Source organism: Rhizobacter koreensis (assembly GCF_013366375.1).
GTDB lineage: Bacteria > Pseudomonadota > Gammaproteobacteria > Burkholderiales > Burkholderiaceae_C > Schlegelella_A > Schlegelella_A koreensis.
Genome location: NZ_JABWMJ010000005.1, coordinates 165,776 through 222,185 on the forward strand (window position 1 = coordinate 165,776; position 56,410 = coordinate 222,185).

At 69.0% G+C, this 56,410-nt stretch carries 48 protein-coding genes and 3 pseudogenes (2 of these 51 cut by a window edge); 26 read left to right on the plus strand and 25 right to left on the minus strand.

All coding sequences use genetic code 11. The annotated features are described in order from the left end of the window. A protein-coding gene (locus HQN59_RS12285; RefSeq protein WP_176069390.1) for a CAP domain-containing protein crosses the window boundary here: on the minus strand, window positions 1-58 show its 5' portion. The gene continues 653 nt to the left of window position 1, outside the view; 58 of the gene's 711 nt are visible here — the first part of the coding sequence; its start codon is at window positions 56-58; its stop codon lies beyond the left edge, outside the window. A 270-nt stretch (window positions 59-328) separates the two neighbouring features. Here HQN59_RS12285 and HQN59_RS12290 point away from each other — a divergent pair, with 270 nt between their 5' ends. Next, window positions 329-913 carry a PEP-CTERM sorting domain-containing protein gene (locus HQN59_RS12290; RefSeq protein ID WP_176069391.1) on the plus strand — a complete coding sequence of 195 codons (585 nt, stop codon included), beginning with the start codon at window positions 329-331 and terminating at the stop codon, window positions 911-913. A gap of 64 nt (window positions 914-977) precedes the next feature. Here HQN59_RS12290 and HQN59_RS12295 read toward each other — a convergent pair whose 3' ends face one another. Further along, window positions 978-1,391, minus strand: coding sequence for an SET domain-containing protein (locus HQN59_RS12295; protein WP_176069392.1), 414 nt, complete (start codon window positions 1,389-1,391; stop codon window positions 978-980). A 90-nt stretch (window positions 1,392-1,481) separates the two neighbouring features. On the opposite strand from HQN59_RS12295, the gene HQN59_RS12300 reads away from it, so the two are divergent. Beyond that, window positions 1,482-2,333: an alpha/beta fold hydrolase gene (locus HQN59_RS12300; RefSeq protein WP_176069393.1), complete on the plus strand. Its 852-nt coding sequence runs from the start codon at window positions 1,482-1,484 to the stop codon at window positions 2,331-2,333. A 76-nt stretch (window positions 2,334-2,409) separates the two neighbouring features. Here the strand turns inward: HQN59_RS12300 and HQN59_RS12305 are convergent, their stop codons facing one another. The 3 genes from HQN59_RS12305 to HQN59_RS12315 form a co-directional block, all read right to left on the minus strand. Beyond that, a complete protein-coding gene (locus HQN59_RS12305; RefSeq protein ID WP_176069394.1) occupies window positions 2,410-3,126 on the minus strand; it encodes an alpha/beta hydrolase family protein in 717 nt (238 codons plus the stop codon). 22 nt (window positions 3,127-3,148) lie between these two features. After that, on the minus strand, window positions 3,149-3,658 hold the full coding sequence (locus HQN59_RS12310) for a hypothetical protein (protein WP_176069395.1): 510 nt from the start codon (window positions 3,656-3,658) through the stop codon (window positions 3,149-3,151). A 208-nt stretch (window positions 3,659-3,866) separates the two neighbouring features. Beyond that, window positions 3,867-4,409 (minus strand): OmpA family protein, encoded by a 543-nt coding sequence (locus HQN59_RS12315; RefSeq protein WP_176069396.1) that lies wholly within the window; start codon window positions 4,407-4,409, stop codon window positions 3,867-3,869. Window positions 4,410-4,506: 97 nt separating this feature from the next. Here HQN59_RS12315 and HQN59_RS12320 point away from each other — a divergent pair, with 97 nt between their 5' ends. Beyond that, a complete protein-coding gene (locus HQN59_RS12320) occupies window positions 4,507-10,938 on the plus strand; it encodes an excinuclease ABC subunit UvrA (protein ID WP_425342720.1) in 6,432 nt (2,143 codons plus the stop codon). Window positions 10,939-10,940: 2 nt separating this feature from the next. Further along, complete coding sequence (locus HQN59_RS12325; protein WP_176069398.1) at window positions 10,941-11,699, plus strand: hypothetical protein; 759 nt, start codon at window positions 10,941-10,943, stop codon at window positions 11,697-11,699. A 192-nt stretch (window positions 11,700-11,891) separates the two neighbouring features. On the opposite strand, the gene HQN59_RS12330 is transcribed toward HQN59_RS12325, so the two are convergent. The 5 genes from HQN59_RS12330 to HQN59_RS12350 form a co-directional block, all read right to left on the minus strand. Further along, complete coding sequence (locus tag HQN59_RS12330; protein ID WP_176069399.1) at window positions 11,892-12,995, minus strand: caspase family protein; 1,104 nt, start codon at window positions 12,993-12,995, stop codon at window positions 11,892-11,894. A gap of 24 nt (window positions 12,996-13,019) precedes the next feature. After that, entirely contained in the window at window positions 13,020-15,506 is a 2,487-nt protein-coding gene (locus HQN59_RS12335) for a GAP1-N1 domain-containing protein (protein WP_176069400.1), read from the minus strand. A gap of 1 nt (window position 15,507) precedes the next feature. Then, the gene (locus HQN59_RS12340; RefSeq protein ID WP_176069401.1) at window positions 15,508-16,344 is read right to left on the minus strand and encodes a TRAFAC clade GTPase domain-containing protein; all 837 of its coding nucleotides are present in this window, start codon (window positions 16,342-16,344) and stop codon (window positions 15,508-15,510) included. Window positions 16,345-16,347: 3 nt separating this feature from the next. Next, entirely contained in the window at window positions 16,348-17,136 is a 789-nt protein-coding gene (locus tag HQN59_RS12345) for a TRAFAC clade GTPase domain-containing protein (RefSeq protein WP_176069402.1), read from the minus strand. A 172-nt stretch (window positions 17,137-17,308) separates the two neighbouring features. Continuing rightward, on the minus strand, window positions 17,309-18,628 hold the full coding sequence (locus HQN59_RS12350) for a GTPase-associated system all-helical protein GASH (protein ID WP_176069403.1): 1,320 nt from the start codon (window positions 18,626-18,628) through the stop codon (window positions 17,309-17,311). A gap of 316 nt (window positions 18,629-18,944) precedes the next feature. On the opposite strand from HQN59_RS12350, the pseudogene HQN59_RS12355 reads away from it, so the two are divergent. Further along, window positions 18,945-19,306, plus strand: a pseudogene (locus HQN59_RS12355) (aldo/keto reductase); the annotation flags it as partial. 176 nt (window positions 19,307-19,482) lie between these two features. Here the strand turns inward: HQN59_RS12355 and HQN59_RS12360 are convergent. Next, entirely contained in the window at window positions 19,483-21,690 is a 2,208-nt protein-coding gene (locus HQN59_RS12360) for a GGDEF and EAL domain-containing protein (RefSeq protein WP_176069404.1), read from the minus strand. Window positions 21,691-21,912: 222 nt separating this feature from the next. On the opposite strand from HQN59_RS12360, the gene HQN59_RS12365 reads away from it, so the two are divergent. The 4 genes from HQN59_RS12365 (at window position 21,913) to HQN59_RS12380 (ending at window position 25,054) form a co-directional block, all read left to right on the plus strand. Continuing rightward, a complete protein-coding gene (locus tag HQN59_RS12365; protein WP_176069405.1) occupies window positions 21,913-22,500 on the plus strand; it encodes a cytochrome b in 588 nt (195 codons plus the stop codon). Further along, window positions 22,497-23,093, plus strand: coding sequence for a YceI family protein (locus HQN59_RS12370; RefSeq protein ID WP_176069406.1), 597 nt, complete (start codon window positions 22,497-22,499; stop codon window positions 23,091-23,093). Before HQN59_RS12365 ends, HQN59_RS12370 begins: the two co-directional genes overlap by 4 nt. A gap of 30 nt (window positions 23,094-23,123) precedes the next feature. After that, window positions 23,124-23,693 carry a YceI family protein gene (locus HQN59_RS12375; RefSeq protein ID WP_176069407.1) on the plus strand — a complete coding sequence of 190 codons (570 nt, stop codon included), beginning with the start codon at window positions 23,124-23,126 and terminating at the stop codon, window positions 23,691-23,693. Between the two features lie 317 nt (window positions 23,694-24,010). Then, entirely contained in the window at window positions 24,011-25,054 is a 1,044-nt protein-coding gene (locus HQN59_RS12380) for an aldo/keto reductase (protein WP_176069408.1), read from the plus strand. 147 nt (window positions 25,055-25,201) lie between these two features. Here HQN59_RS12380 and HQN59_RS12385 read toward each other — a convergent pair whose 3' ends face one another. Beyond that, window positions 25,202-26,749 (minus strand): vanadium-dependent haloperoxidase, encoded by a 1,548-nt coding sequence (locus tag HQN59_RS12385; RefSeq protein WP_176069409.1) that lies wholly within the window; start codon window positions 26,747-26,749, stop codon window positions 25,202-25,204. 101 nt (window positions 26,750-26,850) lie between these two features. On the opposite strand from HQN59_RS12385, the pseudogene HQN59_RS12390 reads away from it, so the two are divergent. Further along, window positions 26,851-27,315: pseudogene (locus tag HQN59_RS12390) on the plus strand (aldo/keto reductase); the annotation flags it as partial. Between the two features lie 111 nt (window positions 27,316-27,426). Here the strand turns inward: HQN59_RS12390 and HQN59_RS12395 are convergent. Next, the gene (locus HQN59_RS12395) at window positions 27,427-28,482 is read right to left on the minus strand and encodes a hypothetical protein (protein ID WP_176069411.1); all 1,056 of its coding nucleotides are present in this window, start codon (window positions 28,480-28,482) and stop codon (window positions 27,427-27,429) included. Continuing rightward, window positions 28,479-29,066, minus strand: coding sequence for a hypothetical protein (locus HQN59_RS12400; protein ID WP_176069412.1), 588 nt, complete (start codon window positions 29,064-29,066; stop codon window positions 28,479-28,481). The genes HQN59_RS12395 and HQN59_RS12400 overlap by 4 nt, the downstream gene beginning before the upstream one ends. Before the next feature lie 423 nt (window positions 29,067-29,489). On the opposite strand from HQN59_RS12400, the pseudogene HQN59_RS12405 reads away from it, so the two are divergent. Then, a pseudogene (locus tag HQN59_RS12405) lies at window positions 29,490-30,391 on the plus strand (restriction endonuclease). A 106-nt stretch (window positions 30,392-30,497) separates the two neighbouring features. Here the strand turns inward: HQN59_RS12405 and HQN59_RS12410 are convergent. From HQN59_RS12410 to HQN59_RS12420, 3 genes are all read right to left on the minus strand, one after another. Continuing rightward, the gene (locus tag HQN59_RS12410; RefSeq protein WP_176069413.1) at window positions 30,498-30,881 is read right to left on the minus strand and encodes a hypothetical protein; all 384 of its coding nucleotides are present in this window, start codon (window positions 30,879-30,881) and stop codon (window positions 30,498-30,500) included. Window positions 30,882-31,051: 170 nt separating this feature from the next. Beyond that, the gene (locus HQN59_RS12415) at window positions 31,052-32,068 is read right to left on the minus strand and encodes an AI-2E family transporter (RefSeq protein ID WP_176069414.1); all 1,017 of its coding nucleotides are present in this window, start codon (window positions 32,066-32,068) and stop codon (window positions 31,052-31,054) included. A gap of 28 nt (window positions 32,069-32,096) precedes the next feature. Then, complete coding sequence (locus HQN59_RS12420; RefSeq protein WP_176069415.1) at window positions 32,097-32,720, minus strand: CHASE3 domain-containing protein; 624 nt, start codon at window positions 32,718-32,720, stop codon at window positions 32,097-32,099. A 61-nt stretch (window positions 32,721-32,781) separates the two neighbouring features. Between HQN59_RS12420 and HQN59_RS12425 the strand changes: the two genes are divergently transcribed. After that, entirely contained in the window at window positions 32,782-33,570 is a 789-nt protein-coding gene (locus tag HQN59_RS12425) for a ParB-like protein (RefSeq protein WP_176069416.1), read from the plus strand. A gap of 31 nt (window positions 33,571-33,601) precedes the next feature. On the opposite strand, the gene HQN59_RS12430 is transcribed toward HQN59_RS12425, so the two are convergent. Beyond that, complete coding sequence (locus HQN59_RS12430) at window positions 33,602-34,480, minus strand: fused MFS/spermidine synthase (RefSeq protein ID WP_176069417.1); 879 nt, start codon at window positions 34,478-34,480, stop codon at window positions 33,602-33,604. Window positions 34,481-34,825: 345 nt separating this feature from the next. Here HQN59_RS12430 and HQN59_RS12435 point away from each other — a divergent pair, with 345 nt between their 5' ends. The 3 genes from HQN59_RS12435 to katG all read left to right on the plus strand — a co-directional run bounded on the left by HQN59_RS12435 (window position 34,826) and on the right by katG (window position 39,039). Beyond that, window positions 34,826-35,872 carry a TIR domain-containing protein gene (locus tag HQN59_RS12435; RefSeq protein ID WP_176069418.1) on the plus strand — a complete coding sequence of 349 codons (1,047 nt, stop codon included), beginning with the start codon at window positions 34,826-34,828 and terminating at the stop codon, window positions 35,870-35,872. Window positions 35,873-35,938: 66 nt separating this feature from the next. Then, window positions 35,939-36,634 (plus strand): hypothetical protein, encoded by a 696-nt coding sequence (locus HQN59_RS12440; protein WP_176069419.1) that lies wholly within the window; start codon window positions 35,939-35,941, stop codon window positions 36,632-36,634. Between the two features lie 185 nt (window positions 36,635-36,819). Continuing rightward, window positions 36,820-39,039: a catalase/peroxidase HPI gene (gene katG / locus HQN59_RS12445; RefSeq protein ID WP_176069420.1), complete on the plus strand. Its 2,220-nt coding sequence runs from the start codon at window positions 36,820-36,822 to the stop codon at window positions 39,037-39,039. 45 nt (window positions 39,040-39,084) lie between these two features. On the opposite strand, the gene HQN59_RS12450 is transcribed toward katG, so the two are convergent. The 4 genes from HQN59_RS12450 to HQN59_RS12465 are packed head-to-tail and all read right to left on the minus strand — an operon-like array spanning window position 39,085 to window position 42,954. Further along, window positions 39,085-39,762 carry an RraA family protein gene (locus HQN59_RS12450; RefSeq protein WP_176069421.1) on the minus strand — a complete coding sequence of 226 codons (678 nt, stop codon included), beginning with the start codon at window positions 39,760-39,762 and terminating at the stop codon, window positions 39,085-39,087. Further along, window positions 39,759-41,036 carry an alpha-hydroxy acid oxidase gene (locus tag HQN59_RS12455; protein ID WP_176069422.1) on the minus strand — a complete coding sequence of 426 codons (1,278 nt, stop codon included), beginning with the start codon at window positions 41,034-41,036 and terminating at the stop codon, window positions 39,759-39,761. Before HQN59_RS12455 ends, HQN59_RS12450 begins: the two co-directional genes overlap by 4 nt. A gap of 8 nt (window positions 41,037-41,044) precedes the next feature. Further along, complete coding sequence (locus HQN59_RS12460) at window positions 41,045-41,995, minus strand: NAD(P)-dependent oxidoreductase (RefSeq protein WP_176069423.1); 951 nt, start codon at window positions 41,993-41,995, stop codon at window positions 41,045-41,047. Then, the gene (locus tag HQN59_RS12465) at window positions 41,992-42,954 is read right to left on the minus strand and encodes a Bug family tripartite tricarboxylate transporter substrate binding protein (RefSeq protein WP_176069424.1); all 963 of its coding nucleotides are present in this window, start codon (window positions 42,952-42,954) and stop codon (window positions 41,992-41,994) included. The genes HQN59_RS12460 and HQN59_RS12465 overlap by 4 nt, the downstream gene beginning before the upstream one ends. Before the next feature lie 91 nt (window positions 42,955-43,045). Between HQN59_RS12465 and HQN59_RS12470 the strand changes: the two genes are divergently transcribed. The 3 genes from HQN59_RS12470 (at window position 43,046) to HQN59_RS12480 (ending at window position 46,768) form a co-directional block, all read left to right on the plus strand. After that, window positions 43,046-43,945, plus strand: coding sequence for a LysR family transcriptional regulator (locus HQN59_RS12470; protein WP_176069425.1), 900 nt, complete (start codon window positions 43,046-43,048; stop codon window positions 43,943-43,945). 281 nt (window positions 43,946-44,226) lie between these two features. Beyond that, window positions 44,227-45,978: a sensor domain-containing diguanylate cyclase gene (locus tag HQN59_RS12475; RefSeq protein WP_176069426.1), complete on the plus strand. Its 1,752-nt coding sequence runs from the start codon at window positions 44,227-44,229 to the stop codon at window positions 45,976-45,978. A 289-nt stretch (window positions 45,979-46,267) separates the two neighbouring features. Next, entirely contained in the window at window positions 46,268-46,768 is a 501-nt protein-coding gene (locus tag HQN59_RS12480) for an OsmC family protein (RefSeq protein WP_176069427.1), read from the plus strand. Window positions 46,769-46,849: 81 nt separating this feature from the next. On the opposite strand, the gene HQN59_RS12485 is transcribed toward HQN59_RS12480, so the two are convergent. Beyond that, complete coding sequence (locus tag HQN59_RS12485) at window positions 46,850-47,404, minus strand: 2'-5' RNA ligase family protein (protein WP_176069428.1); 555 nt, start codon at window positions 47,402-47,404, stop codon at window positions 46,850-46,852. A 262-nt stretch (window positions 47,405-47,666) separates the two neighbouring features. Here HQN59_RS12485 and HQN59_RS12490 point away from each other — a divergent pair, with 262 nt between their 5' ends. The 5 genes from HQN59_RS12490 to HQN59_RS12510 all read left to right on the plus strand — a co-directional run bounded on the left by HQN59_RS12490 (window position 47,667) and on the right by HQN59_RS12510 (window position 51,542). Continuing rightward, window positions 47,667-47,930, plus strand: a complete 264-nt coding sequence (locus HQN59_RS12490) for a hypothetical protein (protein WP_176069429.1) — start codon at window positions 47,667-47,669, stop codon at window positions 47,928-47,930. Window positions 47,931-48,000: 70 nt separating this feature from the next. Further along, a complete protein-coding gene (locus tag HQN59_RS12495) occupies window positions 48,001-49,416 on the plus strand; it encodes an amidase (RefSeq protein WP_176069430.1) in 1,416 nt (471 codons plus the stop codon). 16 nt (window positions 49,417-49,432) lie between these two features. Beyond that, on the plus strand, window positions 49,433-50,326 hold the full coding sequence (locus HQN59_RS12500) for a polysaccharide deacetylase family protein (protein WP_176069431.1): 894 nt from the start codon (window positions 49,433-49,435) through the stop codon (window positions 50,324-50,326). 32 nt (window positions 50,327-50,358) lie between these two features. After that, the gene (locus tag HQN59_RS12505; protein WP_176069432.1) at window positions 50,359-51,363 is read left to right on the plus strand and encodes a Bug family tripartite tricarboxylate transporter substrate binding protein; all 1,005 of its coding nucleotides are present in this window, start codon (window positions 50,359-50,361) and stop codon (window positions 51,361-51,363) included. After that, a complete protein-coding gene (locus tag HQN59_RS12510) occupies window positions 51,363-51,542 on the plus strand; it encodes a hypothetical protein (RefSeq protein ID WP_176069433.1) in 180 nt (59 codons plus the stop codon). The genes HQN59_RS12505 and HQN59_RS12510 overlap by 1 nt, the downstream gene beginning before the upstream one ends. Window positions 51,543-51,572: 30 nt before the next feature. Here HQN59_RS12510 and HQN59_RS12515 read toward each other — a convergent pair whose 3' ends face one another. Continuing rightward, window positions 51,573-52,886, minus strand: coding sequence for a flavin-dependent oxidoreductase (locus tag HQN59_RS12515; protein WP_176069434.1), 1,314 nt, complete (start codon window positions 52,884-52,886; stop codon window positions 51,573-51,575). A gap of 64 nt (window positions 52,887-52,950) precedes the next feature. Further along, the gene (locus HQN59_RS12520) at window positions 52,951-53,334 is read right to left on the minus strand and encodes a VOC family protein (protein WP_176069435.1); all 384 of its coding nucleotides are present in this window, start codon (window positions 53,332-53,334) and stop codon (window positions 52,951-52,953) included. Window positions 53,335-53,469: 135 nt separating this feature from the next. Between HQN59_RS12520 and HQN59_RS12525 the strand changes: the two genes are divergently transcribed. From HQN59_RS12525 to HQN59_RS12535, 3 genes are all read left to right on the plus strand, one after another. Then, on the plus strand, window positions 53,470-54,684 hold the full coding sequence (locus HQN59_RS12525; RefSeq protein WP_176069436.1) for an MFS transporter: 1,215 nt from the start codon (window positions 53,470-53,472) through the stop codon (window positions 54,682-54,684). A gap of 51 nt (window positions 54,685-54,735) precedes the next feature. Continuing rightward, window positions 54,736-55,641 (plus strand): gamma-glutamyl-gamma-aminobutyrate hydrolase family protein, encoded by a 906-nt coding sequence (locus HQN59_RS12530; protein WP_176069437.1) that lies wholly within the window; start codon window positions 54,736-54,738, stop codon window positions 55,639-55,641. A gap of 70 nt (window positions 55,642-55,711) precedes the next feature. Continuing rightward, on the plus strand, window positions 55,712-56,410 hold the 5' portion of the coding sequence (locus HQN59_RS12535; RefSeq protein ID WP_176069438.1) for an alpha/beta fold hydrolase. The gene runs 222 nt beyond the window's last position; only the first 699 of its 921 coding nucleotides appear in the window; its start codon is at window positions 55,712-55,714; its stop codon lies off the right edge, out of view.

The window sequence follows — 56,410 nt, forward strand, 5'->3', positions numbered from 1 at the left end:
CAGCCAGGCCGCTTCCCGCGACCCACAGCGCGATCGCGACGCCCTGGAACGCCGCCATCGGCGTGCCGCACGGCGCGACCGCGGCAGAGCGGGCGCGTGCGCAACCGCTGTGCACGGCGCGCCCGGCGCGTCGCCCGATACCGCGCGTGAATACCGCACGAAACCTGCCAGGTGATATTTCACGAACCGCGGAGCAGGCGTCGAGAAACCTGTCGAATACGTTTACAAGGCGGGTATTCATGGAAAGGAAACGTGTTGTGAATCAACGGCTTGCGCGGTTGGTCCGGGGCTTGCAATTCCCTCGTTGTCCAATAACAAGGGAATTATCATGACCCGCCTCTTTTCGACACTCGCCGCCGTCGCATTCGCGGCCGCAAGCCCGCTCGCTTCGGCCGGCATTCTCGGTACACCGGTTGAGGGCTTCATCAGCTTCAACGGCGGAAGCACCAACTACTTCAACTCGTCGAACGGCTTCGTGCCAGGGGGTTGCCAGAACTCGGGAACCGGGTCCACGACCGTCACGGTGGTCAATCCGGGCGCCGAGTTCTGCTTCGCCGACGGGCTCAACACGGATACCGCGAACTTCACCGACAACACGTTGACCTATACCGACGTGTCCGGGGGCGGAACTGCGTCGACGCTCCTGCGCTTCACGTTCGCGCCCGGCCTGGTCACCGGCGTCCTCGAGCTCTCGGACAACTTCCTGAACGGCGGAGCGACCGCGAGCTTCGCGGGCAACGTGCTCACGATCAACATCGCGACCTTCAACCCGGCCGGCTCGTACAGCGCGAGCTACAGCCTGTTGTCGGCACCGGCGGCGGTCCCGGAGCCTTCGACGCTCGCGCTGCTCGGGGCGGTCGGCGTCGCCGCGGCAGCGGTCGCGCGGCGGCGCCGTGCCGGCAAGCCGGGCTGAACGCCGGGCGCGCTGCAGCCGAACAGGTCGCATCGGCTGCGTTCGCGCGGGTGGGGGGGCTGACCTACAGCCGCCCGACGCAGCCGGGCGCGCCACAGCGGCAGGCGAGCTTGCCCTCGTGGTGCGTCTCGCCGTAGTTCACGGTGATCTCTTCGCCGACCTCGATGTCGCGCAGCGCGTAGAACTCGACCCGGCCCTGGCCGATGTAGAGGCGCGCGTTCGGCGCGCACGAGTGGTTGACGAAGCGCATGGGGTCGCTCGACATGCGAAAGTCGATCGCCCGCTTGTCCGAGAGCTCGACGATCATGATCCGCTCGTGGCGCGTCGCACGGATGCGCGCCTCCTCGACGCTGATCGACTCGCCGCGAATCTCGCCGATCTTGCGCCGGCGCGGGATCGGCTCGGCGGCGAACGCACCGTTGCCGTCGATCGGGCTCGCATCGACGCGGACGTCGAACTTCTGGTACGCGGGTCGCATCGGGCGAGTCTATGTCGCGCCCTCCAGGCGGCGCCGGCGTGCGGGATCGCGCGGGGCGGACGCCGCCGGCCGCTCGGGTACAAACGCCCGATGCAACCGACCTCCCACTACCTCGCCTGCGAAGGCCGCGAAGTCCACTACATGGCGTGGGGCGACCCCGCGGCCGAGCCGGTGATCGCGTGGCACGGCCTGGCCCGCACCGGGCGCGACATGGACGACGTCGCCGAGCACCTGTCGGCGCGCTTCCGCGTGATCTGCCCCGACACCATCGGCCGCGGCCTCAGCCAGTGGAGCCCCGAGCCCGAGAGCGAGTACTGCCTCGCGTTCTACGCGCGCCTCGCCGCATCGCTGGTCGACCAGCTCGGCTTCGGGCGCGTGCACTGGATCGGCACCTCGATGGGCGGCGCGATCGGCATCGCCGCCGCGGCCGGGCCGCTGCGCGGCCGCATCCGCAGCCTGCTGCTGAACGACATCGGGCCGCAGATCGCCGACGCTGCCGTCGAGCGCATCCGCAGCTACGCCGGCAACCCGCCCGCGTTCGCGACCGTGAGCGAGCTCGAGACGTACTTCCGCACCGTCTACAAGCCGTACGGGCCGATGAACGACGCGCAGTGGCGGCGCCTCGCCGAAACCTCGACGCGGCGCCTGCCCGACGGCCGGGTGACGCCCCACTACGACCCGAACATGGTCATGCAGTTCACCCACCACCCCGACGACTACCGGCTGTGGGACGCGTGGGACTCGCTCGACCTGCCGACGCTGGTACTGCGCGGCGCCGAGTCGGACCTGCTGCTGCCCGAGACGGTCGAGCAGATGACGGTGCGCGGGCCACGCGCCGAGGCGGTCGAGATCGCCGGCTGCGGTCATGCGCCGACGCTGAACTCGCCCGAGGAGTTCGCGCTCATCGAGCGGCTGTTCGCGCGGGCGGGCCGAGCGATGTAGATGTCGGGCGGCCGCGCGGGCCTCGGTGTGACGCGGCGCAGTACGCTGGCTCGCCAGGCGCGAGCCCCTTCGCACCTCAGCCGGTCACGTCCCCGATCCAGCCGGCCAGCGTGTCGAGCAGCGCCGCGCGCACGTCGGCGTCCGTACGGCCGCTCTTCGCCGGCACGTGGAACGAGTGGTCGGCGTCGTCGAACCACGCCACCGTGGCGCGCGAGCCGAGCGCGACGATCACGCGCCTGGTGAGCTCGACGTCGGCGAGCTCGTCGCGCGTGCCCTGCAGGAACAGCATCGGCAGGGTGACCTGCGCCAGGTGCGCCGCGCGCTCGTCGCCGGGCTTGCCGGCCGGGTGCAGCGGAAAGCCGAGGAACGCGATGCCCGAGACGCCGGGCAGCGGCTCGAGCGCCTGCGCCTGCGACGTCATGCGGCCGCCGAACGACTTGCCGCCGGCGACCAGCGCCAGGCCGGGCAGCCGGCGCGCCGCCTCGGCGACCGCCGCGCGCACCGTCGCGTGCGCGACCGCCGGCGGGTCGACGCGTTTCGAGCCGCGTTCGAGGTAGGGGAACTGGTAGCGCAGCGTCGCGATGCCGCGGTCGGTGAGGCCGTCGGCGACGGCGGCAATGAACGGGTGCGTCATGCCGGCGCCGGCGCCGTGCGCGAACACGAAGCAGCTGCGCGCCTCGGGCGGCACCTGCAGCAGCGCCGAGACGCTGCGCTCGGCGTCGACCGCGATCCTGACCGGCTCGAAGTGCGCCGGGCGCGGCGCGCGTGAGGGGTCCGCGGCGGGCTCGATCATGCGCGCCGCCCCGGCCGCTTGCTTACGCCGCCGGCCGGTCGGCCGCGCTGCGCATCGCCGAGCCGAGGTACAGCGCGACCGCGGTGCCGATCAGCGGGTACCAGAACGCCGGCTGCGACAGGATCGCCGGCGACCACTTGGTCGGGTCGTTGCCGCTCAGCGTGAGGAACAGCGTGACCCAGCACACCAGGCTCACCAGCAGCCAGCTCACCGCGAGCGTGCGGCCGAGCGCCTTGCTCGCCCCGAACGCCTTGGCGGCGGCCCAGCCGGCCAGGAAGCCGAGCAGCATGACCGGCAGCGCGACCAGCACCAGCGACTTGAGGTCGAGCAGCGCGACCACCTGCGCGAGCGGCAGCAGGTCGGGCTTCTGCGCCCACTCGGCCTCGACGAAGCGGCCGGCCTGGCCCTGCAGCAGCAGCTGCGCGCAATACAGCACGAAGGCGATCACGACGCCGGCGAAGACGCGCAGCACGTGGCGAGCGGGCGACGGGCGGCGGGGCGGGGAGAGGGGAGCGTCGGTGGCAGCGTTCATCGGGGGTGCAGTCTAGCGGCGGGGTCGGTGGGTTTCGGGTGAAGGGCTGGAGAGGTCGAAGGCAGGTGGCGAGCTCGAATTGCTTCGCCCCACGCGCAGGCAGGGCGGCTGCCACGGCGTGCAGGCAGGCGGCGTGCGCGGTCGTCCGGGTTCGACGCGTCGGCGCGGAATTGGATGCGGGTCGAGCCTCGTCGGTCGGACCGTCGGCCTAGAGCGGCGCGGGGTCGCGCACCACGAGCGTCACCGTGTTCACCAGCGGGTCCGGCTTGGCGATGACGCGCGGGATCGTCAGGCCGCGTCCCACCAGGTAGCTGCGGATGCTGACCGTCCGCGAGCTGGCGAGGCGTGGCGTCTTGTCGGCCTCGTCGCGCGGCGCGGTCACGGTGAGCGTCGACGCGCGGTCGCGCTGGCTCGCCGCGACGCGATCGAGCACGGCGCCGAGGGCTGGCCGCACCACCGCGCTGCCGGTCGCGAACGAGTGGCGCAGCGGCACGTCGATGCGCAGCGCGCCGTCGGGCTGCATCTGGAACACCACCGGCGTGCCGCGGAACAGGTCGGCGAGCCGGCGCTGCTCGATCGCGAGCGCCGACTCCACCGGCGCGCGCGGCGCTTCCACCGCCGGCGGCGGCACCGCGAGCAAGGTGTCGGGCTGCGCCGGCGGCGGCTCCGCGGCGCGCGGCGCCGGCGTCGTCTGGCAGGCGGCGAGCAGCGCGAGGGCCGCGGCCGGCAGGGCGAATCGGGTCAGGCGCATGGGGCGCGATTACATCAGATCGCCGTTTTCGATTGCTGCGGCGCGACAAACCCGCGCCGCGGGCAGGCCCGGCGCCGGCGCCGACCCCCTCCCTAGAATGCTCCGCCTCTTCGCGACGAGAGCATCTCTCATGTCCTCCGGCCTGATCCGCATCCGTGGTGCGCGCCAGCACAACCTCAAGAACCTGGACGTCGACATCCGCACCGGCGAGATGACCGTCGTCACCGGGCCGAGCGGTTCGGGCAAGTCGAGCCTGGTTTTCGACACGCTCTACGCCGAGGGCCAGCGGCGCTACGTCGAGACGTTCAGCGCCTACGCGCGTCAGTTCCTCGACCGCATGGACCGCCCGGCGGTCGACAAGGTCGACGGCGTGCCGCCGGCGATCGCGATCGACCAGACCAATCCGGTGCGCAGCTCGCGCAGCACCGTCGGCACGATGACCGAGCTGAACGACCACCTGAAGCTGCTGTTCGCGCGCGCCGCCGAGCTGTTCGACAAGCAGAACGCCAAGCGGGTGCGCTACGACTCGCCGGAGACGATCTACGCCGAGCTGGTGGCGCGCACCGCCGAGGACGACCCGCGCCTGACGGTCACGTTCCCGGTCGAGCTGCCGGCGGACGCGAGCGCGCTCGACGTCGAGCAGTGGCTGGCGGCGAGCGGCTTCACGCGGGTGCACGCCGAGCGCATGGGCACGCTGCCGCAGCGCGACGCCGCCGACCCGAAGGCCACCAAGGCGGGCGACGCGAAGGCGGCGGCCAGGAAGGCCGCGAAGGCGAAGGCCGACGCCGCGCCGGCAACGCCGAACCGCATCCTCGACGTCGTCGCCGACCGCTTCCGCATCCAGCGCGTCGAGAAGGTGCGCGCGATCGAGGCGATCGAGACCGCGCTCAAGCGCGGCAGCGGCCGCGTCAACGTCTACGTGACGCCCGACGTGGCCCGCGAGCCGCACTTGCAGCAGCAGGCGAGCGCCGAGGCGTTGCTCGCGCCCGGCTCCGAACCGTCGGCCAGCGCGAACGCGGCACCCGCAGCCGCGGCGAACGAGCCCATCCTCTGGCGCTTCTCCACCGGCCTGCACTGCCCCGACAGCGACCTGCGCTACGCCGAGCCGCAGCCGGCGCTGTTCTCGTTCAACTCGGCGTACGGCGCGTGCGACGTGTGCCGCGGCTTCGGCCGCGTGATCGGCGTCGACTACGGGCTCGTCATCCCCGACCCGAGGAAGACGCTGCGCAACGGCGTCATCAAGACGATCCAGACCCCCGCCTGGCAGGAGTGCCAGGACGACCTGCTCAAGTACGCCGGCGACGCCGGCATCCCGCGCGACACCGCGTGGGCGCAGCTCACCGACGCGCAGCGCGACTGGGTGATCAACGGCTCGCCGAACTGGAACGGCAACTGGAACAAGCAGTGGTACGGCATCGCGCGCTTCTTCGAGTACCTCGAGTCGAAGGCGTACAAGATGCACATCCGCGTGCTGCTGTCGAAGTACCGCAGCTACACCCCGTGCCCCGCCTGCGCGGGCGCGCGCCTGAAGACCGAGGCGCTGCTCTGGCGCCTGGGCAGCAGCGAAGACGCCGACCGCGTGCTCGAGCCGTCGCAGCGCTTCCTGCCGCGCGGCGTCGACTGGACCCGCGAGCAGCTCGAGGCGCTGCCGGGTCTCACCGTGCACGACCTGATGCTGTTGCCGATCGACCGGGTGCGGCGCTTCTTCGACGGCCTCAGCCTGCCGAGCACGCTGCTCGACGACGCGCTGAAGCTCCTGCTCGACGAGATCCGCAACCGGCTCAAGTACCTGTGCGACGTGGGCATCGGCTACCTCACGCTCGACCGGCAGAGCCGGACCCTGTCGGGCGGCGAGGTGCAGCGCATCAACCTCACGACCGCGCTCGGCACCTCGCTGGTCAACACGCTGTTCGTGCTCGACGAGCCGTCGATCGGGCTGCACCCGCGCGACATGAACCGCATCGTCGAGGCCATGCAGCGCCTGCGCGACGCCGGCAACACGCTGGTGGTGGTCGAGCACGACCCCGCGGTGATGCTGGCCGCCGATCGGCTGATCGACATGGGCCCGGGCCCCGGCGAGCGCGGCGGGCAGATCGTGTTCGACGGCACGCCGCACGCGATCCGCAAGGCCGACACGCTGACCGGCGCCTACCTCGGCGCGCGCAAGCAGATCGGCATGGGCATCAAGCGGCTGGTCGGCGACTCGACGCCCAAGCTCATCGTCGAGAACGCGCGCGACCACAACCTCAAGGGCGTGACCGTCGAGTTCCCGCTGCTGCACCTGGTGTGCGTGACCGGCGTCTCGGGCTCGGGCAAGAGCACGCTGATGCAGGACGTGCTGTTCCCTGCGCTGCAGCGCCACTTCGGGAAGCCCACCGACGCGCCGGGCGCGCACGACGCGCTGCACGGCGCCGACTGGATCGCCGACGCGGTGTTCGTCGACCAGAGCCCGATCGGCAAGACCGCGCGCTCGAACCCCGGCAGCTACGTCGGCGCGTTCGACGAGATCCGGAAGCTGTTCGCGGCCGAGCCGCTGGCGGTGCAGCGCGGCTACGGCGCCGGCATGTTCAGCTTCAACGCCGGCAACGGGCGCTGCCCGACCTGCGGCGGCTCGGGCTTCGAGCACGTCGAGATGCAGTTCCTGTCGGACGTGTACCTGCGCTGCCCCGACTGCGACGGTCGACGCTTCCGCGCCGAGATCCTGGACGTGAAGATCGAGCGGCGGCTGCCGGGGGAGGTCGGCGCGGCGACGCTCGCGGCGCAGCGCGGCGGCGTCGCCGGCGGCGCGGCGCGGCGTGGCGCACTCGGCTCGGCTGCAGCGCAGCCGTCGGACGGCTCGACCGAGCGCCCGCTCGTCGAAGGCGACCTCTCGCTCGACGCCGCCCCGCACGTCGTCGACGCGCCGCCGGCGCCGCGCGACCAGCTCAGCATCGCCGACGTGCTCGACCTCACCGTCGCCGAGGCGGTGCAGCGCTTCCGCGACGACCGCAACGTGGTCCGCCTGCTGCAGCCGATCGTCGACGTCGGCCTCGAGTACGTGAAGCTCGGCCAGCCGGTGCCGACGCTCTCGGGCGGCGAGGCGCAGCGCCTCAAGCTCGCCGGCTTCCTGGCCGAGTCGGCGCAGAGCGCGACCGCGAGCCGCCAGCCGGTCGCCCGCAAGGGCACGCTGTTCATGTTCGACGAGCCGACCACCGGCCTGCATTTCGACGACATCGCCAAGCTGATGCGGTCGTTCCGCAAGCTGCTCGACGCCGGCCACTCGCTGATCGTGATCGAGCACAACCTCGACGTGATCCGCTCGTCGGACTGGGTGATCGACCTCGGCCCGGAGGGCGGCGAGGGCGGCGGGCAACTGGTTGCGACCGGCACGCCCGAGTCGCTGCGCCGCCACCCGACGTCGCACACCGGCAAGGCGCTCGCGGCGTACGAGCGCGCGCTCGGCCTCGACGGCCATGCGGTCGAGGAAGAGGGCGCGCTGCTGCAGACGGTGCTGAAGGCGGCGCGCGACAAGCGGCGAGCCGAGCAGGGCGAGTTCATCCGCATCGTGAATGCGCGCGAGCACAACCTGAAGGGGCCGTTGCCGGCGGTCGATGGAGGCGGGGCGGGCTTGGCTGGCCTTGCGGCGGCTGCGGCGAACGCGGGCGCTGCGGCGCTCGTCGCTGGAGCGAGCGCGACCGCGCGCGTGACTGCCTTCGCTCAATCTGATGACGAGCGCACGACCACTGTCGCGCTCGATGCGGCGGCATTGGAGTCGACGAGCGCAGCCCCCGCGGCTGCATCCAGTCCCGTCTTCGGTGCGGTCAGCCACGCCGAGCGGGCTTCTGTCGACCGCAAGACCTCCGGTCTTTCCGTCTCGATACCGCGCAACAAGTTCAGCGTGATCACCGGCGTGTCGGGCTCCGGCAAGTCGACGCTCGCGTTCGACATCCTGTTCAACGAGGGCCAGCGGCGCTACCTCGAATCGCTGAACGCGTACGCGCGCAGCATCGTGCAGCCGGCCGGGCGGCCCGAGGTCGACGCGGTCTACGGCATCCCGCCGACCGTCGCGATCGAGCAGCGCCTGTCGCGCGGCGGCCGCAAGAGCACGGTGGCGACGACGACCGAGGTGTGGCACTTCCTGCGCCTGCTTTACGTGAAGCTCGGCGTGCAGCACTGCATCAACGACGGCACGCCGGTGCGGCCGCAGAGCGTCGAGAGCATCGCCGCGCAGATCCTGCGCGACCACGCCGGCGAGCACGTCGGCCTGCTCGCGCCGCTGGTGGTGGCGCGCAAGGGCGTCTACACCGACCTCGCCAAGTGGGCCAAGGGAAGAGGCCACACGCACCTGCGCGTCGACGGCGAGTTCACCAAGGTCGACCCGTGGCCGCGCCTCGACCGCTTCAAGGAGCACACGCTCGAGCTGCCGGTCGGCGACCTCGTGGTCGGCCGCGACAACGAGGCCGAGCTGCGCGAGCTGCTCGCCACCGCGCTCGACCTCGGCAAGGGCGTGCTGCACCTGCTCAGCCCGCTCAACGGCCTGCACGGCGCGCTGATCGCCGGCACGCCGACCCGCAAGGTCGGCCAGGTGAAGGTGTTCTCGACCAAGCGCGCGTGCCCGACCTGCGGCATGAGCTACCCCGAGCTCGACCCGCGCATGTTCAGCTACAACAGCAAGCACGGCTGGTGCAGCACCTGCGTGGGCACCGGCCTCGCGCTCACGCGCGAGCAGCGCAAGGCCTACGACGACTCGATCCGCGACGACGACGAGCAGGGCCGCGAGCAGACCTTCCCGAGCGAGGAGCCCGAGGTCGAGGGCGTGGTCGACGAGCCCTGCCCCGAGTGCAGCGGCACCCGCCTCAACGAAGTGTCGCGCCGCGTCACGTTCGACGAGCACTCGATCGCCTGGATCGCGCAGTGGTCGATCACCGACGCGCGCGAGTGGATCGAGGACCTGCAGGCCGGCAACCGCCTCAACGCCCGCGACGCCGAGATCGCGCGCGACGTGATCAGCGAGATCCGCAGCCGCCTCGAATTCCTGGAGCAGGTCGGCCTCGGCTACCTCACGCTCGACCGCGCGGCGCCAACCCTCTCGGGCGGCGAGGCGCAGCGCATCCGCCTGGCGGCGCAGCTCGGCAGCAACCTGCAGGGCGTGTGCTACGTGCTCGACGAGCCGACCATCGGCCTGCACCCGCGCGACAACCAGATCCTGCTGAACGCGCTGCACACGCTGGCCGACAAGGGCAACACGCTGGTGGTGGTGGAGCACGACGAGGACACCATCCGCCGCGCCGACCACCTGATCGACATCGGCCCCGGCGCCGGCAAGCGCGGCGGCCGGCTGGTCGCCGAGGGCACCGTGACCGAGCTGGCGTCGAACCCTGATTCGGTGACCGGCCGCTTCCTCGCGCAGCCATTGGTCCACCCGTTGCAGCCGCGCCGCGAGGTCGGCACGCCGCCGGCGGACGCCGACCGCCGCGAGAGCGCGAGCAACGCGTGGCTGACCGTGCGCGACGCGACGCTGCACAACCTGCAACAGGTGACGGTCGACATCCCGCTCAAGCGCCTGGTTGCAATCACGGGCGTCAGCGGCTCCGGCAAGAGCACGCTCGCGCGCGACGTGCTGCTCGCCAACCTGCAGTTCATCAACACGCGCGGCGCCGCGCCCAAGTGGAGCGGCTGCGACAAGATCGACGGCTGGGCCTACATCGACCGCGTGCTCGAGGTCGACCAGACGCCGATCGGCAAGACGCCGCGCTCGTGCCCCGCCACCTACATCGGCTTCTGGGACACCATCCGCAAGCTGTTCGCAGAGACGCTTGAAGCCCGCGCCCGCGGCTACACGCCCGCGCGCTTCAGCTTCAACACCGGCGACGGCCGCTGCCCGGCCTGCGAAGGCCAGGGCGTTCGCACCATCGAGATGAGCTTCCTGCCCGACGTGAAGGTGCCCTGCGACGTGTGCCACGGCGCCCGCTTCAACGCCGAGACGCTGGCGGTGAGCTGGCGCGGCAAGAGCATCGGCGACGTGCTGACGATGGAGGTCGACGAGGCGGTCGAGTTCTTCGCGTCGATGCCGAAGATCCAGCATCCGCTGCAGCTGCTGAAGGACGTGGGGCTCGGCTATCTCACGATCGGGCAGCCGTCACCCACGTTGTCGGGCGGCGAGGCGCAGCGGATGAAGCTGGTGACCGAGCTGACCAAGGTGCGCGACGAGATCGGCCGGCGCGGGCAGAAGGCGCCGCATACGCTGTATGTGCTCGATGAGCCGACCGTGGGCTTGCATATGGCGGACGTGGAGCGGCTGATCCGGGTGCTGCATCGGCTGGTCGATGGCGGGCACAGCGTTGTCGTGATCGAGCACGACCTGGATGTGATTGCCGAGGCGGACTGGGTGATCGATCTGGGGCCGGAGGGGGGCGTGAATGGAGGCAGCGTGGTGGCGGAGGCGGTGCCGGAGGCCTTAGTAATGCGGGACGAAAGTCACACGGGGGCCGCCCTGGCGCCTGTGTTGGGGCGCGGATCGGATCACCTCGTCAGAGCGAAGGCCGGTTGATCGTGGAGCACGAGCCGATGCTTAACCAATCGTCTCCAACGGCTGCTGAGGGGCGCACGCGGAGTCCGGACAAGCCAAGCCACTTCCAAATCAAGTTTTCGCCGCTCGACCTGTTGAAGATCGTGGGCGGGATGGTCGTGCTACTGGGTCTCCTTCTGCATCTGGTTGGTGTGGCAACTCATAGCGCCTATCTCAGGGAATGGGGGGTTGAGGCCGCACTCTTTCCAAGACCACTTGACCGTGTACTTATTGATGGTTACGAGGTCTTGCTTGTGTCGGGTCTGAAGATATCGATCCTCCCGAACCTTTTGATCCTCGTAGCGTTCGCAGCAGCTGTGACCTTGTACTGGACTGCTTTCGGCGAGGCCTCACGCCGGATCGATGCCATGGAAGCAGCGCCGGCATGGCTTGAGAGGCTGCCTCGTTGGGCCCAGCTTCTTAGCGCGAGATTCGTTGTGGTCCTGGGCATAACGATTGCCGTGCCGCTTGCCATGTGGTTAATCAGCTACTTTCTGGCACAGCCTGTGGTGCTCGCCGAAAACAGCGGAAAAGCCCAAGCCGCCAAGCAGCGAGAGCAGTTTGCGAAGGGATGTCAGGCGGCCACGCCGACGGGTTGCTTCGAGCTCAGGCGAGGAACTGAACTCGTCGCTCGTGGCCTGCTTATCGATGGCTCGCAGGAGTACATCGCGTTCTACGACGTAGGCACATCCGGCGTACGCGTTGTACCGCGACAGGGAACAAGTTTCGTAAGAATCCGCTGACGTTGCGCTGGACTACTGTGTGCCGAAACCCTTCTCACATGCGGCAAACGATCCCACGAACTATCTTGGTGAGTGTCTGCTAGAGAATGAGAGGAGTCATTCGCGGCCGCTACTCCATGTGGCTGCTTTGATTAGCACCGGCCAGCCGGAAGGCTGTCGTAGCGGCGGTTACCGTGTGTGCGCCCAAGCCCTCTAGGGCGCCTGAATCGCGGTCAGCGCTGGATGGTTGGAAAAGTCCTCAAGCGCGGTTCTGAGAAGCGCTGCAAAAGTAACGAAGCGTCCACCGCCCCCTTGCGCGAGTTTCCGAAGTGCGGAATGCCAAGCGGCCTGACCAGTTGACTGAAACTCCAGTCGAGACAGGTCGCCGCCGGCTCGGCTCCAAATCTCCTGGTCCCGCGGACCAAGTGGGTATAGCTCAACGAGTGCTAACTCAAGTGCTACCCATGGGTCTTGAGTTGCCACAAACACCCCGGTCGAGCTTCCGGGCAAAGCTGACTTCTTGCCCCCGCAGCTCAAGGCGACCGCGAAATTCACTTCAAGGTTCTCAGCTTTGAAGATAGGGTGCTGGTTGTCAGGAATCTGCTTCGGAACTTCTTCAGCAACGTAGTTAAACAGGTCGAAGAGCTTGATGAATCCACTGCTCGACATGTCTGCGGCGCCCTTAAGACCCGCCAGAAGTGCGGTGGTAAACACGCTGTTTCGAGCCCCCGAGAACACAGCAGAAACCTCGTCGGCGCGGCATGACGCCATCAGTGCGCGGCCTCTACCAGAAGCCAGCTTGACGAACGTGTTGGACGAGTAGCCGGACTTGAATTCGTGGCCCTTGCCATCCGTCAATGTCTTCGACACGGAAGCGCCGCCGGCGTGGCAGGCATCGATGAAGACAAGAACGCGCTCGGCCTTGATCTGAGACAGTGCTCGGGCGAATTCGTCAGAGCTAATGGACGTTCCCTGTATATCGGCTAGGTCGGTGTCTACGGTCACCAAGACGCTGTCTTCATCGCCAGGACTGCCAACGACTGCCCCGTGGCCAGAGAAGAACACGAAAGCCGTATCATCTGTGCCAGCGCGAGCAGATAGCTCAGCTAACGCGTTGAGGACCGCTGCCCGCGTCGCTTGGCCGTCCAGCAACGTGACTACATTTGCGGGTTCATAGCCACAGTAGTTCGGAGACGTCAGCGTCGCAGCAACGTCTTGCGCATCGTTCAAGATCGCAGTAGGCAAGTCCGCGACTCGCTGGTAGTTCGCCACGCCAATGAGCAGTGCGTGGCCCTTTGGATAGCCAGTTTGATTCATAGGGCAGGAGGTTGTCGTTGATCGTTAGCGCCATCCGACGATGTCGGCGTCGCTCGCTAGGAGGCGCAGCCTTTCGTTCGCGCCGAAGTCGCTGCACATCACGCTCAGTAGGTCGCGTGCACCCGGGTGGCCACCATAACGAAGAGACCTGAGCGCGGAGTGCCATCGCGCTGTGCCGTTCTGCAACCTTCCGGGAAGGTCTGAGTTCTTGCCTCCTGCACGGGACCAGAGCTGTTCGTGGTCAGGGCCAGAGGGATACAACTCACACGCGACCTCTTCAAAGGCCCGCCACTTGTCCTCAATGCTCGGCTTCGAGATCCCAAGCCTCCACTGTTGGTAGAAGCTCAGGGAGCTCGCGCATTGCTGCAGAGCGGGCTTCAGATCGTAGCGCCGGTCTGCTAGCCGGTCGCAGAGGTATTGGACAGCGCGATCCCAGCGCCGGCTGTCTACGAGCGTCCCCAGTTGAACGGCGTCAGCATGAGGCAGCGATCGACCGTCCCTCATTAGGTTGGTCAGAAAGCCGACGAATGCGTCCTCCGCGAATGAGGGTAGGGCGCTCACGATTGCCAAGCGCGTCCCTAGCGGCACTGATGCTTTTTGAAGCACCAACTGAAGGTCTGAGCTCGCTAACACTGCATGTGCGAGCTCGGGCTCAGGTGCGCTCAGAGCGTCGCCGTTGACCACGGTATTCAGCCATCCACTGGCAGTCGCTCGCAAGTACAGGTCGCGGTGCGAAGCAGGGATAAGCGACCAAAGTCGCGCCCGGCCTGGCGCTGCGGTCAAGTCGGCGAGCGGCGTGCGGGCCAGTGCTTCGATTAGACCGGTAAATGCGGCATTTCCTTTTCCGAGGCAAGCCAGGACGCGGTCTCGCGCTTCCACGGCTTTGCTTGGCGCGCTCCACAAAGAATTGCTCTTCCCGATAGCGCTAGCCCACACCTTCTGTTCAGTCAGGTCTTGGCAGCGGATGCCAGCAAGCATCTCCGGATGCATGACCGATAGATCACCGCATATCTCCACCAAACGCTGGTCCTTCAAATCTAGCGTGGCCTTCAGCGTTTCATCGGGCGTGGCGTGTTGTAGAGCCAACCTCAGCCCCGTAGTGCTATCTGGCTGCATGTCGACTTTGAGCTGTTGCTCAGCAGCTTCCCGCGGAGACATCATCGCAGCCAACGCCGCACCGTGAGCCACCAGCCACCCCTTCTTGAGGAACAGTGAGAGAGCCGCAACAACATTCGTAGCCTGGAGCTTCTTTGGAGTCGCCTGTGCCAGAAGCTGCTCAGTGACAGCGTCAGATTGCAGAACCCGCACGGCGGCTGAAAAGGCAGAATGGCTCAACTCGGCCCATCGCCAGATAGCCTTCCAAAGGCCTGAGTCTCTTCGGAGCCCCGCGGCGTACAGGCCACCTGTCACTGCGCCGCGCCAAGCAGGGCAAGCAAGGTCGCTGTTGGCAGACGCCTCTAACAGCGCGACCAGGTCGGCGTCCTCTGCCTTAGCGAAGTCGAGCTTGCTCACCGCAAGCTCGACAGCCGACCAAAGTGGTTTCGCGCTTGGAAAGCTAGGCAGGTCCAGGTTCCTCATCAGCATCAGCTGCCTGCAGCTGGTCATTGGAACCTGAGCTGCAATACGCTGGATGAGTCTTGCTTTCGGCTCCGTGCCAAGGTCGGTCCGATTGGACAGGCCGTCCATCAAGCGCACGGCTTTAAGTAGATCGTCAAAGCCGTCCAGGCCCGTGACAAGGCTATGCAGCCTCTCGAGTTTGCTCAGCTCCTCAATGGTTGTGGCCTCGAAGCCAAGCTCCCCGGCCAAGACCAAATAAGGTCTTGCATCCCGCTGGCCGCATAGCACGGCAGCACTTACAGACTGGGGAGTTTTAATATCTCGATTGATGACGCCGTGCTTGGTCCAACGCGCCCGAAGCTGTTCAGGCGTGCACACGATAGTTGGCCCCTGCTGGACATCAAGGTCCTTGGGCCCGAAGCTAAGTCGGAAGGCGAAGACTCGCCTCATGGACGGCCAGAGGTTGCGCCAAAGCGCAGTCACAAGGCTTTCGAATCCAGCCACGCCCAGCCGAATCGCGGGTCCCTGCTGTTCCGCCAGAGCGTTGGCAGCACCGATCAGGTCCTCGGGGAAATCGGCTGTACTTGATGCCATCCCGATGTCAAGGGCGGAGAGCTCGTCCGGAATGGCATCTGTCGAAACTGCTAATCGTTCAAACAGCACGGTCAGGTCTTCGACTTGACATATGTCATCCAAGTTGACGATGAGTGCGTGGGTCAACACCATGCCACCACGCGACGAGCCCGAGTCTAGGAATGTCCGCGCTAAAACGTAGTGGCGGTCACAAGGGAAGCCGCGAACGAAAGGCGACCATGCCTGTACCCCTGGAGGCACTCCGTCCGGAAGGTCCAGCCGGGCAGCAACGCTTGCGGCGACGGCCGAGTTTGCGCTCGAGCCTCTGAGGCCGTGCCCGCCGCCCTCGATTTCGCCGTATACCGCTTGTTCGACGTGCATCTTAGGCGGCTTCTGCCATGAGTCGCTTGATTGGTAGCGTGATGTCGGCGCTTCGCTCCCCGTTAGGCAGGATCACGTAGCCAAAGTCCTCAGGGCCTCGGGTTGCGTAGTCCACATCGGGCACGGTCTTGCTCAGTGGCTTTTCCAGAGCAGAAAGACCGAGGATGCTCGGCGCGATCCAGTTGCTTCGCACGAAAGACCACAACATGGGCAAACGAGCCCTCAACAGGTCTGGGGGGAGTTCGGTCGTTTGTAGCTCGTCCCAGCAACTGAGCAGGAGGGTCAAACGTGGCTTGCGAAGCGGCCTGTCCAGGGAGAACTGCGCCAGATAGAGCAGTATCTGAAGGAGCTCGATCGTTCGCGCTTGGTCCGATGGCTCGAACTTCGCCGGCTCGTCCTGCTTTTCGGCCGTTGCGAAGGACCGCAGTGGGCGTGAGAACAGGTCCTCTTCAGACCGCAGCGAGTGCAGTCGGATGAGAACAACCCAATCCGTGGCCTGCAGGACCCGCTCGCGCCAAGTCGCTGGAATGCGGCGCTCTGTCACCAGATTCCGGACTTGTTCGCCGCCGTAATCCGGCCAGATTAGTTCGGCAAGGCGCCCCGAGTCGTCCTGGATCGGCCAGACGCTCTCCACGTAGCTGCTAGCTGGAGTGTGATCGGTCGCCCTGCCTTCAGTCAGGCAACCGAGTGCAGTAGTGAATGCTTCCAGGTTGGTCGGCGCCCCGTGCATTTTCAAAGCGCATGCCTTTACCATGAGCCGCTTCAAGAACTGGGCACCGTAGTGTGTTTTGCCAACGTTGGACTCGCCGACCAGCAGGATGGTGTGTTGCTGGGTCACGGGCTATTTCCTACTGAACCGGAATAGGGGATCGTGGGCGGATGGTTGCGTCGTGGGCAACACTACGCTGCCACGCTTGGTTGTGACGATCCAGTCGAACAGTGCACGAAAGCCGTTCTCGGCAACCACGCCCTCACGCGCAGCCACGCTGACTGTGAACTCTGGAACGGCCGGCGTCACAAAGGTGACCGCTCTTCTGATCTGCGCCTCCATTGCCGGCGGGACTTCGACATCTCCCTTGGTCCAGACCAGTGCCAAGGGGCGACCACGAGCTTCTGCGATAGCGCGCTGTGCGAGTAGCTGGAAGTCATTTCGGGCCATTCCCATTTTCGTACCGGATAGTGCTTGCCGGTCAGCGATGAGGAGAGTTACGTCCGCGTGCCGGGCGATCCAGCGAGCTCCCTCTGCGTCGGGAGCTTCTTGGTTCATCGCCCACTTCCTGAACCACTCTCCCGGCGCATCGGCAAAAAGCAGGTCACGGAGCGTCCCATCCCTGCGTCGAAACGCGAGGTGGAGCATGCCCGGCGCGCGTGCCTTTCCGCTCGGCGTGTGTGGCGGGAAGCGAGGCGGCAGTGGACCTGGCTGCCATCGCATGGAATACGCGACGGCTTCCCAACCTGTCAGCGTGTAGGAGTTGCTGAAGACGTTGTATTCGGTCGTCAGTGCCCCCCGTCCAAGAAGGAGATAGAACGAGCCTAGGATGGTCGTCTTACCGGCGCTCTCCGGCCCCACGATACCGACTGTTATGGGTTTGACTCGTCCGCTGATGAAGTTAAGGTCAGACTCCCCCATCGCCAATCCACTCCACGGAAGCAGCATCGCGTCCGATACAGATTGAGCTGTACCTGTTGGGCTCTCGACGCGCTTCCACTCCGGACACAAATCCCGCTTGAGGTGGCCAAGCGTACAGGTAGTGTTGTCGTCAGCGAAACAGTCTTGGTGAGGACACTTGGACATGCGCAACCTATCGCCTCTTGGCTCGCTTGCCGCCGTTGACGCTCGTAGCGCGTGCAGCCTGTAGTTCGCGGAACAAGAATGCTCCCCATTCAGCGGGGGACATCGTCGCTGATGCGTCCATCCCGCTTAGGGCGCGCAGGGATGCGACTTCAATCGTTGCGAGATCCTGACCGTGCCCAATTAGGGAGAGCAGCGGACCACGCCCAACTGGCGCAGGCACGTACTGCGCCGCCAGGGTGCGAAACGGCTGCATGAATGCGGCCGTCTTGGCGTCGCGAACCAGACTTGCGACGTCGCGCCGGCCGTTGCCTCCGCTCTCGGGCTCAGCAGGCAAGCAGCGAATGGCCTCCTTCAGGAATGCCGGCACACTTGCAGGAGAAAAGGTCGGCACTTGTTCATGAAGATCGAGAGCCATTAGTGCCGAGGCCTGGAAAGCAGGCATCTCAAGATAGCTTTCGTGGGCACTTGGCGAGTACAAGGCTTCCTTCCACCAGAGGAGGTTGGTGCGGCGCTGCAGGCCGGCCGTGGCGCCGCTAAAGCTGGCTAGCGCCTTGTCCACATGTGCACTAACAGTCTTCGCAAGATCGGCTAAGGGCGTGGAGATATCAACAGGTGCTGGAGCAGTCCCCTGCGCGACCTCGTCAATCGCTTCGCCGATGGCATCGCTAACCCGGCTTGAAAACTCTTGGGCCCATGCCTGCAAATTATTCTGCAAATGGTGGGGATTTGGGTTGGCGCCGCCCACAGGCCCTGTTGCCGAGTGAATCTTGGCCTTGAGTACGGCTCGGTCCACAACATGCGGTTCATACTCTTCAGCCGTGATGTTGGGCGCCTCGTACTGCAGCTGCTCAATGGTGATCATCTCCGGCGTCGCCCACTCGGCTTCTGCGCGCGCATCGACCTTGGTCTCGATATCGCTAATAGCCTCGCGCCATATCGGAGCTTCGTCGGCTGTCTCAGCGTGAGCCAGCGCATTGCGCGCGGTGTTTACGAAGGCAACTGCAATGGCGTCGTCCTCGCGAGCTGCTTGGACAAGTGCATCCAGCAGCACCGCTCGCAGGACGTTTACGGGCCGTCCCGTGAACGCATTGGCTACAGTCTCCCAACGCTTGCGAAGCGCCGCCATTGCCTCCTCCAGGACGGGATCCGAAGGCGGGACCGAGGGATCAGCGGCCACCATCGTGAAGCTGACCGTCCTGGATGGAGCCTTTCGTAGTGCAGTAGCCAAGTCCTTGGCCGTCGTGCGCAACTTCTCCAGCTTGGTGTCATCGCTGTTGAGGTTGATCGCCCCGATTTCGAGGAACCTCATCAGAAACTCTTGCTCCATCGCAGCCTCCCTGAGCTTTGTCTTAATTATCAAGGAATAATCCCGGACCACTCGTACCGGACGATCGCCCTGCCTCGAGCCGAGCGGATCAGTGGCGGGTAACGGGGCGACAGCGTGCGTTCGTCCGCGGTGGCCGAAGGGCCGGAACCGCTGCACTCGCGACCCAGGCCGCCTACTGCAATTCACCCGTCGATGGAGGAGCGGCTTACGCGGTCCGCAGCCGTACGATTGCGCTCCCATGCACGCCCGAGACCTGCGTGAAGCTCAACCCCTCGTCCGCACCGACGTCTTCGTTTTCTAACTCTGCCTCGGCACCATGACCTTCGGCGGCGGCAACGAGGGCATTTGGGGAAGGATTGGTCGGCTGCAGCAGGCCCAGGCTGACGCGCTGGTTGGTGCGGCCATCGAAGCCAACATTAACTTTCATCGACACCGCCGACGTTTATGCCGCCGGCCGCCCCGAGCAGATCACAGGGCAGGCGCTGCGCAACCTCGAGATTGCACGCGACGACCTGGTGATCGCGACCAAGGTGTTCGGCGACATCGAGCGCCGGCCCCAACGCGCGCGGCAACAGCTATAGCCAGATCCTCGCGGGCCTGAGCGCGAACTTGCAGCGCCTGCAGCTAGCTCGCGTCGACCTGTACCAGATCCACGGGTTCGACCCCGCCACGCCGATCTAGGAGACCGTCCGCGAGCTCGACATCACGGTGTAGCAGGGCACGTGGCCGAGTCGCGAGTTCAGCTGCGCGTGGCGGAAATCGAGATCGGCTGAGCGCTGGCCCGCGGTGATGCGCCATGCCGCGCTGCAGCCAGCCGGCTCCGGTATCGAGCACCCGCCAAGCCGACCAGCGTCTCAGTCCCCCGTCAGCTCAAACTGCCCCACCGCCACCGGCCGCCCAAACAAATACCCCTGAAACAGCGCACATCCGTGCTGCATCAGGAACTGCCGCTGCTCCTCCGTCTCGACCCCCTCGGCCACCACATCCAGCGAAAACGCCTGCGCCAATGCCAGGATCGTGCGCACGATGGTCGCGTCGTTCGGATGGGTCAGCACGTCAGCCACGAAGCTGCGGTCGATCTTCAGCTCGTCGAGCGGAAGGCGCTTCAGGTACGCGAGCGACGAGTATCCGGTGCCGAAGTCGTCGATCGAGAAGCACACGCCGTGTGCCTTCAGCTCGGTCATCTTGACGATGGTCGCTTCCACGTCGTCGAGGAGCACGCTCTCGGTCAGCTCGAGCTTGAGCAGGTCGGCCCGCGCACCGCTGCGGTCGATGATGTCGGTCACCTGGCGCACGAAGTCGGCTTGGTGGAACTGGCGCGCGCTCACGTTGACCGAGATCTTCAGCGTCGACGACGCGGGGCTTCGGGACCACCGCACCAGCTGATCGCACGCGGCCTGCAGCACGTGTCCGCCGAGCTGGTGGATCAAGCCGCATTGCTCGGCCAGCGGGATGAACTCCGCCGGCGGCACGTTGCCCCGCTCGGGGTGCTGCCAGCGCGCCAGCGCCTCGGCACCCACCACGCGCCGTTCGGCATCGACCACGGGCTGCAGGTAGATCTCCACCTCGCCGCGCTGCAGTCCCGCGCGCAGGCTGGTTTCGAGCGCGGCACGGGCCAGCATGGCCTCCTGCATGGCGGGGTCGTAGAAGCGCAGCGTGTTGCGGCCGGCACTCTTGGCCTGGTACATCGCGAAGTCGGCCCGCTTCAGCAACTCGTCGGCGGTGTCGTCCGGCGCGCCGAACAGCACGATGCCGATGCTCGGCGTGCTGCAGCAGGTGGCGCCGTCGATGTCGTAGGGCATGCCGATCTCGCGCAGCACCATGGTGGCCACCGACTCGGCGTGCGTGGCGGCCTGCATCGCGTCGGCACCGAGGTTCTCGACGATCACCACGAACTCGTCGCCGCCCATGCGCGCCGCGGTGTCCGCCTGGCGCAGGCAGCCGCTGAGGCGCTGACCGACCTGCTTGAGCAAGGTGTCGCCGGCCGCGTGCCCCTTGGTGTCGTTGAGATCCTTGAAGTTGTCGAGGTCGATGAACAACAGCGCGCCGTAGCCCGACGTTCGCGCGCTGTTGCCGATGGCGTGCTCCAGCCGGTCGAGCATCAGGCGCCGGTTCGGCAGTCCGGTGAGCGGGTCGAAAAACGCCAGCCGCTGCGTCTCGGCCTCGGCCAGCCTGCGTTCGGTGACGTCGGAGAAGCTGCCGACCATGCGCAGGGGCCGGCCCTCGGCGTCCCGCTCGACCACATCGCCGCGCTCCAGAACCCAGATGACGCTGCCGTCCTTGCGCCGCATGCGGTGCTCGTGGCGGTACGCGCCGTGGCCCTGCAGGCAGCGGTTGATCGCCAGCTTGACCGCGTCGCGGTCCTGGTCGAACACGCAATGGTCGAAGTCGGCGAGGGTCGAGCTCAGATCGGCCTTCTCGTAGCCCAGCAGTTCGTACCAGCGCTGGTTGTGCTGCAGCCGATCGGTCGCGAGGTCCCAGTCCCAGACGCCCTCGCCGGTCACGTTGAGCACGTAGCTCAGGCGGCGCTCGCTCTCCTGCACCTGCTGCTGGGCACGTGTGATGTCGGTGATGTCGTGCGCGATGACCAGGATGCGCGGCAGGCCGTCGTCGCCCATGAAGGGCTTCTTGATCGACTTGAAGTGGCGGGTCTCGCCGGTGCGGTCGTCCGTGGAGTCCTCGAACACGACCACGGTTTCGCCGCGCGCCATGATCTCGATCACGTTGCGCCGGAAGAACTCGGCCTGCTCGGGCGTGGCGCTGTAGTCGCCGTCGTGCTTGCCCACCATGTCGTCCGGCGTCGTGCCGTAGAAGTCGGCCACCGGCTTGTTGCACAGCAGGAAGTTGCCCTCGTGGTCCTTCATCACGATGAGGTCGGGGCTCTCGTCGACCACTGTGCGCAGCAAGGCCCGCTGAGCACGCAGGTCGCGCTCGACGTCGCCGCAGTGCCACGAATCGCCGCTGACGTGTTCCAGCCTCGCGCGCAGCGCGTGGATCTCGCGGCGCAGCGGCAGGCAGGCGGGTCTGTCGAAAGCGATCGTCGTTTCGACGACGTGATCCATGGATGTCTCGGGGGGGTGTCGGGGCTAGGGGCAGCGATCTGGAAGGCCGCTCATCTCCCTCATCGGCCCCGGCGGTGCGGACTTGAGCGCTCGAGCTGGGAGACACGCGCACCCTGCAACGATCGATGCGCCGGCAGCCTGCGCGAGCTGCGCGCGGCGCTCACGATCGCCGACGCCGCTCTAAGATGGCGGCCCGCCCTGCGCCGCGCCGCACCCACGACGATGGACGACGACCCGACCGTGCTCCCCGCCGACGCGCCGGCCGCCTATGGCGTCGTCGCGATCGTGCTGCACTGGGCGATCGCGGCGCTCATCGTCGGCGCGTTCTTCATCGGGCTGTCGATGGTCGACCTGCCGTTCTCGCCCCAGCGCTTCAAGCTTTACAACTGGCACAAGTGGATCGGCGTTGCCGTGCTCGCCTTGTCGGCGCTGCGTCTGCTCTGGCGCGCCGCGGGGCATGCGCCGCCGCCGCTGCCGGCGCACACGCCGGCGTGGCAGCGGCAGGCCTATCGCGGCACGCATCTCGTGTTCTACGCGCTGTTCTTCGTGGTGCCGCTGCTCGGCTGGGCGTACACGTCGGCGGTTGGCGTGCCGGTGGTCTGGCTCGGCCTGGTGCCGCTGCCGGATTTCGTGCCGCGCGACAAGGCACTCGGCGATGCCGTCTTCAAGCCGCTGCACGAAGTGTCGGCATACTTGCTCGCCGCCATCGTCGTCCTTCACGTCGCTGCCGCGTTGAAGCATCAGTTCATCGACCGCGACCGCCTGCTCGCACGCATGTGGCCGTGGTTCCCCACCCGGAGCCGGCCATGACGTTTCGAACGCTCGCCCGTGCCGTGGCGTGCCGCGCGCTGCTCGCCGCGGCGTGGCTGCCGCTCGCCGGCGGCGCGCTTGCGCAGGCGCCTGCCGCCACGCTCGTTCCCGCGCAGAGCGAAGTCACGTTCCAGCTCAAGCAGAGCGGCGTGCCTGTCGACGGCAAGTTCCGCCGGTTCGACGCGCAACTCGCGCTCGACCCCAAGGCGCCGCAGGGCGGGTCGGTCACGGTGTCGATCGACACCGCGAGCGCCAGCGTGGGCTTTGCCGACACCGACGCCGAGCTGCCACGCGCCCCCTGGTTCGACAGCGCCAAGTTTCCGCGCGCGGTGTTCCGCTCGACGGCGATCACCGCGCTCGGCGGCGGGCGTTTCGAGGCGAAGGGCAAGCTCGAGCTGAAGGGCACGGTGCGCGACCTGGTCGTGCCGGTCGCCATTGCGCAGAACGGAGCGCAGTCGACCGCGACCGGCGAGTTCGTCGTCAGGCGGCTCGATTTCAAGATCGGCGAGAACGAATGGACCGACGTCTCGCTGGTGGCCAACGATGTTCGCGTCCGCTTCAAGCTGGTGTTCACGGGCCTTCGCCCGTTGTAGCCGGTTCACACACTCCAGGAGACTCGTTCGATGTTGAAAGCCTTGTATGTGTCCGCGTTGTGCGTCGCGGCGTGCGCCGTGTCGGCCGAGCCGGTCACTTTCGCGATCGATCCCGGCCACACCGTCGTGACGTTCGAGGCGCTGCATCTCGGCACGTCGACGCAGCGCGGCCGGCTCGTCGCGAAGGAAGGCAGCGTGGTCCTCGATCGCGCCGCGAAGACCGGCAAGGCCGACATCACGCTCGACATGAACTCGATCAGCACGGCATCGACGGGCCTCACGGGGTTCCTGCGCGGCGAACGCGCGTTCAACGTCGCGGCCAACCCGACGGCGCGCCTCGTCGTCGACAGCATGACGTTCGACGGCGACAAGGTCGCGTCGATCGCCGGCACGCTGACGCTCAACGGCAAGTCGCAGCCGATGACGCTCAGGGCGAAGCGCTTCAACTGCTACGAGAACGCGCAGCTCAAGCGCGAGGTCTGCGGCGGCGACTTCGAAGGCACGCTGCTGCGCAGCCAGTACGGGCTCGGCTTCCTGGCGCAGGTCACGCCGGACGAGATCCCGCTGCTCGTGCAGGTCGAGGGCGTGCGGCAGCAGTAAGCGCAAAACGCGGCGGTCGAGCACGCTTTCCCGGCATCCGATGCCGCGGCGGGCACGCAGACTGCAGCGCTGTCGGGCATGAGCGGAGGCTGGCGCGCAAGAGGCCTGGCGCGCGATCGCGAGCCGAGGTCGCTGCTCGGCGCGGTCTGCAAGGTCTCAGAGCCGCTGCATACGAGCCGCAGCGACGAGATCGCCACTGACGCGCCGGGCAGCGGTCGCACGAGGCCCGGTGACGCACCGTCGTCGGTGGCGCGGTGACGGGCGTCGGCAGGCGATCCGCCATCCGCCTATCCTCGCGCCTTGCCTGGAGAACCCCCATGAGACTCAAACCCCTCGGCCGCACCGGCCTCTTCGTCTCCGAGCTCTGCCTCGGCACCATGACCTTCGGCGGCGGCGACGAGGGCATCTGGGGAAGGATCGGCCAGCTGCAGCAGGCCGAGGCCGACGCGCTGGTGGGCGCGGCCATCGACGCCGGCATCAACTTCATCGACACGGCCGACGTCTATGCGGCCGGCCGGTCGGAGCAGATCACCGGGCAGGCGCTGCGCAACCTCAAGATCGCGCGCGACGACGTGGTGATCGCGACCAAGGTGTTCGGCGAGACTGGCCCGGGCCCGAACGCGCGCGGCAACAGCCGCAGCCACATCGTCGCGGGCCTGAAGGCGAGCCTGCAGCGCCTGCAGCTCGACCACGTCGACCTGTACCAGATCCACGGGTTCGACCCCGCCACGCCGATCGAGGAGACGGTGCGCGCGCTTGACACCATGGTGCAGCACGGCCATGCGCGCTACGTGGGCGTGTCCAATTGGGCGGCGTGGCAGATCATGAAGGCGCTCGGCATCGCCGAGCGGCTGGGCCTGGCGCGCTTCGAGAGCCTGCAGGCCTACTACACGGTGGCCGGCCGCGACCTCGAACGCGAGATCGTGCCGATGCTCCAGAGCGAGGGCCTCGGCCTCATGGTGTGGAGCCCGCTCGCCGGCGGGCTGCTGAGCGGCAAGATCAGTCGCGACACGCAGGCCGCCGCCGGCGACCGCCGCGCGAGCTTCGACTTCCCGCCGGTCGACAAGGAGCGCGCCTACGACTGCATCGACGCCATGCGCGCCATCGCCGACACGCGCGGCGTCTCGGTCGCGCAGATTGCCCTGGCCTGGCTGCTGCACCAGCCCCAGGTCACCAGCGTGATCGTTGGCGCCAAGCGCCCCGAGCAACTGGCCGACAACGTGGCGTCGGTGCAGGTGCGCCTCACGCGGGACGAGCTGGCGGCGCTCGATGCGGTGAGCAAGCTGCCGGCGGAGTATCCGGGGTGGATGTTCGAGCGGCAGGGGGAGGGGCGGCGGAAGCAGCTTGTAGAGGGGAGCTGAGGCGCCGTCAGACAGCTACCGGGTTCGGCCCGCGCACTACATTCGGCTGTCTAATTACTTAGCGATTCCTGGACGATAGCCGGCCTCCCGCTATCGGCGTCGTCGAGCACGCGTTGCTGGTGCGCGTTGAGTATCGGCACGCTGGTGTCAAGGCAGCTTCTTGAACGAATTGGCAACTACAAAGCTTCCGACTCTGTTGCCCTGCGCGATGCCGGCATCCGCGTCAAATTGCCAATGAATGCCCAGCCAGATGCGACTTCGGCCGTTCGCGTACTCCGCGTGGGAGAAAGACACGAAAGATTGCGGCAGGCTAGGCCGCGGCTGAGCGTCGCCAACGCCATAGTTCTGTCCGTTGTACTCGTCAGAAATGAGCGTGAATGGGAAGTCGCCCTTGAACTCTTCGCGCATCACCTGCAGCACCGCGCCGCCGAAGACTGCGTGACCCGACGGGTACGATGGGAATGGCGGAGTAAAGTTGGGCCCGCGGCCGTTAGTCGCCGGCGCGCCTAGAGGCGTCCAGGACGGGTCAGCTGTCGTGCCGCCCTGTGCATTTCGTATGCCAGTTACGGGTCGCCAAAGTTGATAAAAGTATTTCGCTTCCCAAGCCGAAATGCCGGCATCGGCCATCGCGACATTGATGCGGGCCATGTAGGCAGCGTAGTCAGAGATCGTCATAAACGATTTCCGGCTAAGGGCGAAGTCCAGCGCCATCTTGTTGTATAGCCGCGGCGGTGCGCAGAGCGCCGGCGTTCCGTCGTAGGCCCAGAACAGCCCCTCGAAAGTCTGAAAGTCGCGTCGATCGGTGGCCGACGTCGTTCCGTCCGCGCCATACTGCTTGACCTCGTTGAAGGCAGCAAGATAGTGCGGCGAGTCAAGCTTCGGGTACTGTGCCGGGCGGAACTGCTCAGCGGACGTCATCACGAAGGGGCGAACGGTGGCCCATTTAGCCCCCAGAGCGACGGTCAAGTTTGAGATCGGATCGGGCGACCAAGCCTCCGGACAGGGGGCGCCGCCGCAGGGCTTGGGTGTGTAGTCAACGCCGTAGATTGGCTCCATATGGTCTGCCCCATCGCCCGCGCGCTTAACTAAGATGGCTTTGGCAGCATCGGAACCGACCTTGGCTCCCGCGTCGAGTTCGGCCTGCGGCACGGCTGGCGGCTTTGGCATGCGTGCGACGTCTTGGGTGAATAACGCGTTAATCCGCGGTTCCTGGTATCGATAAAGCGAGATCAGCGTGTCCCGGGTAGCCTGTGCGATAGCCCGATCGGTCGCGACGACGGAGTTGTTGAGGCCGTTGACAGGGGGCAATCCGACATAGCTCTGATGGGTCTGATGGATTGCGTTAACTGCTTCGAACATGGCGACGTGAACGATCGCCATGGCGTAGCTGGCGCGATGTGGGCCCAGTTGCTGTGCGAAGCGGCGCGGGTCGTCCCCTGATCCCGCCTCCACAGGTGTGTGGTCCAGCGCTGTGGTTTCCATGGCGATGTTGTGCCAGTTGATGTACCGCTCGAGCGTGGTTTCGGGAATCCTCCCGGAAAGAATGGACAGCGTCCTGCTTGACAGCGATTTCTGCGAGTCCTGCACGCTTAGGAGCTTGGCGAACTCCTCGTAGTTCTTCGGTTGCAGGTGTGGCTGGCCGATTGCCGCCATTGAAGTAAAGGCGATTACGCACCACAGTATTAAGCGCTTCATATAAATCTCCTTGTTAGGACTTCCAGCGCAGATGGTGGGTGAGCACCAGCTGCCTGCAACCATCAAGAAGGATGAGAGAGCCCGCAGGCCTACTACATGTTGGCCGCGACCTCGAACGCGAGATCGTGCCGATGCTGCAGAGTGAGGGCCTCGGCCTCATGGTGTGGAGCCCGCTCGCCGGCGGGCTGCTCAGCGGCAAGGTCACGCGCGACACGCAGGCCGCCGCCGGCGATCGCCGCGCGAGCTTCGACTTCCCGCCGGTCGAGAAGGAGCGCGCCTACGACTGCATCGACGCCATGCGCGCCATCGCCGACACGCGCGGCGTCTCGGTCGCGCAGATCGCGCTGGCCTGGCTGCTGCACCAGCCGCAGGTCACCAGCGTGATCGTCGGCGCCAAGCGCCACGAGCAGCTGGCCGACAACGTGGCGTCGGTGCAGGTGCGCCTCACGCCCGACGAGCTGGCGACACTCGATGCGGTGAGCAAGCTGCCCGCCGAGTATCCGGGGTGGATGTTCGAGCGGCAGGGGGAGGGGCGGAGGAAGCAGCTGGCGGACGCGGGGCGCTGAGCGCGCGGGCCGGTACACGAACCCGGTCGGACTGCGACGTCGTGCACGTGCGCGACTCGCTTCTTGCGGGCCCGACCGAGTGCCGCAAGGCGCCTCACGGAGCCGTCCAGATCAGCTTTCGCACGCGGCTTGCAGCCTGGAGCCCTCCACCCGGTCGTCGGCGTCGAAGTCGACATCGAACTCGGCACGTTCCGACGCGAAGTAGATCAGCTTGCGCGCGCTCGGGTCCGGGTTGCGATCGGGGCGGGGCAAGCCGAGCGACACGACAACCTGTTCGCGGGTCATGCCCTTGCGGACCTTGCCTGCCGCGATCGCCGCCTGCACGTCGGCGGGCCATGAGGCGATCCGCGGCCGCGGATCGTCGCGTACGAAGATGCGGTCGGCGAACTGTTCGCGGGTTTGCTCCGTGCGCGAGTAGTCGACGCCGGCGCTCGTCGGTCGCCCCTCGACGTTGACGTGCACACGTTCGCGCCCCCAGCCGGTGATCTTGACCCGCGCTCCCGGCGGAATGAACGGCAGCTCGGCGAAGTTGGCGTCACTGATCCAGCGATCGCCATAGTGCAGGTTGCAACACGTGTAGCGGTCTGCCGCTTGCAACTCGGCCGCAAGCTCGCGCGTGGGCGGCGCCACCACCTTCGTGCCGACGACTTGGCCGGTAACGGTGTCTTCGAGCCACACCTCGCGACGGAACGTGTCGAGAACGCCGGTGACGCGATACCTTCTTCCAGCGACGAGATCGACCGCCACCTCTCCGGTCACGTGATAAAGACGCGAGCCGGCGAACATCTCCTGAATCGGCGCGCCATACACCATGCGCCCGGTGAGCGTGAGCCGCATCGGCCCGGCCGGCAGAGGCCTCCCGGCCGAGCCGAGCTGCAAATCGAAACCCCTGTTGGAGGACGCCCGGCGCGTGGCATCGAGGTTGTTGCGGGTGTCTGCGCCGTCGATCTTCTCGACGTAGAACAGGATCCCGCTCTGGCTGTTACCGCCACCCGAAGCGGAGTCTTGAATGTAAGCCGGTGGGCCCGATCGGTCGGCGCCGGCTGATGACGCCGACGCGGCCGCTTCGATCGCCGGCGCTGGCGCCGGCGCGGCAGCCTGGGCATGCGCCGATCCTGGAGCAAGGGCGGCCAGCCACGCCAGCAACGCCAAGGTGGCGCGCGTCATGGTCTGTGCACCACGAGGTCGCGAACGCGGCTCGGCGCGTTGATCGCGATCGCCGTGCCCGAATCGGAGAAGTCGATATCGAACTCGCCGTCGTCCGACGCGTAGTACACCCAGTTCGCGGCCGACTGCGGCAAGGGCGTGATCTCGTAGCGCGGCGGTCCGAGCGACATCAGCACCTGTTCCTTCGTCATGCCGAGCACGATGCGGCCCGCGCGGATGGCAGCCTGCACCGCAGGCGCGAAGCCCGCAAGGCGGACCTTCGGATCGTCACGGACGAACAAGGTCTCAGCCAGCTGCTCGCGAGTACCTTTGAAGTGGCCGTAGTCCACCCCGGCGCGCATCTTGACGCCATCGATCAAGGCATACACGGTGCCGCGCCCCCAGTCCGTGACGACGACCTGCGCTCCGATCGGAACGAACGATCGGGTGGTCAGCGAGTGGTCGCTGATCCAATCTTTCTCGTAACGCAGGTTGCAGCAGGTGTAGCGCTGGTCGGAAGCTTGCGCGTTGGCCTGGGCTGCCGCGATGCCAGGGACGGCAGCGGTCAGCGCGGCGGCGATGGCAATCCATGTTCTTGTGATCATCAATCCCGATCCTCGAGCCAACCTCTCGGCGCAAGCGAGCGTCGGCTGCGGCGCGCCGGAGGTGCGAGCGACTTATACCCGGCGCCTCATGGTGAGGCGACGAAGAACTCCACGCCGGAACGCAAGGCGAGACATTTTGGGTAGCAATCGTCCTGCCGCCGCGCTCGAGCAACGCTTCGACGCGCGCCGCCGAGTATCTGGGGTGGATGTTCGCGCGGCAGGAGGAGGGGGGCGGAAGCAGCTGGCGGACGCCGGGTTGTGACCTCGGCGTGAGCCGCGAGAGCCGCAGTCGATATGTGTCGCACGACACGCATCTTGCGTCGTTCCAATGCGACGAGCACCGCACGCACAGCGTGCTGCTGGCTAGACTGAAGCGCCTGGGTCCGCGACGGATATCCCGGCACGCAAGGAACACCCGGCGCCATGGCTCGACGTTCGAAGACAAGCCCTATCGAAGACCTGGTTGCGGTGCTTGCACGCCTGCCTTGGTGGGCGTGCCTGCTGTTCGCGCTTGCCAGCTACGCGATCCTTCATCGACTGGCCATCCGGCCGCTTCCGACGGTCCAGTCAGGTCAAGTTTCCGATCTCATGACTGCCACGATGGGGCGTGCACTCGCGATGGCCGGCGAATACATCCTCCCGTTCGCGGGCGTGCTGGCGGCGATCATGTCGGCACTCGGGCGGCGCAAACGGGCGCAGTTGGCCGCGAATGTCGCCGGCTCACGAGGCGCGGACGCACTCCAAGGAATGTCCTGGCAGGAGTTCGAGCAGCTGGTGGGTGAGGCGTATCGCCTGCAAGGCTTCACCGTCAGCGAAACCGGTGGCGGCGGGGCAGACGGCGGCGTCGACCTGGTACTGCGCCGCGGCAGCGAAAAGTTTCTCGTGCAGTGCAAGCAGTGGAAAGCGTTCAAGGTCCCGGTGCAAGTCGTGCGAGAGCTTTACGGCGCGATGGCTGCGGGCGGCGCCGCAGGTGGCTACGTGGTCACCTCGGGCACCTTCACCCGGGATGCCACCGTGTTCGCGAGTGGCCGCAACATCCAGCTGGTGACGGCGAGCAGCTGTTCCAGATGCTCGAGCACGCACAGGCGGCGCGAGCCCGCCGATCGGCAACGCGGGTACCGGCCCCATCGCGCCCCGCTGCGGCGCCGGCAGCAAGCACTCTCGCACCTGCGCCAGCCCCGGCCGACGCTCCGTTGACGGCCGCCGCGTGCCCTCGGTGCGCTCGCCCCATGACGCTGCGTACGGCCAAGCGCGGCGCGAACGCGGGCAACGCGTTCTGGGGATGCACGGGTTATCCGAGCTGCCGGGAAACCCGGCCCGCCTGACTCTCGACGTCGGCCGACGAGACTCGCGGAGAATCATTGCGGGCCTTGCGCTCTCTCAACGGCGACCCCCAGGACTCCTGGCCTCTGAGGCCCTCCGCCTCACCTCTCAACGAAACCGATCCGGCACGTTGCACGCCGGATCCTGCCCGGTCCCCGCCTCTTGCACGATGCCGTTGGGCAGCACTGTGACCTGGTAGATCAGGCAGCTGCCGTAGCGCATGCGGTAGTTCCAGACGGTGGCGTTGTCCTTCCGCACGCCGAACTGGTAGTAGGGGTAGCCCAGCTTGCTGATCACCTCGGCGCTCGTCATTCCGGGCTGGATGGGTTGCTCGCCTTCGCTGACCACGTACGGCGCGGAGCCGCCGATGGGCGCGCTCACGCCGACGCCGATGCCGCCGCCGTGACCGCCGCCGAAGCCGCCGATGCCGAGCACGCCGCCTGCACAGCCGGCAAGCACGACCACCGGGACGATGAAAAGGAGTCTGTTCATGAACGTGGCCTTCAGGGGTTGAACGTCGGTCGACTCGGCAGGCCAGGCATCGTGTCGATCGGAGGCTGCTGCACGAATCGCGCGCCCTGAAAAAAATGCTGACGGGCAGCACGAACTCGAGTCCAGTTCAGGCAATCCGGATGCCGGCTGGACGCTCGAGCGACAGACCTCTACACCCACCCCCTCGCGGCGAGCTCGGACTTGACGTACGCGTAGTAGATCGGCGCCGCGATCAGCCCGGCGACGCCGAACGCGGCCTCCATCAGCAGCATGGCGAGCAGCAGTTCCCAGGCCAGGGCTTCGATCTGCGTGCCCACCATGCGCGCGTTCAGGAAGTACTCGAGCTTGTGGATGGCCACCAGGTAGAGCAGCGACCACACGGCCACGATGGGCGACACGCTCAGGCTCACCACCACGATCACGACGTTCGAGATCAGGTTGCCGAACACCGGGATCAGGCCGGCGATGAAGGTGACCGCGATCATGGTCTTGATCAACGGAAGGTGGACGCCGAACAGCGGCAGCACGATCAGCAGGTACAGCGCGGTCAGGACGGCGTTGACCGCGGCGATCCGCACCTGCGCGAAGACGATGCGCCGGAACGCCTCGCCGAAGCGCGCGGCGCGGTTGACGAGCGCCAGGGCCAAAGGCCGGTAGTCGGTGGGCGGGTCTGCCTGCAGCAGCGCGACCAGCGCGCCGAGCACCATGCCGATGACGATGCGCACCAGCACCTGGACGGCTTCTCCGCCGATCGTCCGCACGTCGGTCACGTGCTGCTGCAGCCAGCCGACGATGGCGGTCTGCAACGCGTCGGCGTCGGCGGGGAGCGAGCGTACGACCCAGTCCGGAAGGCGGCCATGCCAGCTCGCGATGACCTCGGCGGACTTCCTGAGCAGCGCCACGTAGCCGCCGCTTTCGCTTCGGAAGAAGAGCACGGCACCCACGATCGCGAGCCCGAGCAATGCGACGACGACGCTCACCAGCAGCCCGACCGCCAGGTAGCGCGCCTTGCGCTCCTTGACGAAGCGCAGGCGCGGGGTCAGCACGTGCACCGACTCGAACACCAGCAGCCCCGCCAGCAGCGCCGGCAGGAGCCGGAAGTAGAGGACGAACCACAGCAGGAACGCCGTGATCAGCCCGGCGGCAATGACGTAGTCGCGACTCGGTTCGGTTCGAACGTCTTGCATCGGCGGCTCGTGAGATGTCGTGACCGATCTACCGCGGGTCGGGGGAGCCCGCGGCGGCGTCGATGGCTGGCGAGCTCGCGTGCAGGCGACGCAATCGAGCCACCGACCATGCGATCAGCAGGCGCGCCACGATCGACAGGGCGACCATGATGATCCCGACGCGAAGGATCGTGCGCTCGTGCAGACGAGCGGCGTGCTGGCGCCGCACCATCAGCTCGCGCTCGGCGCTCGCGATCGCCGCCATCTGCTGGCGCAGCCGCTCCATGGCCTCGCGCGCGCCACCCTGGGCGATGGCGTTCCGTGCCGCATCGAAGCCCAGACTGCGACGCAGTTCGATCGTCTCGGCGAGCTTGCCGAACTCGGCCGACACCGAGCGTTCCAACTCGTCGACGGAGCCGGCCGGCAGGACATGACGCAGTTGCTCGTAGCTCGGCGCCGCCCGGGCGGTGGCTCGCTGCAGCGGCAGCAGGTCGCGCTCGTCACCGGTGATGACGTAGTCGCGCACCGCCACCTCGGCATCCTCGACGGCGATCAGGACCCGGTTCACGTTGTCCAGCACGACGTAGGCGCTGTCGACGCCGTCGCGGCTCTGCTGCGACAGCGCGTGGTAGTGGAACGAGAGATAGCCGCCGAGGGCGACGATCGTCGCCATCGGGACGGCTCCCACGGCGTGCCAGAGGACGACCCGACGGGGTGGAAGGTGCCAGGGTTTCTTGCTCGTCACGACGGCAGCTGGCAAGTGGCTTGCCACGCCGGGCCGGACGCGTCGGTGCGGCCTTCGCCTGATCGGCCGCCCGACCGTGTCCGCGGACGCTTCGGGTCGGGCGGCCGATGCGAGGTCGCCCCGCCCCATCGGCGCCGTCCGCACCTCAGCACGGAACACACCTGGCATGTACTCGGCATCGGACCTGAAGACCGTTTCGCTCGATGAACTCCGGCCCACGCAGATCAGCCTCGGGCTCGACGCGGTGGCCACGAAGCGGCGCAAATGGAGCGCGCTCGCCGGCGACGAGCGTCGGGCGGCCATCGAGGACATCTTCCCGCCGGCCGTGCGGGGGCCGTCCGGCAAGTACTTCCTGCTCGACGGGCACCACACCGCGCTCGCGCTGATCCAGGAAAAGGTCGACCGGGTGCGCGTCGGCATCGCCGAGGACCTGTCCCGCCTCGGCGAGGAGGACTTCTGGGTCTTCCTCGATCACCGGAGCTGGCTGCACTGCTACGACGCCGAGGGGCGGCGCAGGCCGTTCGATGCGATCCCGCAGCGATTCGAGGACATGCAGGACGATGTGTATCGAACCCTGGCGTCGCGCCTGCAGGCGGCCGGCGGGTTCGCGAAGGTCGGCACGCCCTTCGAGGAGTTCCTGTGGGCGAACTTCCTGCGCAGGGCCGTCGATCGGGAGCTTCTCGAGAGCGAACCCGAAAAGGCTCTCGAAGAAGCGCTCCGCGCCGCTTACAGCCGCTCCGCAAGCTACCTGCCGGGGTGGTGCGGGCGCCTGGTCTAGTCGGAGAGCGCGGCGCGGCGCGCGGTGGGCGTCAGCCTCTTGCGCGGAACTCCAGCGACTGCTCCAGCGGGTGCGGCGGCCGCAGGCTCGCGTCGAGCTGGCGTGCGCGGCGCCTGAGCGCCTCCGGGTCCTTGCGCTTGCCCCGGTATGCCGCGAACACGTCGCTCTGGCCGATGCGATACACGTCGATGTGGTCGAACGACCCACCCATCGCGGCGATCAGCTGGCCCCGATCGACCTGGCCTGTGTAGACGTTCTGCATCACCACGCCGGTGCGCGCCAGGCGCGCCGCGACGATGCGGAAGAAGTCCGCGCCCTTGAGCGCGGCGGGGATCGACTCGTCGTCGTAGGCGTCGAGCATGATCACGTCGAAGCTGTCGCGCGACGTTTCGAGCCATTGGCGGCCGTCGGCCTGGTGCACGTGCAGGCGCGGGTTCGGCGCGAGGCCGAACCAGCGCGCGCCCAGCTCGAGCACGTCGCGGTCGATGTCGATCGCATGCACCACCGCGCTGGGGAACGTGCGGATCACGTAGCCGGCCATGGTGCCGCCGCCGACGCCGATGTGCACCTGGCGGGCATACGGCTCCGCGTAGACCATGCCCAGCATCATCAGCCGCGAGTAGCGCCCGGCGAGCTCGTTGGGCCGGTCGAGATCGACGATCGACTGGTACACGTAACGGTTGGCCGGGTCGAACACCAGGTAGCGCACGCGTCCCTGCTCGAGCACGGCGAGTCGCCCGAACTGCGTCTGCCGCTCCTCGACGATGCGCGCGCCGGCCCAGCCGGGGTGGAGGGCCTGTGCTGGAGCGGCGGCACGAGAGGCGAGGCCCGGCAGGCCCAAGGCGAGGGCGGCGCCGGCCCGAAGAAGGCAGCGGCGGGCGAGAGCGAGGGGATCGTTCGGTTCGAACACGGTCGGGTGCCCTGACGAGAAGGGTCCTGTGCGGCGATGCGGCTGTCGCGGCATTCTGCGGGCCCGAGGCAGGTGGGCGCCGGCTTCGCATCGCCGTCAGCGTATCGGCCCCGCCGGGTTGTTCTGCGTTGTTTTGAACCAGGCGCCGCCTTCACTCGGCCCGCGATGCGATCGCTAGGCCCGCGGCGCCGCTGTTCTTCGGCCAGGGCTTTCCATGCGCCGCGCCGGGCGGGTGCGGTAGATTGCTCGAGCTCGATGGCGCAGGGTTGCGATTCGCGGCTCCGCGCCGGCACGGCGAAAGGCGACCTGCATGTGCAGGTCGGGCCGCGGCGCCGGGAGGCCAGCATGCATCGCATCGACGAACTCCGCATCGCGGACGGCGACTGGCAGCGGACGATCTCGTTCTGGGAAGGCAACCCTGCCGAGATCGGTCACGACGATCCGGTCGATCTGATCGTCGTCTCGGCGTTCCGCGACGACTACGTCCCCACGGAGCGCTCGATCATCGGCGCGCTGCACCGGCGCGGGCTTTCGGTTGCGGCGCTCGCGCGCGACAAGGCATACGACCTGCGCGAGACCACCGGCTTCTGGCTGTCGCGCCCCTTGCCGCCCGGCGCGTCGCCCGTGGGCGCGGGCCGCATCCTGTGCTTCGAGCCGCACTTCCTCGGCACCCAGCCGGCCGAAGTGGTGGGCAACCTGTTCCGCGGGCTGTTCCCGTTCCTGCGCGACGACGCCGAGGCGACCGTCGCGATGGCCGTCATCGCCACCGGTGCGCTCGGCGAAGCGCCGGACCGCATGCTGCGCGCGCTGGTCACGGCGGCCGCCGGCTGGATGCGGCGCGGTCTGCCGATCAGGGAGCTGCGGATCATGGAGCCCTGGGCCGAGCGTGCCGAGGCGCTGCGGCCGGTGTTCGCCGATGTGAAGCGCGGCCTTGCGACGCCGACCGCGCCTCCTGCCGCGTCGCCTCCGCCCGCGTCGGCCGGCTACGACGTCTTCCTCAGCTTTTCGAAGGCCGATGCCGACGCGGTCGACGTCTGGCGGGAAGCCGTCTCCCAGGCGAGCCCGACCCCGCGTCTCTTCGACTACCGGCACTCGATCGACAAGGGCCAGGTGTGGCAGCAGGCCATCGACGAGGCGATGCAGTCGTGCCGGCGAATGGTGGCGTTCCTGTCGCGTGACTACTTCGCGAGCGTCGAGTGCCAGGAGGAGCTCAACATGGCCCGCCTGCGCCACAAGCGCGAGGGCCAGCGCTTCCTCTTCCCCTTGTACGTGCGCTCGCTCGCCGACGAGGCCGAGTTGCCGCTCTGGCTGCAGACCGTGGTGTACGTCGACTGCCGCGAGGCCGATCCGCATCGGCTCGCGGGTGCGGCGCCGCATCTGCGCATCAACTGAGGCGCGACATCAATGGCCGGACCGGAACAGGAAGCCGAGCGGCCTGCCGCCCGGCGAGGTGGACCGATGAAAAAACGCGTGCTCGCAACCGTGGTGGTCGTCGCCCTGGCCGCCGCCGCCGCGCTGGGCCTGAACGCGTACCGCGACGCGCGCGGCAAATGGCTCGAGGCGCAAACGAGGATCGACGAGTTGCAGAAGGTGGTCACGTCGACGCGCGACTTCGTCGTCGGTCAGACCCGCTACACCGACTACCTGGCGGCCGGCAAGAACGCGCTGAGCTCGCAGAGCCGGTTCCTCGCGGCGACCGTCACGCGCAAGGAGCGCCACCTGCAGACCGTCGAACGATCGTGGCTCGGGCTCAAGGGCAAGGGCGCGGTCGTCACGAGCTACACGGCCCAGTATCACTTCGGCTTCGACATGGGGCCGAACGACTACCACCTCGCGCTCGAAGGCAACGAGATCGTCGTGAGCGTGACGCCGCCGGTGCTCGTCGGCACGCCGGCCGTCAGCGATCTGCAGCACGAGGTGCTGGCCGACGGCTGGTTCGTCGACGGCCAGGAGGCCGCGCTCAGGATGTACGAGGGCGCCAGCGAACGGGCGATGCAGCAAGGGCGCGCGATGGCGTCCGACGCGGCGATCGTCGCCCTCTGCGAGAAGAACCTGGCGGCGTTCCTGCGCGCGTTCCTCGCCAAGCAGCCGGGTGTTCGCCACGTGCCCGCCGTGCGGGTGGTCTATCGCCAAGCGAAGAGTGCGCCGGGCTAATCGCGAAGGCTGCACGGCTGGCGCGGCCGATGCAACCTATTTCGGCGATGGGAAAGAGCAATCGGCACTCAGCATCCGAAAGCCTTAGGCTATCGGACTCGCGCGGTGCGAACAGGTCGTCGTCTCATCGGGGACGCTCCATCCGCCTCGCCCGCCTTGCCAGCCCAACCGATCCAGGAGCCGCCGTGACCGCCGAAACCGAATTCAAGTGCCCCGTCGCGCATGACCGCAAGCCCAAGCAGACCCGCACCAACGCGCACTGGTGGCCCGACCAGCTGAACCTCGGCTTGCTGCACCAGCACGCGGGCCTCGGCGATCCGATGGTCGAGGACTTCGACTACCGCAAGGAGTTGCGTTCGCTCGACCTCGACGCGGTCATCGCCGACCTGCACGCGCTGATGACCGACTCGCAGGACTGGTGGCCTGCCGACTACGGGCACTACGGGCCGTTCTTCATCCGCATGGCGTGGCACTCGGCCGGCACCTATCGCATCTTCGACGGGCGCGGCGGCGCGCGCTCCGGCGAGCAGCGTTTCGCGCCGCTCAACAGCTGGCCCGACAACGGCAACCTCGACAAGGCGCGCCGGCTGCTCTGGCCGATCAAGCAGAAGTACGGCGTCAAGCTGTCGTGGGCCGACCTGATGATCCTGGCCGGCAACGTCGCGCTCGAGTCGATGGGCTTCAGGACGTTCGGCTTCGGCGGCGGCCGTGAAGACATCTGGGAGCCGCTGCCGATCGACTGGGGCCCCGAGTCGACCTGGCTCGGCGACGAGCGCTACAGCGGCGAACGCGAGCTCGCGAGGCCGCTCGCGGCGGTGCAGATGGGGCTGATCTACGTGAACCCCGAAGGCCCGAACGGCAAGCCCGATCCGGTCGGCTCGGCGCGCGACATCCGCGACACCTTCGGCCGCATGGCGATGGACGACGAGGAGACCGTCGCGCTGGTCGCCGGCGGCCACACCTTCGGCAAGGCCCACGGCGCGGGCCCCGCGCACCACGTGAGCCACGAGCCCGAGGGCGCCAACATCGAGGAGCTCGGCTTCGGCTGGAAGAACGCCTACGAGAGCGGCCACGGCGCGCACACCATCACCAGCGGGATCGAAGGCGCGTGGACCGCGACGCCCATCACCTGGGACATGAGCTACCTCGAGACGCTGTTCGGGTTCGAGTGGGAGCTCACGCAGAGCCCGGCCGGCGCGCACCAGTGGAAGCCGATCGGCGACGCCGGCCGCAACGTGCCCGACGCGCACGTGCCGGGCAGGCTGCACCAGCCGATGATGACGACGGCCGACCTGGCGCTGCGCTTCGATCCGGCGTACGAGAAGATCGCGCGCCGCTTCATGGCCGACCCGCAGGCGTTCGCCGACGCATTCGCGCGCGCCTGGTTCAAGCTCACACACCGCGACATGGGTCCGAAGGTGCGCTACCTCGGCCCCCTGGTGCCGCAGGAAGACCTGCTCTGGCAGGACCCGCTGCCGGCGGTCGATCACCCGCTGGTCGATGCTTCCGACATCGCGACGCTGAAGCAGCGCATCCTCGACTCGGGCCTCACCACCGCGCAGCTGGTGAAGGCGGCGTGGGCGTCGGCGTCGACGTTCCGCGGCAGCGACCTGCGCGGCGGCGCCAACGGCGCGCGCGTCCGGCTCGCGCCGCAGAAGGACTGGGAGGCCAACGATCCGGGCGAGCTCGCCGAGGTGCTGAACCGGCTCGAGGCGATCAAGCGCGAGTTCGATGCGTCGTCGGCCGACGGCAGGAAGGTGTCGCTCGCCGACCTCGTCGTGCTCGGCGGCAGCGCCGCGATCGAAAGCGCCGCGAAGAAGGCCGGCCACGCCGTCACGGTGCCGTTCCGCCCCGGCCGCACCGATGCGTCGCTGGAGCAGACCGACGTCAACTCGTTCGAGGTGCTCGAGCCGGCGGTCGACGGCTTCCGCAACTACATCCGGCCAGGCGCCGAGGGCCACGTCGCCAACGCGATCATCGACAAGGCCAACCTGCTGATGCTGACCGCGCCCGAGATGACGGTGCTGGTCGGCGGAATGCGCGCCCTCGGCGCGACCAGCGGCAACGTGGCGCACGGGGTGTTCACCGATCGGCCCGGCACCTTGACGTCCGACTTCTTCGTCAACCTGCTCGACATGCGCACGGCCTGGAAGAAGTCCGACGCGGCGCCGGGCGTCTTCGAAGGCACCGACCGCAAGACCGGCGCGATGCGCTGGACCGCGACGCTCGCCGATCTGATCTTCGGATCGAACGCGCAGCTGCGTGCGCTGTCGGAGGTCTACGCGTCCAACGGCGGCGAAGCGAGCTTCGTCGCCGATTTCGTGAGGGCATGGGTCAAGGTGATGGAGCTCGACCGCTTCGACCTGCGCGACCGCCAGGAGCACGGCGCCGCGGCGCGCGAGTAGAACGCGCGGCTCGTGCAGACGGGGGCGCCATGCCGGCGCCCGCGCCTACTTCGTCTCGACGACGCAGCCGATGCGCCGCAGCGTGGCTTCGATCCAGCTCGTGTCGAGCTGCCCGGCGGCGATGTCCTGCAGCGTCTTCTGCTCGGCCTCGACCTTGGCGCGCGCGGCCGCGAGGATCGCGTCGGCCGCGTGCAGCGGCACCGAAAGCACACCGTCGGCATCGCCCAGGATCAGGTCGCCCGGCTCGACGACCATGCCGTCGATGGCGATCGGCACGTTGATCTCGCCAGGGCCGTCCTTGTAGGGCCCGCGGTGCGTCACGCCCGCGGCGTAGACCGGGAAGGTGCCGTTCCCGATCACGTCGAGATCGCGGATGGCGCCGTTGATCACGAAGCCGGCGACGCCGCGCGTCTGGGCGTACGTGGTCATCAGCTCGCCGATGAGCGCGTTGGTCAGGTCGCCGCCGCCGTCGACCACGATCACGTCGCCGGGCACCGCCATCTGCAGCGCCTGGTGGATCATGAGGTTGTCGCCCGGCCGGGTCTTCACGGTCAGCGCCGCACCCGCCAGCCGGCCGCCCTGGTGCATCGGGCGCAGCCGCGCACCGCCGGCGCTCATGCGCGTCATGCAGTCGCTGACGTTGGCGACCGGCAAGTTTCGGAACGCGTCGACGCGGCCGGCGTCGATGCACCGGGTGCGGGCGAGGATCTGCAGGCCGATCATCGGGAGTCCTGTGTAAGAGGTTGGGCCGGGTCGCCGCCGACCAGGAACGAAGTGTCGAGCTGCTCGATCGCGGTGACGCCGAGCAGCCCCATGTTGCGCGAGACCTCGGACCGCAGCAGCTCGAACGCGCGCAGCACGCCGGCCTCGCCGGCCACCGAGGCGGCGAACCCGAACGGGCGGCCGACGAAGACGAAGCGTGCGCCCAGCGCGAGCGCCTTCAGCACGTCGGCGCCGCGGCGGATGCCGCTGTCGATCATCACCGGCACCTGCGGGCACGCGTCGACGATGCGCGGCAGCACGCGCAGCGGCGCGACCGCGCCGTCGAGCTGCCGCCCGCCGTGGTTCGAGGCGATGATGCCGTCGGCACCTTCGGCGACCGCCTGGCGCGCATCGCGCGCGTCGAGCACGCCCTTGACGACGAGCTCGCCGGGCCAGCGCCGGCGGATCATCCGCAAGTGGCGCCAGTTGAGGTGACCGCGGTCCGAGAGGTTGCGCTCGACGTTCGGCGACAGGATCGGGGCGCCCCGCGTCGCGTAGCTGTTCTCGAAGTGCGGCATGCCGTGCAGCGCCATCGTCCGCAGGAAGGTGCCGAACAGCCAGCGCGGGTGCGTCAGGCCTTGCCAGGCCAGGCGGGGCCCCGGACGCACCGGAATCGAGAAGCCGGCGCGCACGTTGTTCTCGCGGTTGGCCGCGACCGGCGTGTCGAGCGTGATCACCAGCGTGCGGTAGCCGGCTGCCTGCACGCGGTCGAGCAGCGCGACGATGGCGGCGTCGTCCCCCGGCAGATAGGCCTGGAACCAGGCGTCGGGGTTGACCTTGGCGACCTCCTCGAGCCGGATCAGCGACGAGCCGCTCATCACGAACGGCAGGTTGTCGCGGGCCGCCGCCTCGGCGAGCACCAGGTCGCCCCGATAGGCCGACAGCGCGGCCAGGCCCATCGGGGCGACGCCGAACGGCACGCTGTAGCGGCGGCCGAACAGCGACACGCCGAGCGCTCGCTTGCTGACGTCGACCAGCACCCGCGGCACGAAGTCGTACGCCGCGTAGGCGTCGCGGTTGGCGCGCAGCGACCGGTTCGTCTCGGCGGCACCGGCGAGGTAGCTGAACACCGACCACGGAAGGTGTCGGCGCGCGGCGACCTCGAAGTCGTCGAGGCAGAGGATCCGCTCGAATCGCCTTGGCAGCACGGGGCGCGCGCGGGCAGCCGGCGGCGTGCGCGGCGCGACGGCGGCGCCCGCGTCGGCCGTCGTGCTGCGGGAAGTCGACAGCGTCATCGAGCGACTCAGGGCGCGTCGGCGCCGGGTCGGGCAGGCTCCGGCGCGGCGGGAACCGTGAGGCCGGACAGCTCCTGCACGCGCAGCGCGAGGGCGCACCAGTCCCAGTCGCCACGCCCGCCGTCGCAGAGCTCGTCGAGCAGCCGCTCGGCGAGTGCAGTGGCAGGCAGCACCGCCGCGCGCGCGCGGGCGGTGTCGAGCGCCAGGCGCAGGTCCTTGCGCATCAGGCGCGCCCGGAAGCCCGGCACGAAGTCGCCGTCGACGATGCGCGGCGCGTGCTTGTCGAGCGAGAAGCTGCGCGCCGACCCGCCGAGCAGGACGTCGCGCATCACCTTCGGGTCGACGCCCTGGATGCGCGCCAGCGCCAGCGCGTCGGCCACGCCCATCAGCGCTCCGGCCACCGCGACCTGGTTGCACGCCTTGACGGTCTGACCGGCGCCCAGCGGCCCCACGTGGGTGATCGTCTTGCAGAACGCTTCGAGCGCCGGCCGGCACGTCTCGACCGTCTCGACGTCGCCGCCGACCATGCAGCCCAGCGTGCCCGCCTCGGCCCCCTGCTGGCCGCCGCTGACCGGCGCGTCGAGCAGCGACACGCCGCGCTCGCGTAGACGCGCGCCGAACGCCTGCGCCGAGGTCGCGGCGATCGTGCTGGTGTCGACGACGCAGCTGCCGGGCGCCAGCGCGTCGGCAAGCCCATCGGCGCCGAACAGCACCTCTTCCACCGCCGCGGCATCGGGCAGGCTGAGGAAGACCCGCTCGCAGGTGCGCCCGAGGGCCGCGATCGACGGGGCGGCCTCGGCGCCCGCCTCGACCAGCGCCTGCACCGCCTCGGGCCGGCGCGCGAACAGCCGCACCGGCCAGCCGGCGCGCAGCAGGCAGCGCGCCATGCCGCCGCCCATCGAGCCGAGCCCGATGAAGCCGAGGCGCGCGGCACGATCGGCTCGATCGCCCCGGCTCATCGCGCGATCGCTCGGCCGATCAGGTCGTAGGCCTCGACGATCTCCTTCTGGAACGTCGGCCCGTCGGCGTAGTCCTCGGTGAGGCCGGACTTGGCGACGAACTCCTTCCACTCGGGCGTCTGCATCGCCTTGCGGAACGCGTCGTGCAGGTATTGACGCACCGGCTGCGGCAGCCCCACCGGCGCCATCAAGCCCTTCATGTTGTCGAGCGCGACCGGGATGCCGATCTCGGTCATGGTCGGCACGTTCGGCAGCGCCGGCAGGCGGCTGCGCGAGAACAGCGCCAGCGGCCGGATGCGCCCGGCATCGACCATCGGCTTCATCTCCTCGTAGGCGCCGAACGCGCCGTCGACCTGGCCGCCCAGGAGCCCGTTCATCGAGTCGGCCGCGCCCTTGTACGGCACGTGCAGGAGCTTGATGCCGGCGAGCTTTTCCCAGACGACGCCGGTAGCGTGGAAGATGCCGCCTTCGCCGGTGGAGGCGTACGACACCTTCTCGGGTGCCTGCCGCGCCTCGGCGAGCAGCGACTTCATGTCGGCGAACCTGGAATCGGAGCGCACCGCCAGGATGCTCGGCGCCCGCGAGACCTTGATGATCGTCGTGAACGACTTGCGCGGGTCGTATGGAAGGTTCTTGAAGTTGCCGACCGCGGTGGTCTCGCTGCCGCCGCCGACGAACAGCGTGTAGCCGTCGGGCTTGGCTTCGGCGGCGGCCTGCGCCGCGATCGCGCCGGCGGCGCCGGGGCGGTTCACCACGACCACCGGCACCGGGATGATGTTCTTCGCGGCGTTGGACAGGTTGCGCGCGATCAGGTCCGCCGAGCCGCCGGGCGCGAAGCCGACGAGGATGGTGATGGGCTGCGTCGGCGCCCACGGCTGGGCCCACGCAGGCACCGCGAGCAGGCTCGCCCCCAGCATGCCGAACACGCGGCGAGTCAGTCGGAAGGTCTTGGACGTCATGGTGGTGTGTCTCCTGGGGGCGCATTCTCGCGACGCGGCCGGCGCCGGAAAAGTGATAAAAAACGAAGCACCAGATTCGCTTTTCCGAAACATGACGCTCAAGCAGCTCGAGGCGTTCCACTGGGCTGCCACCGCCGCGAACTTCCTGCTGGCGGCGGAGCGGCTGCACGTCTCGCAGTCGACGTTGTCCAAGCGCATCGCCGAACTGGAGCTGCAGCTCGGCACGGCGTTGTTCGACCGCAGCGGGCATCGCGCCGTGTTGACCGAGGCCGGCAAGTCGCTGCTTCCGCACGCGCGCCGCATGCTGGCCTACGTCGACGAGATGCGTTCACTGGTCGGCGACCGCAGCGGGCTGCGCGGGCACTGCCGTTTCGGCGTCGGCGAGCTCGCGGCACTGACCTGGCTGCCCGACCTGGTGGCGCTGACCCGGACGACCTATCCCGAGCTGGTGCTGGAGGCCGAGGTCGACCTGGGCGCGACGCTCGAGCAGCGCCTGCAGGCAGGTGAGCTCGACTTCGCCGTGGTGGCGGGCTATTCGTCGCGCAGCGGCATCGCGAGCGAAGCGATCGCCCAGGTGCGCTTCGCGTGGACGGCCGCTCCGCAGCTGGTGGGTCGGCACCGCCTCATCAGCGCCGATCTCCTGCAGCAGGTCGCGCTGGTCACGATGCCGGCGGCGGCCGGACCGACCCGCATGCTCGAGGACTGGCTCGCCCGCAACGACCTCGCGGTGAGCCGCCGCATCACCTGCAACAACCTCGCCGCGGTCGCCAGCCTGATCGCCGCCGGGGTCGGCCTCGGGCTGTTCCCGAACGCATGGCTGCCCCACATGACCGCGCGCGACGCGGTCGTCGAACTGCGGGGCCGGCCTGCGCTGCCGGCGCTGGAATACACGTTCCAGCGCCGCCGCGACGACAGCCGGCCCCTGCTCGCGCACATGCGCGAGCTCGTCGGCCGGACGGTCGACTTCACCAAGCCGAGCCCGCTCTGGTAGGGCACCCGATGCGGGCGCGCGGCCGGTGAGCCGCCTGCGGGAGCACGCTCGTCCGCGCTGCGGTCGCGATCGCGTCGCCTCCGCGGCGGGCCGTTCCGGTCATGAGCCGGGCGCCGGCGACACGGGCCGCGTCGCTGTGCCGGCGCTCGCCCGTCGCGGCACGGCGCCACATGCGGACGTGCCGGAGTGCGCGAGCAATTGCGCCGCATTGCTGCCGCTGTTTGGCCGAGCAGCGCCTCGCGATCCGACGCACGATCGGTATTGCGCCACCTTCCGCCGCCATGCTCCGCTCGTTCCGATCCCAACTCACCGTCGGCTATGCCCTCGGGGTGCTGGGCATCGTGGCGATCCTGTCGGTCGGGCTCAGCTTCCTCGCGTCGCGCAACGCGTTGCGCAACCAGACGCAGATCCTCGAGACCATGGGGCGCAGCACCGCGACCATGCTCGCCGACGGCATGGCCGAGCGCATGCGCGAGGTCGAGCTGATGGCGCGCGCCCAGGCGTCGCTGCGACCGTCGCAATGGCGCCTGCTGTTCGAGGATCTGCAGCGCACGCGGCGCCACTTCTCGTGGATTGGTCTGACCGATGCGCAGGGGCGCGTGGTCGCCGCGAGCCAGGACATGCTGACCGGGCGCACGGTCGCCGAGCGCCCCTGGTTCAAGGCCGCGCTCGCCGGCCCCTATGCGGGCGACGTCCATCCGGCCAAGCTGCTCGCCGGCATGCTGCCGCGCGCAGCCGACGGCGAGCCGGCGCGCTTCGTCGACTTCGCGGCGCCGCTGCAGGGTGCCGACGGTGCCCTGTCGGGGGTGCTCGGGGTGCACCTCAACTGGGACTGGGCGCGCGACGTCATCGCGGGCCCGCGCGGCAGCAACACGCCGGTGAACGGCATCGAGGTGTTCATCCTCGATCGCAGCGGCGAGGCCATCCTGCGCCCGGTCGGCGTTTCCACGTCGTCGCATCCGGTGCCGCTCGCGGCCCTGCAGCCGGGCGCGGCGACGCTCGTCTGGGACGATGGCGAGTCTTACCTCACGGCCGCGGTGCGTCTTCCGGCGCGCGGGCCGCTCACCGACATGGGCTGGACCGTGGTCACGAGACAGTCGCTCGAGACCGCGCTGCAGCCGGCGCATCGCGCACGCGACGCCACCTTGCTGGTCGGTGGCATCTCGGCGCTGCTGGCGTCGCTGCTCGCCTGGCTGATCGCCGGGCGCATCGCCGAGCCGCTGCGCCACATCGCGGCCGCCGCTCGCAAGCTGCAGGCGGGGCAGCTCGACACGCGCATCCCGCTGCTGGAGGGCTCGGTGGAGGTGCGCGACCTGTCCGCCGCGCTGCACCAGATGACCGCCACGCTGGTCGAACGCGAGCGCGCGCTGCTGCACGCCAACCAGACGCTGGAGCGCCGCGTCGCCGAACGCACCGCCGAGCTCACGCGCGCCAGCGACGCGCTGCGCAGCGCCAATGGCGAGCTCGAGAAGCTCGCGACGCGCGACGCGCTGACCGGCCTGCCGAACCGGCGCCGCTGCGACGAGGTGCTGCGCGACGAGATGCTGCGCCACGCGCGCACCGGCCAGCCGCTCGCGGTGGTGCTGGCCGACGTCGACCGGTTCAAGGCGATCAACGACAACCATGGCCACGCCGCCGGCGACGTGGTGCTGCGCGACGTCGCGACGGCGCTCGCCGGCGCCTGCCGCGCCACCGACTTCGTGGGCCGCTACGGTGGCGAGGAGTTCCTGGTCGTGATGCCCGAGACCTCGCTCGCGGGCGCGCGCGTCGCGTGCGAGAAGCTGCGTTCGACCATTGCCGCGATGTCGGGCGCGGTGCCGGTGACCGCAAGCTTCGGGCTCGTCGTTCCCGCCCAGCGCTTCGAATCGCCCGGCGATGCGCTCGAGGGCGCCGACCAGGCGCTCTATCTGGCCAAGGACCAGGGCCGCAACCGCGTCTGCGTCTACGACGTCCACACCCCGCGGCAGGCGCTCGAAAGCGGCTTCGGCGCGTTCGACGGCGACGACGTCGAGCAGGAGTCGTCGCTGGCTTGAGGCCTCGAGAGGGCGCTTTGCGGCAGCGGTGCCCGGCGACGGCGACTCCGGTGAGGAGCAGCGCAGGACGGCGCCCGGAGCGCGTCGCGCGCAGCGGCGTGAGCGCCGCGCATGCAGCGAGTTCTGCGACGCGCGCGCAGGCCGAGCAGCGGACGGGAGCCGGCCCAGCCGACCGCACCGACATGAGCCCCGCCGGGTACCGCGTGCCGCGCCCCTGCTCCGCCGAGCCCCTCGCAGCGCTGTATAACGACCGCGGCTTCGGCCACCCGTCAACCATCAAGGAGATCGCATGGGCAGCGAACGCAAGGGCACGGTCCACTGGGAAGGCCGCGGCAAGGAAGGCAAGGGCCGCATCGGTACCGAGAGCGGGGCGCTCGCCGACGTGTCGTACGGCTTCGCGACGCGCTTCGAGGACGACAAGCGCGGCACCAACCCGGAGGAGCTGATCGCGGCGGCGCACGCGTCGTGCTTCACCATGGCGTTCTCGTTCGCCTGCGACAAGGCCGGCTTCGCGACCGAGTCGGTCGACACCACCGCCTCGGTGCGGCTCGTCAGCAGGGACGGCGGCTTCGCGATCGACCGCATCACGCTCGAGATGCGAGCCTCGGTGCCGGGTCTCGACGAGGCGAAGTTCCAGGAGATCGCGCAGGGCGCGAAGGCGGGCTGCCCGGTGTCGAAGGCGCTCGCCGGGGTGCCGGACATCCGGCTGACCGCGACGCTGGTGCAGCGGGGCGGTGAGCGCCTGCGCAGCCACGTGGATCGGTGCGGATGCAGGTGCCAACGCGCGTGACCACGTGCGGAATGCGAGCCTCGTGGGAGGTGCGCTCGCTGACCCTCGACACATCGCATCGGGGTCGATGGCCATTCCGCATCAGCCCGTGCCCGGCCCGCTGAACGGATAGTCCGCGGCTGCGCGCCACGGACCGTCTTCGTAGTGCCACACCTCGAGACCGGTCGCCGAAATGTCGGTGGGTTCGAAATGTCGGACCAACTCGGCGTGCAGCGCACGGGCGACGTTCGGCGCGACCTTGTTCTGCACGGTGATGTGGAGCGGGCCGCGCTTGGCGCGGTCCTGGCGGCCGAGGAGATCGGTCCAGCGGCGAGCGAGTTCGGCGCGCAACCCGTCGGCCTGGGGCGACGCGGGCGCGTAGGCCACACCGGCGCCGAGAAACAGCACGCGCTCGACGCGCAGGGTGAGGGCGCTGCGGCTCCGCGCAACCTCGGCGGCGTCGGCGAGCACGCGATCGATCGCCGCACCGGGCAGGGCGTGGAACAGCGTCACGTGCGCGTCGAGCCAGTTGCGATGCGCCGGAAAGTGCGCGCGCCGCAGCGCGCTGAACTGCGCCGCGGCCGGCTCTCCGAGTCGAAGCGTGACGATCAGCGGGCGAGGGGGTGCGTCGCGGGCGAGGTCGGGGGGTGCACTCACGCGTTCCACGATAGCGGGGCCCGTCAGTTCTGGTGCGATCGGCGCGCGGGGTGAAGCGGCCCGCGCCTGCATCGGCGCTCGATTGCCGTCGGGCGCACCTCGTCACGACACGGCGCGCCGGCAGCGCTGCCTTTGAATCGGGCCGATCAGGCGGAAGGCGGTGCAGAAGGCGACTACAAGACGGCGCGATCTTGTCCGAGTGCCAGCAGGTGTCAGGGGATGCTTCACTGACGGCGTCCCAACGACCTCAGGAGTACGCCCCATGGCTTTCCAGATCGCACGCGTCACGGCCGCTGCCGTTCTCTCGACCGCCGCAGCCTTTGCGCTCGCCCAGCCGTCCCCGCAGGCGCCCGTGAGCCCGCCGCAGACCCCGAGCACGCCGAGCCCCTCGGGCCCGACCGGTGTCGGCAACCAGGGTCCGAACGGCGTGGCGAGCGGCAGCGGCAGTCGGGCCACCGCGGCGGGCACCACCACGACGGAACCGCGCCGCACGCGCGTTCGCGCGGCACGCGCCGACCGCGGCTGACGACGGCGCGAACCGCGCGTCGGCCGAACCGCCGGCGCGCGTGCGGTCATGCGGTCGGCTATCGTGCCGCATGGCCGAACCAACCGACCTGTCGATCCGCGAAGCCGCGGTGCTGTTGCGCGACGGCAGGCTGTCGCCGGTGGACTACGTCACGGCATGCCTGGCACGCATCGATCGGTACGACCATGCGCTCGACGCGTTCATCCGCGTCGACCGTGAGGGCGCGCTGAACGCCGCGCGCGACGCCGAGCGCGAGATCGTGGCTGGCCGCTGGCGCGGCCCCCTGCACGGGGTGCCCGTCGCCATCAAGGATATCGTCGACGTCGCCGGCCAGGCGACGACGGCGCACTCGCGCGTGCGCATCGATCACGTCGCGACGGCCGATGCGCACGTCGTCGCGAAGCTGCGCGCCGCCGGCGCCATCGTCATCGGCAAGACCGCGCTGCACGAGTTCGCGACCGGCGGGCCCTCGTTCGACCTGCCGTGGCCGCCGGCGCGCAACCCGTGGCTGCGCACGCACCATCCGGGCGGGTCGTCGAGCGGCTCGGGCGTCGCCGTGGCGGCGGGCTTCGTGCCGTGCGCGATCGGCACCGATACCGGCGGCTCGGTGCGCCATCCGGCCACGGTCTGCGGCATCACCGGCATGAAGGCGACGTACGGTGTCGTCGGCCGCAGCGGCGCGTTCCCGCTCGCGTTCTCGCTCGATCACGTCGGGCCGTTGACGCGTGACGTCGCCGACGGCGCGCTGGTTCTGGAGGCCATCAGCGGTCGCGACCCGGCCGATCCGGCGAGCGTCGATCACGCGGCGCCCGCGTTCGGCGCGGGGCTCAAGGACGGCGTTCGCGGCCTGCGCATCGGCGTACTCGAGGAGTTCGGCGCCGGCGCGAGCGCCGAGATCGCGCGGGCGTTCCGGCAGGCGTGCCGCGTCTTCGAGCAGCTCGGCGCCGAACTGGTGCCGATCGGGCTTTCGCCGCTCGACACCTACGTGGGTTGCGGGCGGCTCATCCTGCAGGCCGAGAGCTACGCGGTTCACGAGCGCTGGCTGCGCACGCGCATCGGCGACTACGGCCAGCGCGGCCGCACGCGACTGCTGCCCGGTGCGTTCATCAGCGCGGCCGACTACCTCCATGCGCAGCAGATGCGCGGCGCGCTCGCGCGCGAGTTCGCGGCGGCGCTGGCGGGTGTCGACGCCGCGCTCTGCGTGTCGAGCCTGGAGCTGCCGTGCGCGATCGACGACGAAGCCGAGGTGGACCGCACCTACGACCGCCAGGCGCGCACGCCGTTCAACCTGACCGGCACGCCGGCGCTCGCGATCCCGATGGGCTTCGCGTCGAGCGGCTTGCCGATGGGCCTGCAGGTGGTCGGCAAGGCGTTCGACGAGTCCATGGTCTATCGTGTCGCGCACGCCTACGAGGCGGCGACCGACTGGCATCGGCGCCGCCCCGACCTCGATGCCGCGCTCGCCGCGAGCCCGGCGTCTGCCTGATCGACCGCGCCACCCCATGCACCCACGACAACGCATCCCGTACTCGTCGCCGTTCAGCCGGCCGCCGCTCACCACCCACGACGGCACCCGGCTCATCGTCTGGCCCGTCGTCAACATCGAGGAGTGGGAGATCGAGCGGCCGATGCCGCGCCACGCCTCGCCGCCGCCCGGTGGCGTGACCGGCGCGATCCCCGACATGCCGAACTGGACCTGGCACGAGTACGGCATGCGCGTCGGCTTCTGGCGCCTGCTCGACGCGTTCGAGAAGCGCTCGATCAGGCCGACGATCTCGATCAACGCCAAGGTGTGCGAGACCTGCCCGCCGGTCGCCGAGGCGGCGCGCGATGCCGGCTGGGAGTTCATGGCGCACTGCTGGGTGCAGATGCCGATCCACAAGGTCGAGGATCAGCCCGCGATGATCGGGCAGTCGCTCGACACGCTGGAGCGCTTCATCGGCCACCGGCCGCGCGGCTGGCTCGGCCCGGGCCGCACGCAGACCCTGGAAACGCTCGATCACGTCGCCGCCGCCGGCTGCGACTGGTTCGGCGACTGGATCCTGGACGACCAGCCGCTCTGGGTGAGGACCGCGACCAAGCCGCTGGTCTCGATTCCGTACACCGTCGAGATCAACGACATCACGGTCATGGTGAGCGGTCAGCACGAGTCCGATGCGCTGCTGCGGCGCGCGAGCGACGCGTTCGAGCGGCTCTACGAGGAAAGCGCGGAGTCGGTGCGCATCCTCGCGTTCGGCGTGCATCCCTACGTGTCGGGTGTCGCCCACCGCATCGGCTACTTCGAGAAGATGCTCGACCTGTTCGCCGGCCGCGAAGGCGTCGCGTTCTGGAGCGGCGACCGCATCTGCGACTGGTTCGTCGGCCAGCAGCCGCTGCCCGGCGCGGCCCGCGCCTGAAGCCCGGCGCACATGCTCCTGGTTCCACTCACATGTCCGAGGACTCACGCACCGTGAAAGCGTTCCGCACCTGCCTGACTTACCTTGCCGTTGTCGCCTCCGCCGTGCTCGCGCTGCCCACCGCGCACGCGCAGTCGTACCCGACGCGCCCGATCACCATGGTCGTACCATTTCCGGCGGGCAGCGCGACCGACACGGTAGCGAGCCTCATCGGCACCAAGATGTCCGAGCGGCTCGGCCAGACGCTGGTGATGGAGAACGTGCCGGGCGCGAGCGGCACCATCGCCGCCGCCCGGGTCGCGCGTGCGCCGAACGATGGTTACACGCTGCTGATCCACACCACGATCGCGCTCTCGGCCGCGCTCTACAAGAACCTCAGCTACGACACCGCGACGGCGTTCGAGCCGATCGGCCTGGTCAACGTCGGCCCGTACGTGCTGGCCGCGAACCCGGCCTACAAGGCGCGTGATGCGAAGGAACTGCTCGCCAGCCTGAAGGCCGACGCCGCCAACGTGAAGTTCGCCAACGCGGGCGTGGGGACCGGCTCGCACCTGTGCGCGGTCATGCTGTCGCAGACGCTCGGGGTCGAGCCGAATCTGATCCCCTACAAGAGCACCAGCCTCGCCCTGCAGGACGTCATCGCCGGTCACTCCGACGTGCTGTGCGACCAGACCACCAACGCCTTTCCGCACCTCGCCGCCAAGCGAATCAAGGCGTACGCGATCACGTCGCCGCAGCGCAACCCGGCGTTCCCCGACATTCCGACCACACGCGAGGTCGGCATCCCGCAGGTCGACGTGAGCGTCTGGCACGGTCTCTATGCGCCCAAAGGCACGCCGCAGGCCATCGTCGAGCAGCTCAATGCGGCGCTGCAGGTCGCGCTCGCCGACGCCGAAGTGCAGAAGCGCTTCACCGGCATGGGCACCGACCTGTTCCCGGCCAACCAGCGCACGCCCGCGGCGCATGCGAGGCATCTCGCGGGCGAGCTCGTGCGCTTTCGCGAAGTCGTGAACAAGGGCAACTTCCAGCTCGAGTGATGGACGCGCAGCAGCCCGACGCACGTGCCGAGCTGGCCCGGCTCGGCATCGCGGTGCCGGAGGAGGACCTCGCGTTTCTGCAGCGCGCCCTGCAGCGGCAGCGCGAGCTGCTGTGCACGTGGCGCGAGCAGCTGCCGCGCGATGCGGAGCCGGCGACGGTATTCAGGCCGCTGGGGTGAGCGAGCGTTCGCCCGCCGCGTGCCCGCGGATCAGCGGGCGCCGGGCGCCACCCGCGCGCCCGGCGCGATGATCGGCGGCGCCGCGTTCAGCGCCTCGATCGCGAAGCCGGCTGCCGCCTTGTAGCGCGCCATGTAGGCGTCGCGCTCGGCGGCGGGGATCACGTCGTCGATGTCGTCGAAGACGCCGCCGCAGCGCTCGTCGACGAGGCCGAGGATGCCGAACGGGCCCGATCCGCGGTTGCGCAGCACGAGCGCCGACACGTCGGCGCACAGCTTCGCGTCGTAGGCGCGCAGCGCCGCCGGCGTGACGCCGTGCTCGACCATCGCGGCGCCCAGCACGCGCGTATCGACCACGGCCTGGCTGGCGCCGCTCGAGCCCACCGGATACATCACGTGCGCGGCGTCGCCGAGCAGGGCGACGCGGCCGTCGACCCAGGTCGGCACCGGGTCGCGGTCGATCATCGGGTACTCGTAGACCACGCTGGCGCCGCGCAGCATCGCGGGCACGTCGAGCCAGCCGAAATCCCAGCCCTCGAAGTGATCGATGAAGTCGGCGACGTCGACGCGGCGGTTCCAGTCGCCGTGGGCCCAGCCCTGTGCGTTGTCGACCGTGATCTCGGCGATCCAGTTGATGGTGGCGAGGCCGCTCGCCGGGTCGGGCTGCGAGATCGGATAGAAGACCACGCGGTGGCGCAGGCTGCCGACGCCGACGAACGACGCACCCGAGCGGATCGGCACGCCGGGCGTGGTGCCGCGCCACATGATCGCGCCGCCCCAGTGGATCGGCGGCTGGTCCGGGTACATCTGCGCGCGGATCGCCGAATGCAGGCCGTCGGCGCCGATCAGCAGCGCGCCGCGTTCCTCGAGCCGTCGGCCGTCGCGCGTCTCGATGAGCGCGACCACGCCATCGGCCTCGTTGCGATAGCCGACGACACGGTGTCCCAGGCGCAGCGCGTCGGCGCCGAGCCGATCGGTCACGGTGCGGACCAGCAGCATCTGCAGCTCGCCGCGATGCACCGAGTACTGCGGCCAGCGATAGCCGGCGAGCAGGCCGCGCGGCTCGGCGTAGACGTCGCGGCCGTTGCGGCCGACCAGCGCCCATTCGCGCGCCTGGATGCCGATGCGGTCGAGCACCTCGGGGCCGAGCCCGAGATCGTAGAACTCGCGCACCGCGTTCGGCTGCAGGTTGATGCCGACCCCCAGCGGCTGCGGGTTGGCCACGGTCTCGAACACGAGGCAGGGCACGCCGATCTGGTGCAGCGTGAGCGCAAGGGTGAGGCCGCCGATGCCGCCGCCGGCGATCAGGACCGGGGCTTGCGGGGCGTCGTGAGTGGTGTCGGACATGCGTCGATTCTGCGCGGGCGACCGGCCGCTTCGCCAGTCGCTCGATCCCGCGGTCGCTGCGGGCTCAGGCCTTCGGCAGGCGGTGCATCGCGCACAGCTTGTTGCCGTCGGGATCGCGCAGGTAGGCCAGGTAGAGGCGCCCGGTAGTGCCTTCGCGAACGCCCGGCGGCTCTTCGCAGCTCGACCCGCCGTTCGCCACGCCGCTGGCATGCCATGCGTCGACCTGCTCGGGCGACTGGCAGGCGAAGCCCACCGTGCTGCCGTTGCCCACCGTGGCCGGCTCGCCGTTGATCGGGTTGGACACCGCGAACACGCCGGTCGGCGTGCGCCAGAAGATGCGATGGCGGTCGAGCCAGCCGGCCGGCGCGCCGAGCGTGCCGAGCAGCGCGTCGTAGAACGACCGCGCGCGCTCGAGATCGTTGGTGCCGACCATGACGTGCGAGAACATGAAACAGTCTCCGGAAACGACGCGACTGCGCCGAGTCCGGAGTGTCGGGCGGTTCGGGTGCGACGCCGTTCGGGGTCGCGCCTCTTGACAGGCCTCGTGGCAGCCGCGCGGCGGTGGCGTCGACCGCTGGCGGGCATGCGTGCTGCCCTCGGTGCACTCGTGCCGCGCTGCCCCGAATCTCGCCCCGTCACGGCTGACGTCGACGAGCCCTCGCGCGGCCTGCGCGCAGCCACCTGGGCCCTGCGCGCGCAGTTCTTCGTCACCGGCGGGCTGTTCGCGACCTGGGGCGTGCACGTGCCGAACGTCAAGGCGCACTACGGTCTCGGCGAGCACGCGCTGGCCCTGGCGATGATGGCGAGCGGTGTCGGCTCGGTGGTCGCGCTGCTGTACGCCGGGCGGGTGCTCGCGCGCCATCCACCGCGACGCGTGGTGCCGCTGCTCGGCATCGTCTGCACCCTCGCGATCGGCAGCCTGCTGCTGCCCGGCCGCTACGCGTGGCTGCTGGTGCTGATGCTGGCCTATGGCGTCGCCGGCGCGCTGTTCGACGTTGCCGTCAACGACGAGGCGAGCACCATCGAGCAACGCGCGGGGCGCCCGCTGATGAGCGGCTTCCACGCGATGTTCAGCCTCGGCGGCATGGCCGGAGCGGGCGCCTGGAGCGTGCTCGCGAGCGCCGGCGTCTCGCCGGTCGAGCACCTCGCCGGCGCGGCCGTGTTCCTCGCCGGGGTCGCCATGGGCGCGAGTACGTTCATGCTGCGCCAGCAACGCCACGGCGCCTCGGCGGGATCGGCCTCGCTCAGCCTGCCGCGCGGGCCTCTCCTGCTGCTCGGCCTGCTCGCCGCGATGGGGCTGATCGGCGAGGGCGCGCTGTACGACTGGAGCGTGCTCTACGTGCGGCAGGAGCTCGCGGCGCCGTCGGCGACCGCGAGCCTCGCCTACGCGAGCTTCAGCGGCGCGATGGCGGCCGGCCGCTTCGGCGGCGACTGGGTTCGTGCGCGCATGACGCCGGCGGCGCTGGTGCGCGCGAGCGGCGCGCTCGCGGCGATCGGCATGGGCCTCGCGCTCGCGCTGCCGCATCCGTGGGCCGCGATCGCGAGCTTCGGCCTCGTCGGTCTCGGGTTCTCCAACGTGGTGCCGGTGCTGTTCAGCGCCGCGGCGCGGGTGCCCGGCGTCGCGCCGGCGCACGGCATCGCCGCGGTGTCGTCGGTCGGCTACTTCGGCATGATGGTCGGCCCGCCGGTGATCGGGTTCATCGCGCAGGCGTCGTCGCTCACTACCGGACTGCTGGTAGTGGTCGCGTTCGCCGGCATCGTCGCCGGGTTCGCGCGGCGCGCGCTCGGCGCTCGCTGAGCGGCGTGCCGGGCCCGACACTTGCTCGCCCGCACCGGCGAAGGAGCCTCGATGAACGTCCGCACCGACCCGTCTTCGCCTCGTCGCCCGCTGCGCATCGGCATCACCGCGCGGCTGATGCACGAGCCGCCGCCGGAGCTCGGCTTTCGCAACAAGCGGCTGCAATACCTCGAGCAGTCGATCGCGCACTGGATCATCCGCCACGGGGCGCTCGCCTTCATGGTGCCCGCGGTCGATGCCGAGTCGATGCGCGTCGAGCGCGTGTTGCCGGTCGAGAGCTACGTCGACGCGCTCGACGGCCTCGTCATGCAGGGCGGCGCCGACGTCGCGCCGGCGACCTACGGGCAGGAGCCGATCGATCCGCGCTGGCCGGGCGACGCGGTGCGCGACCGCTACGAGCTCGCGCTGCTGCGCGGCTTCCTGGACCAGCGCAAGCCCGTCATCGGCATCTGCCGCGGTCATCAGCTGCTGAACGTCGCGCTCGGCGGCACGCTGCATCAGGACATCGGCACCCAGGTGCCGGGCGCGCAGGCGCACGTCGACTCGAGCCTCTACGACGAGCTCTATCACGAGGTCACCATCGTCCCGGGCTCGACGCTCGACCGGCTCTACCCCAACGAGCGCACGCTGCGCGTGACCAGCATCCACCACCAGGCGATCGACCGGCTCGGCGACGGCCTCGTGGTCGAGGCGCGCTCGAGCAGCGACGGTCTCGTCGAGGCGGTGGCGTGGACCGGAAAGGGCTATGCGCGCGGCGTGCAGTGGCACCCCGAGTTCCACGCCGACAAGGCGACGCTGCTGGCGAGCAGCCCGATCATGCTCGACTTCCTCAATGCCGCCGCCGAGCGCCGCCGCAAGGGCTACGAGCTGTTCGTCGGTGCGCGCGAGCGGCTGTCGCGGCTCTCGCGCTGGGTCAGCGCGACGCGGTCGAGCGTCGCGACCGCGGTGCGGCGCTGACGTGGCAGCCGGGCGACCGTCGCCCTAGCATCGCGCGTCGCCCGCTCCGGGCGAGCCCGCCCGAACCGCGATGCACCTCGAATCGCCATCCAGCGCCCTCGCGCACCTCTTTCCCGGCTTCCGGAGCTGCCGCGTCTCCACGTCGGACGGCGTCGGGATCCACGCGCTCGTCGGCGGCGAGGGCCCGCCGCTGCTTCTGCTGCATGGCCACCCGCAGACGCTGGCGATCTGGCACCGCGTGGCGCCGGCGCTCGCCGCACGCTTCACGGTGGTCGCCGCCGACCTGCGCGGCTACGGCGACTCGTCCAGGCCCACCGGCGGCGCGGACCACGCCGCCTACAGCAAGCGCGCGATGGCGGCCGACGGCGTCGCGCTGATGCAGGCGCTCGGCCACGCGCGCTTTGCGGTGCTCGCGCACGACCGCGGCGCGCGCGTCGCGCATCGCCTCGCGCTCGACCGCCCCGACGCGGTGACCCGCATGGTGCTGCTCGACATCGCACCGACGCTCGACATGTACGCGCTCGCGAACGACGCGTTCGCGCGGGCCTACTGGCACTGGTTCTTCCTGATCCAGCCGGCGCCGCTGCCCGAGCGCCTGATCGAGGCCGACCCGGCCGCGTACCTGCGCGACGTGATGGGCCGACGCAGCGCGGGCCTTGCGCCGTTCGACGCGCGCGCGCTCGCCGAGTACGAACGCTGCCTGGCACTGCCCGGCAGCGCGCACGCGATCTGCGAGGACTACCGGGCCGCCGCCGGCATCGACCTCGCG

Coding starts and splice junctions, on each gene's coding strand:
- HQN59_RS12290 (WP_176069391.1), top strand. CDS start 329: ATGACCCGCCTCTTTTCGACACTCGCCGCCGTCGCATTCGCGGCCGCA.
- HQN59_RS12295 (WP_176069392.1), bottom strand. CDS start 1,391: ATGCGACCCGCGTACCAGAAGTTCGACGTCCGCGTCGATGCGAGCCCG.
- HQN59_RS12300 (WP_176069393.1), top strand. CDS start 1,482: ATGCAACCGACCTCCCACTACCTCGCCTGCGAAGGCCGCGAAGTCCAC.
- HQN59_RS12305 (WP_176069394.1), bottom strand. CDS start 3,126: ATGATCGAGCCCGCCGCGGACCCCTCACGCGCGCCGCGCCCGGCGCAC.
- HQN59_RS12310 (WP_176069395.1), bottom strand. CDS start 3,658: ATGAACGCTGCCACCGACGCTCCCCTCTCCCCGCCCCGCCGCCCGTCG.
- HQN59_RS12315 (WP_176069396.1), bottom strand. CDS start 4,409: ATGCGCCTGACCCGATTCGCCCTGCCGGCCGCGGCCCTCGCGCTGCTC.
- HQN59_RS12320 (WP_425342720.1), top strand. CDS start 4,507: ATGCTCCGCCTCTTCGCGACGAGAGCATCTCTCATGTCCTCCGGCCTG.
- HQN59_RS12330 (WP_176069399.1), bottom strand. CDS start 12,995: ATGAATCAAACTGGCTATCCAAAGGGCCACGCACTGCTCATTGGCGTG.
- HQN59_RS12335 (WP_176069400.1), bottom strand. CDS start 15,506: ATGCACGTCGAACAAGCGGTATACGGCGAAATCGAGGGCGGCGGGCAC.
- HQN59_RS12345 (WP_176069402.1), bottom strand. CDS start 17,136: ATGGGGGAGTCTGACCTTAACTTCATCAGCGGACGAGTCAAACCCATA.
- HQN59_RS12350 (WP_176069403.1), bottom strand. CDS start 18,628: ATGGAGCAAGAGTTTCTGATGAGGTTCCTCGAAATCGGGGCGATCAAC.
- HQN59_RS12360 (WP_176069404.1), bottom strand. CDS start 21,690: ATGGATCACGTCGTCGAAACGACGATCGCTTTCGACAGACCCGCCTGC.
- HQN59_RS12365 (WP_176069405.1), top strand. CDS start 21,913: ATGGACGACGACCCGACCGTGCTCCCCGCCGACGCGCCGGCCGCCTAT.
- HQN59_RS12370 (WP_176069406.1), top strand. CDS start 22,497: ATGACGTTTCGAACGCTCGCCCGTGCCGTGGCGTGCCGCGCGCTGCTC.
- HQN59_RS12375 (WP_176069407.1), top strand. CDS start 23,124: ATGTTGAAAGCCTTGTATGTGTCCGCGTTGTGCGTCGCGGCGTGCGCC.
- HQN59_RS12380 (WP_176069408.1), top strand. CDS start 24,011: ATGAGACTCAAACCCCTCGGCCGCACCGGCCTCTTCGTCTCCGAGCTC.
- HQN59_RS12385 (WP_176069409.1), bottom strand. CDS start 26,749: ATGAAGCGCTTAATACTGTGGTGCGTAATCGCCTTTACTTCAATGGCG.
- HQN59_RS12395 (WP_176069411.1), bottom strand. CDS start 28,482: ATGACGCGCGCCACCTTGGCGTTGCTGGCGTGGCTGGCCGCCCTTGCT.
- HQN59_RS12400 (WP_176069412.1), bottom strand. CDS start 29,066: ATGATCACAAGAACATGGATTGCCATCGCCGCCGCGCTGACCGCTGCC.
- HQN59_RS12410 (WP_176069413.1), bottom strand. CDS start 30,881: ATGAACAGACTCCTTTTCATCGTCCCGGTGGTCGTGCTTGCCGGCTGT.
- HQN59_RS12415 (WP_176069414.1), bottom strand. CDS start 32,068: ATGCAAGACGTTCGAACCGAACCGAGTCGCGACTACGTCATTGCCGCC.
- HQN59_RS12420 (WP_176069415.1), bottom strand. CDS start 32,720: ATGGCGACGATCGTCGCCCTCGGCGGCTATCTCTCGTTCCACTACCAC.
- HQN59_RS12435 (WP_176069418.1), top strand. CDS start 34,826: ATGCATCGCATCGACGAACTCCGCATCGCGGACGGCGACTGGCAGCGG.
- HQN59_RS12440 (WP_176069419.1), top strand. CDS start 35,939: ATGAAAAAACGCGTGCTCGCAACCGTGGTGGTCGTCGCCCTGGCCGCC.
- HQN59_RS12450 (WP_176069421.1), bottom strand. CDS start 39,762: ATGATCGGCCTGCAGATCCTCGCCCGCACCCGGTGCATCGACGCCGGC.
- HQN59_RS12455 (WP_176069422.1), bottom strand. CDS start 41,036: ATGACGCTGTCGACTTCCCGCAGCACGACGGCCGACGCGGGCGCCGCC.
- HQN59_RS12460 (WP_176069423.1), bottom strand. CDS start 41,995: ATGAGCCGGGGCGATCGAGCCGATCGTGCCGCGCGCCTCGGCTTCATC.
- HQN59_RS12465 (WP_176069424.1), bottom strand. CDS start 42,954: ATGACGTCCAAGACCTTCCGACTGACTCGCCGCGTGTTCGGCATGCTG.
- HQN59_RS12470 (WP_176069425.1), top strand. CDS start 43,046: ATGACGCTCAAGCAGCTCGAGGCGTTCCACTGGGCTGCCACCGCCGCG.
- HQN59_RS12475 (WP_176069426.1), top strand. CDS start 44,227: ATGCTCCGCTCGTTCCGATCCCAACTCACCGTCGGCTATGCCCTCGGG.
- HQN59_RS12480 (WP_176069427.1), top strand. CDS start 46,268: ATGGGCAGCGAACGCAAGGGCACGGTCCACTGGGAAGGCCGCGGCAAG.
- HQN59_RS12490 (WP_176069429.1), top strand. CDS start 47,667: ATGGCTTTCCAGATCGCACGCGTCACGGCCGCTGCCGTTCTCTCGACC.
- HQN59_RS12495 (WP_176069430.1), top strand. CDS start 48,001: ATGGCCGAACCAACCGACCTGTCGATCCGCGAAGCCGCGGTGCTGTTG.
- HQN59_RS12500 (WP_176069431.1), top strand. CDS start 49,433: ATGCACCCACGACAACGCATCCCGTACTCGTCGCCGTTCAGCCGGCCG.
- HQN59_RS12505 (WP_176069432.1), top strand. CDS start 50,359: ATGTCCGAGGACTCACGCACCGTGAAAGCGTTCCGCACCTGCCTGACT.
- HQN59_RS12510 (WP_176069433.1), top strand. CDS start 51,363: ATGGACGCGCAGCAGCCCGACGCACGTGCCGAGCTGGCCCGGCTCGGC.
- HQN59_RS12515 (WP_176069434.1), bottom strand. CDS start 52,886: ATGTCCGACACCACTCACGACGCCCCGCAAGCCCCGGTCCTGATCGCC.
- HQN59_RS12520 (WP_176069435.1), bottom strand. CDS start 53,334: ATGTTCTCGCACGTCATGGTCGGCACCAACGATCTCGAGCGCGCGCGG.
- HQN59_RS12525 (WP_176069436.1), top strand. CDS start 53,470: ATGCGTGCTGCCCTCGGTGCACTCGTGCCGCGCTGCCCCGAATCTCGC.
- HQN59_RS12530 (WP_176069437.1), top strand. CDS start 54,736: ATGAACGTCCGCACCGACCCGTCTTCGCCTCGTCGCCCGCTGCGCATC.